General features: G+C 62.7%; 53 protein-coding genes and 2 tRNA genes (1 of these 55 cut by a window edge). 23 read left to right on the forward strand and 32 right to left on the reverse strand.

The features are described 5' to 3' along the window. Positions 1-101: 101 nt before the first annotated feature. Positions 102-401, reverse strand: a complete 300-nt coding sequence (locus ABD842_RS17685) for a hypothetical protein (protein ID WP_345116866.1) — start codon at positions 399-401, stop codon at positions 102-104. A gap of 106 nt (positions 402-507) precedes the next feature. Between ABD842_RS17685 and ABD842_RS17690 the strand changes: the two genes are divergently transcribed. Beyond that, on the forward strand, positions 508-1,266 hold the full coding sequence (locus ABD842_RS17690) for a glycosyltransferase family 2 protein (RefSeq protein WP_345116868.1): 759 nt from the start codon (positions 508-510) through the stop codon (positions 1,264-1,266). Here the strand turns inward: ABD842_RS17690 and ABD842_RS17695 are convergent, their stop codons facing one another. The 5 genes from ABD842_RS17695 to ABD842_RS17715 all read right to left on the reverse strand — a co-directional run bounded on the left by ABD842_RS17695 (position 1,267) and on the right by ABD842_RS17715 (position 7,020). Beyond that, positions 1,267-2,106, reverse strand: a complete 840-nt coding sequence (locus ABD842_RS17695) for a hypothetical protein (protein WP_345116870.1) — start codon at positions 2,104-2,106, stop codon at positions 1,267-1,269. A 79-nt stretch (positions 2,107-2,185) separates the two neighbouring features. Then, positions 2,186-3,457 (reverse strand): metal-dependent hydrolase family protein, encoded by a 1,272-nt coding sequence (locus ABD842_RS17700; protein WP_345116872.1) that lies wholly within the window; start codon positions 3,455-3,457, stop codon positions 2,186-2,188. 37 nt (positions 3,458-3,494) lie between these two features. Continuing rightward, positions 3,495-4,076, reverse strand: coding sequence for a hypothetical protein (locus ABD842_RS17705; protein ID WP_345116874.1), 582 nt, complete (start codon positions 4,074-4,076; stop codon positions 3,495-3,497). Between the two features lie 76 nt (positions 4,077-4,152). Beyond that, a complete protein-coding gene (locus ABD842_RS17710; protein WP_345116876.1) occupies positions 4,153-6,414 on the reverse strand; it encodes a S46 family peptidase in 2,262 nt (753 codons plus the stop codon). 105 nt (positions 6,415-6,519) lie between these two features. Further along, the gene (locus ABD842_RS17715; protein ID WP_345116878.1) at positions 6,520-7,020 is read right to left on the reverse strand and encodes a YkvA family protein; all 501 of its coding nucleotides are present in this window, start codon (positions 7,018-7,020) and stop codon (positions 6,520-6,522) included. A 142-nt stretch (positions 7,021-7,162) separates the two neighbouring features. Here ABD842_RS17715 and ABD842_RS17720 point away from each other — a divergent pair, with 142 nt between their 5' ends. Then, entirely contained in the window at positions 7,163-7,693 is a 531-nt protein-coding gene (locus ABD842_RS17720; RefSeq protein ID WP_345116880.1) for a DinB family protein, read from the forward strand. Between the two features lie 279 nt (positions 7,694-7,972). Here ABD842_RS17720 and ABD842_RS17725 read toward each other — a convergent pair whose 3' ends face one another. The 3 genes from ABD842_RS17725 to ABD842_RS17735 all read right to left on the reverse strand — a co-directional run bounded on the left by ABD842_RS17725 (position 7,973) and on the right by ABD842_RS17735 (position 10,178). Further along, entirely contained in the window at positions 7,973-8,596 is a 624-nt protein-coding gene (locus ABD842_RS17725; RefSeq protein WP_345116882.1) for an AlbA family DNA-binding domain-containing protein, read from the reverse strand. A 112-nt stretch (positions 8,597-8,708) separates the two neighbouring features. Continuing rightward, on the reverse strand, positions 8,709-9,587 hold the full coding sequence (locus ABD842_RS17730) for an SDR family oxidoreductase (RefSeq protein ID WP_345116884.1): 879 nt from the start codon (positions 9,585-9,587) through the stop codon (positions 8,709-8,711). Between the two features lie 168 nt (positions 9,588-9,755). Beyond that, positions 9,756-10,178 (reverse strand): DUF3127 domain-containing protein, encoded by a 423-nt coding sequence (locus ABD842_RS17735; RefSeq protein ID WP_345116886.1) that lies wholly within the window; start codon positions 10,176-10,178, stop codon positions 9,756-9,758. 150 nt (positions 10,179-10,328) lie between these two features. Between ABD842_RS17735 and ABD842_RS17740 the strand changes: the two genes are divergently transcribed. Continuing rightward, entirely contained in the window at positions 10,329-11,306 is a 978-nt protein-coding gene (locus tag ABD842_RS17740) for an isoaspartyl peptidase/L-asparaginase family protein (protein WP_345116888.1), read from the forward strand. A gap of 140 nt (positions 11,307-11,446) precedes the next feature. Here the strand turns inward: ABD842_RS17740 and ABD842_RS17745 are convergent, their stop codons facing one another. Further along, positions 11,447-12,376 carry a cyanophycinase gene (locus ABD842_RS17745; protein WP_345116890.1) on the reverse strand — a complete coding sequence of 310 codons (930 nt, stop codon included), beginning with the start codon at positions 12,374-12,376 and terminating at the stop codon, positions 11,447-11,449. Positions 12,377-12,468: 92 nt separating this feature from the next. Further along, a complete protein-coding gene (locus tag ABD842_RS17750) occupies positions 12,469-14,256 on the reverse strand; it encodes a M1 family metallopeptidase (protein WP_345116892.1) in 1,788 nt (595 codons plus the stop codon). A 290-nt stretch (positions 14,257-14,546) separates the two neighbouring features. Between ABD842_RS17750 and ABD842_RS17755 the strand changes: the two genes are divergently transcribed. The 3 genes from ABD842_RS17755 (at position 14,547) to ABD842_RS17760 (ending at position 18,272) form a co-directional block, all read left to right on the forward strand. Continuing rightward, a complete protein-coding gene (locus tag ABD842_RS17755) occupies positions 14,547-16,316 on the forward strand; it encodes a L,D-transpeptidase family protein (protein WP_345116894.1) in 1,770 nt (589 codons plus the stop codon). Between the two features lie 350 nt (positions 16,317-16,666). Further along, positions 16,667-17,311 carry a helix-turn-helix domain-containing protein gene (locus tag ABD842_RS21235; protein ID WP_425553205.1) on the forward strand — a complete coding sequence of 215 codons (645 nt, stop codon included), beginning with the start codon at positions 16,667-16,669 and terminating at the stop codon, positions 17,309-17,311. Between the two features lie 790 nt (positions 17,312-18,101). Continuing rightward, complete coding sequence (locus ABD842_RS17760) at positions 18,102-18,272, forward strand: hypothetical protein (RefSeq protein ID WP_345116896.1); 171 nt, start codon at positions 18,102-18,104, stop codon at positions 18,270-18,272. Between the two features lie 114 nt (positions 18,273-18,386). On the opposite strand, the gene ABD842_RS17765 is transcribed toward ABD842_RS17760, so the two are convergent. Both ABD842_RS17765 and ABD842_RS17770 read right to left on the reverse strand, forming a co-directional pair. Beyond that, on the reverse strand, positions 18,387-18,860 hold the full coding sequence (locus ABD842_RS17765) for a hypothetical protein (RefSeq protein ID WP_345116898.1): 474 nt from the start codon (positions 18,858-18,860) through the stop codon (positions 18,387-18,389). Positions 18,861-19,056: 196 nt separating this feature from the next. Continuing rightward, positions 19,057-20,478: a DEAD/DEAH box helicase gene (locus ABD842_RS17770; RefSeq protein ID WP_345116900.1), complete on the reverse strand. Its 1,422-nt coding sequence runs from the start codon at positions 20,476-20,478 to the stop codon at positions 19,057-19,059. A 234-nt stretch (positions 20,479-20,712) separates the two neighbouring features. Between ABD842_RS17770 and ABD842_RS17775 the strand changes: the two genes are divergently transcribed. Then, on the forward strand, positions 20,713-21,231 hold the full coding sequence (locus ABD842_RS17775) for an NUDIX domain-containing protein (protein WP_345116903.1): 519 nt from the start codon (positions 20,713-20,715) through the stop codon (positions 21,229-21,231). Positions 21,232-21,331: 100 nt separating this feature from the next. Here ABD842_RS17775 and ABD842_RS17780 read toward each other — a convergent pair whose 3' ends face one another. Continuing rightward, a complete protein-coding gene (locus ABD842_RS17780) occupies positions 21,332-21,883 on the reverse strand; it encodes a hypothetical protein (RefSeq protein WP_345116905.1) in 552 nt (183 codons plus the stop codon). 231 nt (positions 21,884-22,114) lie between these two features. On the opposite strand from ABD842_RS17780, the gene ABD842_RS17785 reads away from it, so the two are divergent. From ABD842_RS17785 to ABD842_RS17800, 4 genes are read left to right on the forward strand one after another with little or no spacing between them, the layout of a single operon-like run. Next, positions 22,115-22,324: a hypothetical protein gene (locus ABD842_RS17785; protein ID WP_345116907.1), complete on the forward strand. Its 210-nt coding sequence runs from the start codon at positions 22,115-22,117 to the stop codon at positions 22,322-22,324. Then, the gene (locus tag ABD842_RS17790; protein ID WP_345116909.1) at positions 22,321-23,220 is read left to right on the forward strand and encodes a UDP-2,3-diacylglucosamine diphosphatase; all 900 of its coding nucleotides are present in this window, start codon (positions 22,321-22,323) and stop codon (positions 23,218-23,220) included. Before ABD842_RS17785 ends, ABD842_RS17790 begins: the two co-directional genes overlap by 4 nt. A gap of 6 nt (positions 23,221-23,226) precedes the next feature. Beyond that, positions 23,227-24,237, forward strand: coding sequence for a glycosyltransferase family protein (locus tag ABD842_RS17795; RefSeq protein WP_345116911.1), 1,011 nt, complete (start codon positions 23,227-23,229; stop codon positions 24,235-24,237). Between the two features lie 43 nt (positions 24,238-24,280). Next, positions 24,281-25,747, forward strand: coding sequence for a GH1 family beta-glucosidase (locus tag ABD842_RS17800; protein WP_345116913.1), 1,467 nt, complete (start codon positions 24,281-24,283; stop codon positions 25,745-25,747). 34 nt (positions 25,748-25,781) lie between these two features. Here the strand turns inward: ABD842_RS17800 and ABD842_RS17805 are convergent, their stop codons facing one another. After that, complete coding sequence (locus ABD842_RS17805) at positions 25,782-26,390, reverse strand: hypothetical protein (protein WP_345116915.1); 609 nt, start codon at positions 26,388-26,390, stop codon at positions 25,782-25,784. 411 nt (positions 26,391-26,801) lie between these two features. Here ABD842_RS17805 and ABD842_RS17810 point away from each other — a divergent pair, with 411 nt between their 5' ends. Then, positions 26,802-27,350, forward strand: coding sequence for a GNAT family N-acetyltransferase (locus ABD842_RS17810; protein WP_345116917.1), 549 nt, complete (start codon positions 26,802-26,804; stop codon positions 27,348-27,350). 153 nt (positions 27,351-27,503) lie between these two features. Here the strand turns inward: ABD842_RS17810 and ABD842_RS17815 are convergent. After that, positions 27,504-27,577, reverse strand: a tRNA-Asp gene (locus tag ABD842_RS17815). Positions 27,578-27,918: 341 nt separating this feature from the next. On the opposite strand from ABD842_RS17815, the gene ABD842_RS17820 reads away from it, so the two are divergent. After that, a complete protein-coding gene (locus ABD842_RS17820) occupies positions 27,919-28,383 on the forward strand; it encodes a hypothetical protein (protein ID WP_345116919.1) in 465 nt (154 codons plus the stop codon). A gap of 590 nt (positions 28,384-28,973) precedes the next feature. On the opposite strand, the gene ABD842_RS17825 is transcribed toward ABD842_RS17820, so the two are convergent. Next, positions 28,974-29,047, reverse strand: a tRNA-Asp gene (locus ABD842_RS17825). A 305-nt stretch (positions 29,048-29,352) separates the two neighbouring features. Between ABD842_RS17825 and ABD842_RS17830 the strand changes: the two genes are divergently transcribed. The 5 genes from ABD842_RS17830 (at position 29,353) to ABD842_RS17850 (ending at position 33,233) form a co-directional block, all read left to right on the forward strand. Next, positions 29,353-30,300: an acetyl-CoA carboxylase carboxyltransferase subunit alpha gene (locus tag ABD842_RS17830; protein ID WP_345117047.1), complete on the forward strand. Its 948-nt coding sequence runs from the start codon at positions 29,353-29,355 to the stop codon at positions 30,298-30,300. 76 nt (positions 30,301-30,376) lie between these two features. Beyond that, positions 30,377-31,222 (forward strand): MBL fold metallo-hydrolase, encoded by an 846-nt coding sequence (locus tag ABD842_RS17835; protein ID WP_345116921.1) that lies wholly within the window; start codon positions 30,377-30,379, stop codon positions 31,220-31,222. Positions 31,223-31,237: 15 nt separating this feature from the next. Next, a complete protein-coding gene (locus ABD842_RS17840; protein ID WP_345116923.1) occupies positions 31,238-31,999 on the forward strand; it encodes a patatin-like phospholipase family protein in 762 nt (253 codons plus the stop codon). 123 nt (positions 32,000-32,122) lie between these two features. Continuing rightward, positions 32,123-32,698 carry a 1-acyl-sn-glycerol-3-phosphate acyltransferase gene (locus ABD842_RS17845; RefSeq protein WP_345116926.1) on the forward strand — a complete coding sequence of 192 codons (576 nt, stop codon included), beginning with the start codon at positions 32,123-32,125 and terminating at the stop codon, positions 32,696-32,698. A 61-nt stretch (positions 32,699-32,759) separates the two neighbouring features. Further along, positions 32,760-33,233: a hypothetical protein gene (locus ABD842_RS17850; RefSeq protein WP_345116928.1), complete on the forward strand. Its 474-nt coding sequence runs from the start codon at positions 32,760-32,762 to the stop codon at positions 33,231-33,233. A gap of 76 nt (positions 33,234-33,309) precedes the next feature. Here ABD842_RS17850 and ABD842_RS17855 read toward each other — a convergent pair whose 3' ends face one another. Then, positions 33,310-33,972, reverse strand: coding sequence for a DUF4159 domain-containing protein (locus ABD842_RS17855; protein ID WP_345116930.1), 663 nt, complete (start codon positions 33,970-33,972; stop codon positions 33,310-33,312). Between the two features lie 53 nt (positions 33,973-34,025). Here ABD842_RS17855 and ABD842_RS17860 point away from each other — a divergent pair, with 53 nt between their 5' ends. The 3 genes from ABD842_RS17860 (at position 34,026) to ABD842_RS17870 (ending at position 37,027) form a co-directional block, all read left to right on the forward strand. Beyond that, positions 34,026-35,678, forward strand: a complete 1,653-nt coding sequence (locus ABD842_RS17860) for an RtcB family protein (protein WP_345116932.1) — start codon at positions 34,026-34,028, stop codon at positions 35,676-35,678. Next, positions 35,671-36,252 (forward strand): Crp/Fnr family transcriptional regulator, encoded by a 582-nt coding sequence (locus ABD842_RS17865; protein WP_345116934.1) that lies wholly within the window; start codon positions 35,671-35,673, stop codon positions 36,250-36,252. The genes ABD842_RS17860 and ABD842_RS17865 overlap by 8 nt, the downstream gene beginning before the upstream one ends. Before the next feature lie 184 nt (positions 36,253-36,436). Beyond that, complete coding sequence (locus ABD842_RS17870) at positions 36,437-37,027, forward strand: hypothetical protein (RefSeq protein ID WP_345116936.1); 591 nt, start codon at positions 36,437-36,439, stop codon at positions 37,025-37,027. A 13-nt stretch (positions 37,028-37,040) separates the two neighbouring features. Here the strand turns inward: ABD842_RS17870 and ABD842_RS17875 are convergent, their stop codons facing one another. The 3 genes from ABD842_RS17875 to pckA all read right to left on the reverse strand — a co-directional run bounded on the left by ABD842_RS17875 (position 37,041) and on the right by pckA (position 40,507). Further along, positions 37,041-37,757 carry a 16S rRNA (uracil(1498)-N(3))-methyltransferase gene (locus tag ABD842_RS17875; protein WP_345116938.1) on the reverse strand — a complete coding sequence of 239 codons (717 nt, stop codon included), beginning with the start codon at positions 37,755-37,757 and terminating at the stop codon, positions 37,041-37,043. A gap of 121 nt (positions 37,758-37,878) precedes the next feature. Continuing rightward, positions 37,879-38,661 carry a S1/P1 nuclease gene (locus tag ABD842_RS17880; RefSeq protein ID WP_345116940.1) on the reverse strand — a complete coding sequence of 261 codons (783 nt, stop codon included), beginning with the start codon at positions 38,659-38,661 and terminating at the stop codon, positions 37,879-37,881. 226 nt (positions 38,662-38,887) lie between these two features. Then, complete coding sequence (gene pckA, locus ABD842_RS17885) at positions 38,888-40,507, reverse strand: phosphoenolpyruvate carboxykinase (ATP) (protein WP_345116942.1); 1,620 nt, start codon at positions 40,505-40,507, stop codon at positions 38,888-38,890. Positions 40,508-40,757: 250 nt separating this feature from the next. Between pckA and ABD842_RS17890 the strand changes: the two genes are divergently transcribed. Next, a complete protein-coding gene (locus tag ABD842_RS17890; protein ID WP_345116944.1) occupies positions 40,758-42,494 on the forward strand; it encodes a peptide MFS transporter in 1,737 nt (578 codons plus the stop codon). 476 nt (positions 42,495-42,970) lie between these two features. On the opposite strand, the gene groL is transcribed toward ABD842_RS17890, so the two are convergent. The 9 genes from groL to ABD842_RS17935 form a co-directional block, all read right to left on the reverse strand. Then, complete coding sequence (gene groL / locus ABD842_RS17895) at positions 42,971-44,614, reverse strand: chaperonin GroEL (RefSeq protein WP_345116946.1); 1,644 nt, start codon at positions 44,612-44,614, stop codon at positions 42,971-42,973. A gap of 41 nt (positions 44,615-44,655) precedes the next feature. Next, positions 44,656-44,946, reverse strand: a complete 291-nt coding sequence (gene groES / locus ABD842_RS17900) for a co-chaperone GroES (RefSeq protein ID WP_073109933.1) — start codon at positions 44,944-44,946, stop codon at positions 44,656-44,658. Between the two features lie 243 nt (positions 44,947-45,189). Further along, a complete protein-coding gene (gene secG / locus ABD842_RS17905) occupies positions 45,190-45,591 on the reverse strand; it encodes a preprotein translocase subunit SecG (protein ID WP_345116948.1) in 402 nt (133 codons plus the stop codon). Further along, a complete protein-coding gene (locus tag ABD842_RS17910; RefSeq protein WP_345116951.1) occupies positions 45,591-46,901 on the reverse strand; it encodes a hypothetical protein in 1,311 nt (436 codons plus the stop codon). Before ABD842_RS17910 ends, secG begins: the two co-directional genes overlap by 1 nt. A gap of 235 nt (positions 46,902-47,136) precedes the next feature. Further along, positions 47,137-47,685 carry an LptE family protein gene (locus ABD842_RS17915; protein WP_345116953.1) on the reverse strand — a complete coding sequence of 183 codons (549 nt, stop codon included), beginning with the start codon at positions 47,683-47,685 and terminating at the stop codon, positions 47,137-47,139. Then, positions 47,666-48,994 carry a sigma-54 interaction domain-containing protein gene (locus tag ABD842_RS17920; RefSeq protein WP_345116955.1) on the reverse strand — a complete coding sequence of 443 codons (1,329 nt, stop codon included), beginning with the start codon at positions 48,992-48,994 and terminating at the stop codon, positions 47,666-47,668. The genes ABD842_RS17915 and ABD842_RS17920 overlap by 20 nt, the downstream gene beginning before the upstream one ends. 45 nt (positions 48,995-49,039) lie before the next feature. Continuing rightward, a complete protein-coding gene (locus ABD842_RS17925) occupies positions 49,040-49,420 on the reverse strand; it encodes a type II toxin-antitoxin system HicB family antitoxin (protein ID WP_345116957.1) in 381 nt (126 codons plus the stop codon). Positions 49,421-49,427: 7 nt separating this feature from the next. Further along, positions 49,428-50,867: a tRNA (N6-isopentenyl adenosine(37)-C2)-methylthiotransferase MiaB gene (miaB, locus tag ABD842_RS17930; protein ID WP_345116959.1), complete on the reverse strand. Its 1,440-nt coding sequence runs from the start codon at positions 50,865-50,867 to the stop codon at positions 49,428-49,430. Between the two features lie 217 nt (positions 50,868-51,084). Further along, on the reverse strand, positions 51,085-51,783 hold the full coding sequence (locus tag ABD842_RS17935) for an HAD family hydrolase (RefSeq protein ID WP_345116961.1): 699 nt from the start codon (positions 51,781-51,783) through the stop codon (positions 51,085-51,087). 69 nt (positions 51,784-51,852) lie between these two features. On the opposite strand from ABD842_RS17935, the gene ABD842_RS17940 reads away from it, so the two are divergent. Beyond that, complete coding sequence (locus ABD842_RS17940) at positions 51,853-52,497, forward strand: CatA-like O-acetyltransferase (protein WP_345116964.1); 645 nt, start codon at positions 51,853-51,855, stop codon at positions 52,495-52,497. A 196-nt stretch (positions 52,498-52,693) separates the two neighbouring features. On the opposite strand, the gene ABD842_RS17945 is transcribed toward ABD842_RS17940, so the two are convergent. Together ABD842_RS17945 and ABD842_RS17950 are read right to left on the reverse strand one after the other, a co-directional pair. Next, positions 52,694-53,980: an anthranilate synthase component I family protein gene (locus ABD842_RS17945; protein ID WP_345116966.1), complete on the reverse strand. Its 1,287-nt coding sequence runs from the start codon at positions 53,978-53,980 to the stop codon at positions 52,694-52,696. A 92-nt stretch (positions 53,981-54,072) separates the two neighbouring features. Continuing rightward, positions 54,073-55,171 carry the 3' portion of a tetratricopeptide repeat protein gene (locus ABD842_RS17950; protein ID WP_345116968.1) on the reverse strand. 422 nt of this gene lie beyond the right edge of the window, so only the last 1,099 of its 1,521 coding nucleotides appear in the window; its start codon lies beyond the right edge, outside the window — the gene reads right to left on this strand; the stop codon is at positions 54,073-54,075.

The following is a 55,171-nucleotide window of genomic DNA, read 5'->3' on the forward strand; positions in this document are numbered from 1 at the left end:
TCAGTGCCCAATGATTATCGGTGAGCAACGTACGGTCAGCATTCATCTTGAAAATAAGCCTATTACGACTTTGCCATGCCGAACGTTCTTGAGAACACGCCCTAGTTGAGGCTGATACGCGGAAACCGGGAAGCCATGCTGTCGAACACGAACAGCTCATCGACTTCCACCTGCTCAAAGAAACGATAAAGCGGAAACTGTTCTACCACGGTCCGGATGATGTCCGCACTCAGGCCGTTCATGGTAATCCAGCCGCGGGTGCGGCTGGCGCTGATGGCGTAGGCTTCTACCACGTTCTCCTCGATAAGGCGGTTAATCAGGGCGCGGTGCTGGGGAATCAGGGCAATAAAGTCCTCATTAAAGCTTTCGGGAAACCGGACGGTGACGACAAATCGGGCCATGGTGCGCGGGGAGCTGACTGGCTGATAAACGCCGCCCGCCGGCATAATGTTGGGCCTGAGTGGGCCGCCGGGTAACTTTTTGCCTTCGATTCCGAAATAGGGAAGCATGAACTTTACCATTATCACGCCCACGCACAACCGCCGGCACTACCTGCCCGAAGCCGTGGCCAGCGTGCGGGCCAGCGTCGGCGCCCCGCTCGACCTCACGGTTGAACACCTCATCTACGAGAACGGCTCTACCGATGGCACCCCCGAGTGGCTGCCCACGGCCGCGGCGGAGCCGGGCACCCCGCTGCGCTACTGGACCCAGCCCGCTGCCGTGCGCGCCGGGCGCGCCCGCAACCAGCTTATTGAGCAGGCCAAGCCCGATTCCTGGCTGGTGCCCCTCGACGATGACGACCTGCTGCTGCAGCGCAGCCTGTTTCACTACGCCGACGCCGTACAGGGCCACCCCGGCCGGCCCTGGCTGGTGGCTGATTTCCTGCGCGTAGACCAGGACGGCCGCTACCTGCCCGGGGAGGACTATTACGCCTGGCGCTTCGACACGCCCCGGGCCATGCTGCTCGCCATTTTCCGGGCCGAGCACTTTATTCAGGGCAACGTGTGCTACAGCAAAGCCCTGTTTGAGCAGGTGGGCGGCTACGACGAGCAGCTGGCCATGGCGGAGGATCTGGACCTGTACGTGCGCTTTCTGCTGGCCGGGCACCTGCCGGTTGTCTCATCCCACGTCAGCCACCTGCACCGCTTCCATACCAGCAACGTCAGCATCGGCATGGATGCGGGCAAGCACCACGAGGATCTGCAGGTTATCTACGACAAGTACGCGGCGGCGCTGCAGGCCCTGGAAGTGCCGCGGCCGGGGTAGCTACTGCGGCGCCGCGCGCTTAGCCGCCCGCAGCTTATCAAAGGCCCGGCGGGTGATGATGGCCAGGCGGGCGTCCGGCAGCGAGAAGATGGATACGTACTTTTTGCCCAGCACCAGGTGGCGTTGGCCCGGCACCCGGTCGTGGTAAAGCAGCAGGGTGCAGATGTCGGTGGGCGTGATAAAGGGCGACAGATCGGGCAGGTGAGTGTGCACGCTGGCGTCTACCACCTGGCCTGCCGGGGCCGGCCCCAGCGCAATAAGGCGGTGGTGAAGCTTCTGGCTGGTCAGCAGCTTGCCGGCGGCATCGTAGCGCAGCAGGTAGTCGTTTCCCAGCAGCACCACGCCCGGCCGGATGGGGGCCGTGAGTATGTAAACCCAGAACTGGCTTCCTTTCGGCAAAATAACCGCGTTGAAAGCGGCATCAGCGGGCAGCTCTGCCCCGGGCACCTGCTGCAGGTCGGCCAGGGACTGTTGGCGGATGGTGAGCAGGTGCTGCTCCCGGGGCTGCAGGGCACGGGGCCCGGTACGACGGACGAAAGCCGCCCGGATGCTGTTGTGCGGGTACCGGTAGTCGGCCACTACCCGCGGCGCCCCCGCCGGGCCGCCCACAAACAAGGTCCGCACCGAGTCGCCGGTGGTGTAGCTGATGTAGCCGGACACCTGCGAAAGCGGCTGGCCGCTGGCTTGCAGCAGATCGGTAGAAACCCAGGAAGCCCGCTCCGACTGGTAGAGGGCCAGGCCTTCGTGCAGGATGTCCTGGCTAATGGCTTCGAGGTTGAGTTGGGCGTGGGCAGCCGGAGCCGCGGCCAGCAGCAGGCCGGCAAGGAGTCGATAGTGCACGGTAATGGATTAAATAACAGCGAATAACGTAGTCCAAGGTAGCCATAATGCGGAAATCTACAAGTGGGCAGCTGGTTTTTTACGGCTGCTTATAAAGCACGCCGCCCTTCATGACCAGCTTCACCTGCCGCAGGGTGGTTATGTCCTGCGTGGGGTCCTGGGTCACGGCAATCAGGTCGGCCAGTAAACCCGGGGCCAGGGTTCCGCGGTCGGCCAGGTGAAGAAGGCGCGCATTGCCGCTGGTGGCGGCCCGCAGCACCGTGAGGGGCGGCAGGCCGTAGTCCTGCACCAGCAGCTCCAGCTCGCGGGCATTGTCGCCGTGGGAGAACACGCCCACATCGCCGCCCACCACCAGCGCGACGCCGCTTTTCAGCGCGGCCTGCATGCTGAGGCGCTTTTGCTGCAGCCGCTCGGGCAGGGGCTGCCCCGGTTTCCAGCCGCGGTAGCGCGAAATAGCGTCGCCGGCGGCCACGGTGGGGCACAGGGCCACGCCGCGCTGCTTCATCAGCCGGAACACTTCCAGCGTGCCCCCGTCGCCGTGCTCAATGGTTTCGACGCCGGCCAGCGTCGCCCGGCGCATACCTTCGGGGGTGGAGGCGTGGGCCACCACGGGCCGCCCGGCGGAGTTGGCCGTGCGCACAATCAGGTTCAGCTCGTCCTGGGTAAAGGTGGGGCGGGACGGCTCGTTGGGCCCCCAGCGGTAGTCGGCGTACACCTTGATCAGGTCGGCGCCCTGCCCGATCTGCTCCCGCACGGCCCGGATAATGCCATCCACGCCGTCGGCTTCCTGGGCGCCCTGGGGCACGGCCACGTCGGCCGACAGCTTCGGCCCATAGCTGCCCGTGGCCACCAGAGCCCGGGTGGCGACCAGCAGGCGCGGGCCCGGAATCAGGTTCTGGTCGATGGCCTGCCGGAGCCCTACATCGGCGTAGCCGGCCCCCTCGGAGCCCAGGTCCCGGGCCGTGGTAAAGCCGGCATCGAGCGTTTGGCGGGCGTGGACGGTGGCCCGGGCCACCCGCAGCGCCGCCGACTCCAGCAGCACCTGATCGTTCCAGGGCGTTTCGTTGTAGGGATGCAGCAGCAGGTGGGAGTGGCCTTCAATCAGGCCCGGCAGCAGCGTCAGGCCGGGCAGCTCCAGCGTCTGGACGCCGGCCGGGGCCGTCAGCTGGGCGGCGGGCCCCACGGCTTTTATTTTGCTGCCCTCCACCAATACGGCCCAGCCGGGATGCAGATTCTGGCCGTCGAAAACGGCGGCGGGGCGGAGCAGCAGGGTGGCAGGCACCGGGAGGGTCTGGGCCCGGGCCGCCAGGGCAGTGAGCAGCAGAGGGCAAGCGAGGAGAAGTCGAAGCATGGTGAAGGAGAGTCAGGCCCTAAAGCTACAGCAGCGGCTACAAACCCAGCCCGTAGGAAATGCCGGCCTGCCCCTCCCACACCCACAGGGTAGTAGTGGCGAAAGGCAGGTCCCCGTCTTCTGCCTGTGGCCCCTTCAGCAGCAGCCGCGGGTTCACAAGGCCCTCCAGGTGAAAGCGGCTGCCGAAGATTCGCCGGTAGGTAATATTGGCCCAGAGGCCCGCACCAACTTTATCGGAGGTGCCCTGCTCGCGCCGGCCCACTGCGGTGTAGCCGACCGTGGGGCCCGTCACGAAACCAAGCCGATCGGTAAGGCTGAGCCGGTAGCCCAGCAGGGCCTGGGCCGAAAACAGGTGGTTGTGCAGCGTATTCACCGTGCGGCCCCCGCCAAAGTTCCAGAGGTAAAGCGGATATTCCTGGCGGGCCCGCGCCGCCGTTACCAGTACCCCCACGGCCAGGTGCTGCCCGACCGGAAACAGCGTGTGCAGCCCCAGCGCCGGGGCGCCCTGAAATGACTTTTGCCCCAGGTAGGCATAGCCCCCCGTGAGCATAAGCTTTTGGCCGAAGCCCGGGAGCGTAGTGCCCAGCCCTACCCCAACCAGAAGAAGCAAAAGTCTCATAAAGCCCGGCTAAGAATAAAAAACGAGCCGGCCGCGCACGAAAGCGGCGGCCGGCTCGTGAAGGTAGCGCAAACGGCTAGCCCATGCGGGCGGCCTTCTGCTTGACCTTGACTTTCTTCACCTTTGGGCCCGGGGTCGGCGCAGCCGCCTCGCCCGGCCCGCCGACCAACGTCATTTCCTTCACCAGGTGGCCGGCTCCGGCGTACTTATCCACCACAAAGAGCATGTAGCGCACGTCCAGGGTGATGTTGCGGACCCGGTCGGGGTCAAACATGATGTCGGACATGGTGCCTTCCCAGTTCCGGTCGAAGTTGGTGCCAATCAGCTCCCCGCGGCCGTTGATAACCGGGGAGCCGGAGTTGCCGCCGGTGGTGTGGTTGGTGGCAATAAAAGCCACCGGTACCGTTCCGTTCACGGCATATGGGCCATAATCTTTGCTTTGGTATAATTCCGCGAGCCGGGCCGGAACTTCAAAGTCCGGATTGGTCGGGTCGGCCTTTTCCATCAGCCCGTCGAGGGTGGTGTAGTAGTCGTACTGCACGCCGTCGGCGGGCTGGTAGCCGGCCACCTGCCCGTAGGCGACGCGCAGGGTCAGGTTGGCATCGGGGTAAAACTTCTTATCGGTCTGCATCTGGCGCAGGCCCGCCAGGTAGGTGCGTGCGAGCAGGGCAATGTTGTCGGTAGCCACGTTGTAGGCCGGCAGGATATTCGCCCGGTAATGGCTGATAACGGCAGTGGCAAACTGATAAGCCGGATCATCGGTCAGGGCGCGGGCGTTGCCCTGGCCTACCTCGTCGAGCACCGCGGCGGCCCCGGCTTCGGTTGTCAGGCGGGAGCGGCTGAAGAGCTGGGCGGCGTATTTGGCCCAGCCTTCCCGGCCGGGATACTGCTTCTGCAGGGCCTTCACGTAGTCGGGGAGCAGGGCGGGCGGCGTGCCTTCGGCGTAGAGGGCGAGCAGGGCCGCGGCCACTTTCTGGTCGGTGGGGGCGTTGTAGTTTTTGAAGAAGCCGATCCGGCCCTTCTTGGCTTTTTCGGCGGCCGCGGCCACCTCATCCGCGGGCTTTTTCTGGGCTATCAGATCGGCCAGGTGGGCAATGCTGTTGGCATAGGCCAGCAGCTCCACCCCCAGCACGGCCTCGGTTACGTAGTCGCGGGCCAGGGTGAAGTCGCGGCCGGTGCGGTAGTTCTTTTCGAAGCCGGCCAGCAGCGGGCCATAGCCGGCTTTGCGGGCCTCGTCGCCGCTTTGCACCCACTGCGTGAAGCGGGCTTCCTGCTCCTGCTTGCGCGTCACGGCATCCAGCTTTTTCAGGCCGCGGGTTTCGCCGATCCATTTTTTCCAGTAGTTGGCAATGCCGGCGTACTTGGCCGCGTACTGAATCCGCACTTTGTCGGAGGCCTTCATATCGGCATCGAGCAGGCGCAGCTTGGCGTCCCGGATTTTCACCTTCGCCGGGTTCGATACCGAGTAGGTTTCGTCGACTCCCCAGGAAGTCAGGTACTCGTTGGTGCGGCCGGGAAAGCCAAGGACCAGCGTGAAGTCGCCGGGCTTGATGCCATTGAGCGAGATAGGCAAGTGATGCCGGGGTTTAAACGGCTGATTGGCGGCGGAGTAAGCGGCCGGCTTGTTGTCGGGGCCGGCGTAGATGCGGAAGAGGCTGAAGTCGCCGGTGTGGCGGGGCCAGGCCCAGTTGTCGGTGTCGCCGCCGAACTTGCCGATAGCCGACGGGGGCGCGCCCACCAGCCGGATGTCGGTGAAGACCTCCGTGACGAACATGTAGTACTCGTTACCATTGTAGAAAGGGCGGATAAACGACTGGTAGTGGGTGCCCTGCACCGCGGCCTGCGCCACGCGCTGCAGGTTGGTCTGCACCAGCTTTTCCCGGTCGGTTTCGCTGATGTTGGCCGTCGGGACGCCGGCCAGCACCTGGGCCGTGACGTCTTCCATGCGGATGATGAAGGTGGCCGACAGACCCGGATTGGGCAGTTCCTGCGCCCGGCTCATGGCCCAGTACCCTTTGGTCAGGTAGTCGTTTTCGACCGACGAGTGGCTCTGAATCTGCCCGTAGCCGCAGTGGTGGTTGGTGAGCAGCAGGCCCTGGTCGGAAATGATTTCACCGGTGCAGCCGCCGCCGAACTGCACCACGGCATCCTTCAGGCTGCCCTGATTGACGCTGTAAATCTGCTCGGCAGTCAGCTTGAGGCCTTTTTTCTGCATGTCCGCCTCGTTGAGCTGCTTGAGCAGCAGGGGCAGCCACATGCCTTCGTCGGGGGGAGTAGCCCGCAGGGCAAGGGGCAACAGGAGCAGGGCCAGCAGCGCCAGCGGAGAGAGAGTACGCATGGGAAACGGGGTGGTGTACTACGAAAATACGGGTTCGGCGCCGGATTAAGCCAAAAAAGCCCGCGCTGAACAGCGCGGGCTCGCAAAAAGCAGACTTGGGCACCCTTACGAATGACCCAGCTCGGCTATGGCTGGCTGCGTCCTGTCGGACATGGCCGGCGCCGGCGCGACGCCCGCCGCCGAAACGGCCGAAGTGCTTTCCCAGGCCTGGAAGCGGGAAATTTCGCCCTGGAACTTGGTAATAAACCAGCTGATCAGCGCGAAGTCATCCAGAAAGCCGACCACCGGAATGAAATCCGGGACCAGGTCAATGGGGGAAAGCACGTAGAGCAGCACCGCCACGCCGGAAACGACCGTGGTAGTGTCGATCTGCCGGTAGGCGCCGGTGATAAAGGCCTGCACCATGCGAACCAGCGTGAGGCCCAGATCGGTGAGCTGGGCGAAAGTGCCCTTCGTGCTTTTCTTGTCGGCCAGCTTTTCAGCTACTTCCTTCAGCACGATGGCAATCTGGAAAGGCTTGCCCAGCAGCTTGCTTGCCCGGCCAATGAAAATGTTAAAAATGGCGTTTTTGGAAATTTTAAGGCCTTTTTCGGCGAGGGAAGACATACGCAACGGTTAAGAGTAGGAAGTTGGAAGGCTGTACGAATCCATATTCAAATGGTTAAGCCGCCGGCCGCCGGAAAAAGCGGTGGGCTGCAAGGATTGCGCAATTAGTCTACCTTCGCCCCGCACCAATCCCCGCTGGCCCATGCCCACCGCCCGCCCCGAGCCCGGCACCTTCGTGCCCTACTTTACCAACTATATCAGCCGCGTGCCCGAAGGCACCGAGCCGCTGGCCATGCTGCGGCAGCAACCCGCCGAGCTGCGCCAGCTTATCGGCGGCCTCAGCGAAGAGCAGGCCCTGACCCGCTACGCGCCCGGCAAGTGGACCATCAAAGAAATGCTGCTGCATATCGTCGACACGGAGCGCATCTTCAGCTACCGGGCCCTGCGCATTGCCCGCGGCGACCAGCAGCCGCTGCCCGGCTTCGATGAAAACGCCTATGCCGACGCGTCCGGGGCTAACGAGCGGACCCTGAGCGACCTGCTGGCCGAGTACGAGGCGGTCCGTCAGGCCACGGTGGCCTTGTTTCAGAGCTTCCCGCCCGCCGTGCTCGACCGCCCCGGCACGGCCAGCAACAACCCGCTGACGGTACGGGCCCTGCTGTTTGTAGCGCCCGGCCACGAAGCGCACCACCTGTATATTCTGCGCGAACGGTACTTGCCATTGCTGGGCTAACTATCTTCGCACAACACCCCCTGGCGCTCCTGCGTTAAGGATTCGTAGTTCATTTCTCCCCAAAACCATTTTGCACCATGGCTAAAGCACAAGACGCCCGCAAGGAAAAAAAGAAGGAGCCGGCTAAAACCACCAAGGAAAAGAAGGCCGCCAAAGACGAAAAGAAAAAATCTAAAACCAGCAGCAGCGAATAGCTGAGCGGGTACGCCTGCAACAGCAGCGGGGCGCAGAGTGGCACAAGTGCTGCTTTGCGCCCCGCTGCTTGTTTTTGGCGTTCAGCTACAGCGTGTAGTACACTTCCTTTTCCTTGTCGTGGTGGTGGATGTAGCCGTGCAGGGTCAGCTTGATCAGGATCTGGTAAGCCCGGCGCTTGCCCAGGTTACCCAGGCGCATGTACTGCGCCAGCGTGATGCGCGGCTGTTGCCGCAGGTACTCCAGCACGGCCAGCTCGTGGCGGTTGAGGGGCACCAACTCCAGCTGGCTGGGCGCGTCGCGCGCCAGCGCTTTTTCGGTTAGGCCACTGGTCTGCACGCTTTCGTCGCGCACGCGCACGTAGCCGCGCCAGTCGCCCTCGGCTACCTGGGCGCGGTGGGGCTTGCAACGGCTTTCCGCCACCGTCACGATGATAACCGTGCGGCCGTCTTCCTCCACTTCCTCAAACTCCAGGTTCAGCGGCGGCTCCACGTACTGGGCGGCGGCCATTTGGAGCAGGTAAATTTCTTCCGCCGGGTCGCGCACGCCCACCACCCGGCCGGCATCGTCGATGCCGACCAGCACGTGGCCGCCGTGGGTGTTGGCCAACGAGGTCAGGGTGCGGGAAATCCGGGTCGGGTGGGTGGTCTTCTTCTTGAATTCAACCCGTTCGCCTTCGCCCTGCTTTATCAACTCGTGCAGATCCGGCATAATTCTCAGCTGTAAGTGTGGGCGGCTCGTTTGCGGCCAGGCGCCGGGCGACCTACGTCAGGAGCGCGGGGCCGCCACCAGCTAAGCAGATCCGTGACCAGCTAAACCGAGCTTAGCCAATGCCGGTTTCCTGCGCCGAAATCTGCCACAGCCGGCTGGCTTCGGCGCGGTTCTGCGCCCGGCCCGACAGCAGGCGGGCCGGCTTGCTGTGCTTGAAATACCGGCCGCTGATGTGGGCCACCTCCGGGGCCGAGGCCAGAAAAATGCTGGTCTGCGCCCCGCGCTCCGGACTGATCATGAAGGGTTTGCCCAGGCTCCACGCCATTTTCAGCAGGCCGGTCCGGCCCGGCGCTACCAGGCCCGTATCCACAATGCCGGGGTGCAGGCAGTTAGCGGTGATGCCGGTCAGGTCGAGACGGTGGGCCAGTTCGTTGGTAAACAGGATGTTGGCCAGCTTCGAGTCGCAGTAGGCGGCAAAGGCGCTGTATTTCTCCGGGTCGTTGCGCAGCACCTGCGAGGGCTCGATTTCGCCCAGCCAGTGCCCATCCGAAGCTACCGTAACCACGCGGGCCTGCCCGGCGGCGTCGAGCTGGGGCAGCAGCAGGTTGGTAAGGGCAAACACCGCTAGGTGGTTGGTTACCCAGCTCAGCTCATGGCCTTCCCGGGTAATGGTGAGCGGGCCGGGCATCACGCCGGCGTTGTTTACCAGCACGTCGAGCTTATCGTAGCGTCGGCCGACCTCCGCGGCCAGGTCGCGTACGTTGGCAACCAGCGACAGGTCGCAGAGCTGCACATCGACCCGGGCGCCGGGCATGGCCTGCAGAATGGCAGCGCGGGAGGTTTCGGCCCGGCCGGCGTCGCGGCATACCAGCACGAGGTGGGCGCCGCGGCGGGCCAGCTCCCGCGCCGTCACAAACCCGATGCCGCCGGAAGCACCGGTGATGAGCACGGTTTTGCCGTGGAGAAGTTTGGGGTCAACGAAAGCGGCCATGAAGCAGGGGAGAAGAGCACGGAAAAATGGCCGCGGCAGCGGGCCGGGGTAGTAACGCTGAAACGCTACCGGGAAGTTTTGTCTTTTACAAGATTCCCGGCCAAGCAAAATGCCGCTCCCTGACGGAAGCGGCATTCTATGCTAAGCCGAAAAGCAACCGGAGCTACTTTAAAACGGCAGGTCGTTGTCGTCGTCGCTGGCAATGGGGGCTGCTGGCTGCGCGCGCAGACTAGGGTTCTGGTTTTGGGCCGGTGCCGCGGCCCGGGGAGCCGCCTGCTGGTTGTAACCCCCGGCGGCGGGAGCCCCGCCACCCGTGCCGGCCTCAATGCGCCAGGCTTCGAGGTTGGTGAAGTACAGCATCTGGCCGTTCTTGTTGAAGCCGCGGCCTCGCAGGTTGAAGGTGACTTTTACTTCGTCGCCAACTTTAAAAGGGTCGATGAGGGCAGTTTTGTCCTGCACCATCTGGAACTTGATATGCTCAGGGTATTGGCCATCCTGAACTTCGAGCACGAATTCGCGCTTGCGGAATTTCTCACTCACCTGCTGTTCGTCGAAAATCTCGTGCAGGCGGCCGGTAGCTTCGTAAGCCATAGGAAAGGATATTAAGAGGGGGTTGAAACGTAAACAAACGTACGAAAAAAAACGCGTTTTGGCCAGCCGCCGCCCCCGAAATCGGGGCCGGTCCTGTGCGTATCTTTACCCCGTAATTCCACCCAATCTGCCCGCAGAGGCCCGTTACGCATGATTTATCCCTTCGCTTTAGCCCTGCACGGTGGGGCCGGTACCATCTCCCGCACCCTGATGACGCCCGCGGCCGAGCTGGCCTACCGGCAGGCCCTGCAGGTAGCCACGGAAGCGGGCTATGCTGTTCTTCGTCAGGGCGGTCCGGCGCTGGATGCGGTGGAAACGGCCGTGCGCAGCCTCGAAGACTGCCCCCTGTTCAACGCCGGCAAAGGCGCCGTGTTCACCCACGAAGGCCACCACGAAATGGATGCCGCCATCATGGACGGCCGCGACCGGGCTGCCGGGGCGGTGGCCGGGGCGCGTACCGTGCAGAACCCGATTCGGGTGGCCCGGCTGGTAATGGAAAAAACCGACCACGTGCTGCTGGCTCACCCCGGCAACGATGAGCTGGCCCGCGAGCATGGCCTGCCCACCCAGCCCGCCGAATACTTTTTTACCGAGCACCGCTTCGCCCAGCTGCAGGAAGCGCTGGCCGATGGCAAGATGCGCCTCGACCACAGCGACGCCAAAGCGCCGCAGGCCGGGCCCGCCGCTTTGGCAGACGAAGACCCGAAGAAAAAAATGGGCACCGTGGGCGCCGTCGCCCGCGACCAGCACGGCAACCTGGCCGCCGCCACCAGCACCGGAGGCATGACCAATAAGCGCTACTCCCGGATCGGCGACTCGCCCATCATCGGTGCCGGCACCTTCGCCGACAACCGGACCTGCGCCATCAGCTGCACCGGGCACGGCGAGTTCTTTCTGCGCGCCGTGGTGGCCCACGACATTTCCTGCCTGATGGACTACCGCGGCCTGAGCCTGGCCGAAGCCTGCCGCGTCGTGGTGCACGACAAGCTGGCGCCGGCGGGGGGGGAAGGTGGCCTGGTGGCGGTGGATGGGTTTGGCAATATGGCCCTGCCCTTCAATTCGGACGGCATGTACCGCGCCAGCCTTTCGTCGGAAAGCCCGCTGTACGTGGGCATTTACAAGGACTAGCGGCCCCCGGAAAAACGGACCGTATATATAAGGAGTAGCCGGGCCCGGTTTCGGGCCGGTTTTACTAAAGCAGAAAGGCCGGCTCTCGTAGCGAGAACCGGCCTTTCTGCCTGCTACAGTCAGCCCTGTAGCCCGGCCGCTCAGGCCGAGGTCAGGGGCGGGACGACGATGGAGGCCGGGGAAGCTTCCACCGCGGGCACGTGCAGGGTTTTGTCGGCGTAGAATTTCCGCTCGGCAATGTCGTAGACGTTGCCCTTGGCCAGCACGTGCATCACGACGTGCTCCAGCGAAATGGCCGTGCCTTTCTTGGCGGCCGCGGCGTTGTTGTGCTGGATGTTGTGGCCGTCCATGATGATGACCAGATTGGAGCCGATGGTTTCGATCAGGCCGCCGTTGGTGATAAGGATGCCGGTATCTTCGCCCAGCCCGATGCCGATCAGCTTGGGGTGCAGGGCCACGGCTTCGATCAGGCGGCCGAAGCGGCCCCGCTTCACGAAGTGGGAGTCGATGATGGTGTTGCGGGTCAGGGCCAGGCCGGTGCCCATCTTCACGGCACCCTTCATCAGGGCATCCGGCACGCTGCCGCCCCGAATCATGATCTGCGACATGGCCATGGCCCCGGCGCTGGTACCGGCAATGACGAAGTGCGACTCCTTGTAGTAGCGCTCCGTCATATGGACCAAGAACTCACTGTCGCCGAACATTTCCTTGAGGCGGGACTGGTTGCCGCCGCTCATCATCACGATGTCGGCCGCCAGCAGGCGCGCCAGGTATTCGGGCTGCCGGGCATCTTCGGGCGTGCGGATATCCATGATGCCGATGTTCGAGCAGTTGAGCATGGCAAACGAGGAGACGTAGATCTTCGCCACTTCCTCCGGAATCATGGAGGCCGTCGTGATGACCTCGATGCGTGGATCCGTCTTCCCCGACTCCAGCACCACCCGCTTGATGATGCCGAGCTCGAAGAAATTCAGGTAGTATTTTTTCTTGGTACGCGGGTTAGGGTAGGTTCCCTTGTCTTCATTGCCGCCGATGGCAATTAACTTCCCGAGAGGTTTCTGTGCTTTCAACGCCAATGAGTCAACTTAAAAGAAAACGAAAAGTAACAACTGCCGACGGGCAAGCAAGGTTCACGCCACATAGCCCCCGGCATCCCCGTAATTTACGCCGGCCGGCCTACTAATACGTCAAAGGTACTGGTGGCTACGGAGTGGTAGTTGGGCCGGGCCTCGGCGTAGAGCGCCTGGGCTTTTTCCCGGCCCCCGGGCGCGCTCAGCAGCGCTTTGTAGAGCGGCACCAGAAATTTACGGCGGCCCACGTGAGTCAGAAACTGGTGCAGGGCGCCGGCGGCAGGGGCGTAGCCGGCGGCAATGGTCAGTGGAAACCAGGCGGCCAGAATTTCGGCGTTGCCGGACTGCGTAAAGTGAAATGCGTCATCCAGCTCCTGCACCCGTTCCCGGGAAATCGGTTTCGGCAGCCCGTGCAGGAAATGAACCCACTCGTGGCTGCTCCACTCGGACACCGCCAGTTCCGCCGCCGGCGTACCTTGCTGCCAAGTGCGCAAAGCATCGTCTACGGCCGTAAACCGGGCGGAGCTGACGGGTGGGGCCCCGGCCGGAATCCCGGGGCCATTGATCCAGGCGTCGAGCTGCAACTGCTCTTCCAGCCCCGGCTCCTGGTCCAGCAGCTCCCGGCGCAGGTAGGCCACGAACGACGCCGTGTCCATCGACTGGAAGCTGTGGCGGGCGAAGTACTCCTTAATAAAGGAGTCCAGCTTTTCGCGGCCGACGAGGTGCTCCAGGGTGAGCAGGAGGTAGTCGCCTTTCTCGTAGGCAATTTCGTTGAGCCCTTCGTCCGGGTCGCGCCCGGCCAGGTCGAGGTGCAGGTGGGTGTCTTTGCTGTCGGCCCCCAGCTCCGCAATGGTATGGAGCAGGCCCGTATGGCCCAGTACCTGGAGCATGTCGGCGTAGGGGCGGCCGTAGAGCTTCTCCATAATGCGTCGCTCGAAGTATACCGTGAAGCCCTCATTCAGCCAGAAATCATTCCAGGTGGCGTTGGTCACCAGGTTGCCCGACCAGGAGTGAGCCAACTCGTGGGCTACCAGGCTGGTCAGGCTCCGGTCGCCGGCCAGAATGGTAGGCGTTACAAATGTTAAGCGTGGATTTTCCATGCCGCCGAACGGAAAGGAGGGCGGCAGCACCAGCAGATCATACCGGTCCCAGCGGTAGGGGCCATAGAGCTGCTCGGCGGCGCCCACCATTTTTTCCAGGTCCACGAACTCGCGGGTAGCGGCGGGTAGGGTGACGGGCTCGGCGTAGATACCGGTGCGGGTGCTCAGCGGGGTGAATTCCACGTCGCCGACGGCCAGCGCCATCAGGTAGGCCGGAATGGGCTGGTCCATCCGAAACGAGTACTGGCCGCTGGCCGAGCGGGCCTGCGGGTTTTCGGCGCTCATCAGCGCCAGCAGCTCGGCGGGCACCCGCACCCGGGCCTCGTAGGTGAAGCGGATGCCCGGCGAGTCCTGGCACGGAATCCAGGTGCGCGCCAGGATGGCCTGCGACTGGGTGAACAGGAACGGGTGCTGGCGGCCGGCGGTCTGCTCGGGCGTGAGCCACTGCAAAGCGGCTGCCCCAGGAGTGGTGCGGTAGCGCAGCGTGACGGTCGTCGTGTCGGGCCTGATGCTTACGCGCAGCGCCTGGCCGAGCACTGTATCGTCGGCTCCTGTTTCAAACGGCGTATGTTCGCCGTCGAGCCCGCCCAGCAGAACGGCTTCAATTTCCAGATGGCGGGCGTCGAGCCAGAGGTCGGTGGCGCCGGTGTGGTTGTCGAGGGTCCAGGTGGCGTGGCCGGCCAGGGTGCGGCTGGCAAAATCAACCTGCAGCTCGAGGGCCAGGTGGCGAACCTGAACGTCGGTGGGGCGGGCGTAGCTGTGCGGGTCGGGGGTAGGCATGAGGCGGGCGGGGAGTGCGGACGAGGTAATGGGTACGGCAAAGCCGACGCGGGCGGCGGGCGGCGGCAAATATAAATCAAAACCCTGCGCCCGTTGCGCCGGGAAATTGGTTGGAACGGCTATCAGCAAAACCCTTACCTTGCGGGCAGCGGTGGAATACTGCCGGGCCGACAACCCATCGGGGCGGAAAACAGTAAAACGCGCAGGTCCTGGATGCCGGTCTGGTCAGCTTTTTGACTAGCGGGCCCCACGGGCGCTACTGCCCATTCCTACCACCTCTCGCAAGATTCATGAACCAAGTAAATCGACCTGCCTTCTTCACCACGCTGCTGTTCTGGTTGATGAGCCTGACGCTCATCACCACGTCGTGCAGTCAGGATCAGAAGGATAAGATTCAGAGCGCGGCGGACTCCGTCACCTCTGGTATTACCAAGGCCGGCGGGGCCCAGCCCACGCTCGACAGCGTGTACATCGTGCGGGCCATGAATGCCGAACCCGCCTTTAAGGAACAGCTCATCTGGGCCAAGAAATTCTACCGGGAGCGGGAGTTCCGCCTCGGCTGGTTCCGCAACCACGAAATAGTGCCGCAGGCCAAAACCCTGCTTGGCGTTATCAATAAAGCGGCCGACGAAGGCCTCGACCCGAAGAAGTACAAGGTCAAAGACTTCGACAAGCTGTTTGCGGACCTGGAAAAAGCCCAGGGCGACTCGACGAAGCGCAACGCGCTGGAAAAGCAGATTGACGTGGCTTTATCGGGGACGTATTTCAACTATGCGTCTGACTTCTACCGTGGTAGGGTTAACCCGCGGGAAGTGAAGGGCATTGACTGGGATGTGAAGCGCAACAAGATCAAGCTGCACAAGGCCCTGATGACGATTCTGAAGGAGCGCGAAAGCACCTATCCGTACTACGAATTTGAGCCCCTGCACCCGGAGTATGACGGCCTGAAGAAGGCGCTGGCCGAGTACCGCGCCATTCAGCGCAATGGCGGCTGGCCCCTGCTGCCCGCCGGCACCAAGCTGAAGCCCGGCGACTCATCGCCGAACGTAGCCTTGCTGCGTCAGCGCCTGCTGGGCACCGCCGCGGATACGGCGGCTCCGGCCCCTGCGACTGCCACGCCGGTACAGCCCGTGGCCAATGGCGCGGCTACACCCGTTGCCGTGGCGGCCCCCAAGTACGACGGTGAGCTGGTGCTGGCCGTGAAGGAGTTTCAGCGCGACATGGGCCTGAAAGTCGATGGCATTGTCAGCGGCGAAACGGTGAAGCAGCTCAACGTGCCGGTGTCGGATCGGGTGCGGCAGATTACCGTGAACATGGAGCGGTGGCGCTGGGTCCCCAAGCGTTTTGAGAAGGACTATCTGCTCGTCAACATTCCCGACTACAAGCTGCACGTTGTCGAAAACGACAAGGAGGTTTTCGACATGCGCGTCATTGTGGGCAAAACCCTGAACGCCACGCCGGTCTTCAGCGACAAGGTAGAGTACGTGGTTTTGTCGCCCTACTGGAACGTGCCGTGGAGCATCATTGAGAAGGAAATGAAGCCCAAGCTCATGAGTAATCCTTCCGCTTACCTCGACCGGCTCGACATGGAAGTGGTGCGGGGCTACGGGAAGAAAGCCGTGGCAGTGGACCCCAATTCTATCGATTGGTCCAGCATTGAGCAGAAAACGTTTAAGTACACCGTCCGCCGCCGGCCCGGTCCGAAAAACGACCTCGGGGAGGTGAAGTTCATCTTCCCCAACTCGAATGACATCTACCTCCACGACACGCCCCACGATGAGCTGTTCAGCCAGTCCAAGCGCGGCTTCAGCCACGGCTGCGTCCGGGTAGCTGAGCCCCTCAAACTGGCAGAATACCTGCTGCGCAACAAGCCCGGCTGGGACATGCAGACTATCCAGGATACCATTGCCGAGCGTCGCGAGAAGTACGTGTCCCTGAAGGAGACGGTGCCCGTATACCTGGTATACTTCACGGCCTGGGTTGACCCGGCCGGCCACGTCAACTTTCGCGAAGACATTTATGGGCACGATACGGCCCTCGCCAAAGAGTACTTTCAGTAAAGCCTAACGTAGGTCAGGAGCCAACTCCTGATTCGCCACCCGGAAAGCCCCGACTGCCCGCGCAGTTGGGGCTTTTCGTTTGCCGACACCTCCACGCTACAACAGGACCGACTCACTAACCCGTGGCTGCAAGGGCTGCCCTATGGCTGGCTAGACGGGTCGGAGTGCCGATTGACGAACAGGGCCAATCAGAGCAGTGTAATGTATAATTGTAAACAAAGGAGTAGCCTTCACAAGAAGATCTAACAAAAGTAACCCAAAGCCGCAGATGACGCATAAATGTTAATAAGCGAGGGAGGCAGGTTCTCTCCGGGGAATGCAGTAGATTTGTAAATAAGCTACTTTCACGCATGGTTGAGCGCATCCGCAGAATTTTAGAAGTACGGCAACTGTCCCCTACGCAGTTTGCCGATGCTATTGGTATTGCCCGGCCCATTGTGAGCCATATCCTTAGCGGCCGCAATAAGCCCAGTCTGGAAGTGGTGCAGAAAGTAATTGCTGCTTTTCCGGACCTGTCCCTGCCGTGGCTTCTCAGTGGCAGCGGAGGAATGCTGGCTTCGGCAGCACCCCTGGTAGCTCAGGAGCCTGCCCGGGAGCCAGCAACGGCAGCTGAGGCCGTAGCACGCCCCAGACGAGCCCGAGCCGTGGTTGAACCGCCGGCACCTCCTGTCGCCATCCCGACGGCTGCAGTGGCCCGTGAAATAACCACTCAGCTGCCGCTGCATCTGGTAACAACTCCTCCCGTGTCCTCAGCAGCTACCGAGCCCGTAGCGGCCCCGGTAGAAGCAGCGCCGCCACAGCCGCAAGCAAGCCCTCCCCCAGCAATGGTGGCAACTCCCGCTCCGCCCATCATAAGCGCAGCCGCTGCCCCTGCCCCTGCCCGTGTCGCTCCGGCCCTGGCTTCAGCTTTCCTGAGTGGATCGGAAAAGGCTATTCGGCGCATCGTCATCTTCTACCACGACGGCACCTTCGCGGATTACCAGCCAGAAAAATAAATCCGGAAAGCCCCGCAATGCGTAGGTCTGAACGGGCCCAGGTCAGGGTATGGGCTTTCCTGCCAGCAGCAGTGTCTGATAAGTCTTCTCTGAAGCATTATGCTAGCCTGGTACAATTTGGCAGATTGGCTTTTCCACAGCGGCTCAGACTCCTGTTTAGCAATGAAAAGGTCTTTGTTGGTGAGCGTATAGGGGACTTTAAGGATGCCATAATTATAAAAATATATATGAGTAATTGCGAGTCTTTCTATAGCGTAAATTACATTTTAATTTGTTTTTTATCAGTTAGTTAGCTGCGTATTGCTATACGAAAGAGTGAACAGTATTAACTCTCCATTCAACCGGGGTTGATTATAGGTTAAGTTACAATAGGCAAGGGTTCATTTTATCGAACGGCAGAAACTCCGGAAAAACAGTTTCTGCTAAGGCGGTTGACAGAGGTCTGACGTCGAAAAAGACAATGCTCCGCAAAGAAGACTCCGCTAACGTGTTTAGCCGGCAAGAATTTCAACCATATACTTTGCGTCCTGAATATTACAGTGCCGTAGCTTTCGGGTATCCGAAGCACAAAGGGGCGGCGCTGCTGAGGAAGTAGTATATTCTCTGATTAGGTGTTACATATGTTTCAGCCCTGTGGGCTGAGACGCCCAGGCTTGCCTCGCAAAACAAGTAACATATCTGTTGCGACGAGCGGACTGCCGCTGGGCTGTTTGTGGCCGGGCCAAAAAAGGGCGGTGAGGTTACTGGGATAAAGCTTGGCGGTTTTGGGGGTGGTGCTTACCTTTGGGTCATGAAAAAGTCCCTGCTGCTCCTGCTGTTCGCTGCCTGCGCTTCCTTGTCCCTCACGTCCTGCGAACAGGCACCCGACGCTGAGAAAGACCCCAACGCCGATGCCGCCTATAAGCGCAGCCACCGGGCTGATGGATACCGCGAAGCTCAGCGTAGCAACCCCGCTCAGTAAGTAGCCCTCGGCGGCTGGCAACGCTTCTCTTTCTGCTATCATAAAAAGCCCCACCCGATTTACTTCGAGTGGGGCTTTGCTATTTGTGGCGGGTTGGAACCTTGCCCGAGCCTATCAGGCGGAAACGGGTACGAGCGTCGCCGTCAGATCAGGCAGGTAGATGTCTTCCAGCAGGGCATTTTCGAGCAGGTCGGCCCAGGTGCGCAAGTACAGCACCACATCATCGCGCTGGTTATGGCGCAGGGCATTGCGGCGCTCAATGGGAATAGCCCGGCGGATGGTGGCGTCGGAGAGGCGCTCGAGGTGGGCCAGGTCGGTGCGGGTAAAGCCCAGGGCCAGCATCTCGTCGATAGTAGCGTCGATGGGCAGGCCACTGGTAGGGCAGTAGTCGGTAAGCTGCCGCTCCCAGTCGCCGTAGCGCTGCATAGCGCGGGCGTGGATTTCGGCTTTGGTGAGGTGGGTGATGGTCTGGGCGAGGTGGCCGCAGTTGCAGCTGCCCATGTGCCCCCACTGGTAGGGCGCTTCGGTGGCGAGGCGCTGGGCGGTGTTGCGCAGGGCCTGAATAACGGGAAGGGTGCTCTTAGCCATACAAAAATGAGCTTGAGGGGAATCAACCGGGGAAAAGACTGGTACGCTGATAAGCCGGATGATAAGGGTTTTGTTTCAGCTGGTGAGTTGGTTGGACCGAAAAATCAGCTAACGGCCCTTGGAATCACGCCTACAAAAAAACGCCCGGTCCTGCGACCGGGCGTTTTTTGTAGCCAGTACGGGTTGCAAACCGCGGTTAGCGGCCGCTGTTGCCGCGATACGGCCGCCGGGGCTGACCGCTGCCGCTGCCACCGGCAGCTCGCTCCCCAGCGGGCCGGGGGCTACTGGAAGAGCGGCCGCCGCCGCCGCTTCCTGCCGGGCGCGACTCACTGCGGCCGGTGCCACCGGAGCGGGCTGCGCCTTCGGCCCGGGGCGGGCGGGCATCACCACCCCGACCGGGGCGGGCGGGCCGGCCGGCGGGACCTTTGGGGCGCTGAATGGCCGGGCCACCGGTGAGGGGCACGGGCACCACGAAGGGGCTGAAGTACGGATGGTCGGAAACGACCGGAATCTGCTTGCGGATCAGCTTCTGAATGTCCTGTAGGTAGGCGCGCTCCTCTTCGTCGCAGAAGGTGAGGGCCTTGCCGTCGGCGCCGGCGCGGCCGGTGCGGCCGATGCGGTGCACGTAGGTTTCGGGCTCGTTCGGAACTTCGTAGTTAATCACGTGGGTCAGCTCGTCCACGTCGATGCCGCGGGCGGCAATGTCGGTGGCCACCAGCACGCGGGTGCTGCCGGCCTTGAAGTTCGACAACGCCCGCTGGCGGTGGTTCTGCGACTTGTTGCCGTGAATGGCTTCGGCCGGAATATTACCTTTGGCCAGGGTCTTCACCACCTTATCGGCCCCGTGCTTGGTGCGGGTAAACACCAGCACGCGCTTGATAGCCTTATCCTGCAGAATATGCTCCAGCAGCTCGGGCTTGTCGTTTTTGGGTACCATAAACACCGACTGGGTGATGGTATCGGCCGTGCTCGACACGGGCGTGACGGCCACCTTCACCGGGTTCGGCTTCAGGATGGAGCCGGCCAGCTCCTGGATCACGCCGGGCATGGTGGCCGAGAAGAACAGCGTCTGGCGCGAGGCCGGCAGCTTGGGCAGGATGCGCTTGATATCGTTGATAAAGCCCATGTCCAGCATCCGGTCGGCCTCGTCGAGCACGAACACCTCGATGTGGCGCAGGTCCACGAAGCCCTGGTTCATCAGGTCGAGCAGGCGGCCGGGGGTGGCAATGAGGATTTCCACGCCGCGCTTCAGGGCGTTGACCTGGGGCGTCTGGCCCACGCCGCCGAAGATGACGGTGTGGCGAATGGGCAGGTGGCGGCCGTAGGCGGCAATGCTTTCCCCGATCTGGATGGCCAACTCACGGGTCGGGGTGAGCACCATGCAGCGGATGCGCGAGTGCGAATGATTTTCCAGCTTGGCCGTCTGGCTCAGAATCTGGAGGATGGGCACGGTGAAAGCCGCCGTTTTGCCGGTGCCCGTCTGGGCCACGCCCAGCAGGTCACGGCCGTCGAGCACGTGCGGAATAGCCTGCTCTTGAATGGGGGTTGGGGTAGTGTAGCCTTCCTCGTGCAGGGCACGCAGGATGGGCGCAATTAGATTGAGTTCGTCGAACGTCATCAGAAGGGAAATGGGAGAAAAAAAGGCCGCGGCACAGGTTGAAACGGCCGGTTGCAGCCCTTTTTAAAGAAAGCAGGCTGCGGGTACAGAAAAAAGAAAAGGAAAGTGGGCCTGAAAGACCGGAAATGACCGGGGCGTGGAGCCGGATTGGTCAGAAAACGTATAAGCCCAACAGAATGCCGGAGGCTTTCGGCTCCATTTTGAAAAAACTATTTCTCACTCGTATCCAGGCTTATGAACGTCACCGACCGCCACCTACTCTACGATGGCCACTACAAACTTACGCAACTCCTGGTGCAGGACGGTGCCCAGCAGCTCAAACGGGAGCGGTTTGAGCCCGGACCGGCCGTCGGAGCCCTGGTTTTCGACACCCGAAAGCAGCGCTACGTCTTCGTGCGGCAGTTTCGGGTGGGTCCTGAGTCGGAGGTGCTCGAAATTCCGGCCGGCATGCTCGATCAGGAAGATACGAGCCCCGAAGAAGCCGTGCGCCGCGAAATCCGGGAGGAGCTGGGCTACGACGTCGACAAGCTGGAGGCCATCGTGGAGTGCTTCGCGTCGCCGGGTAACAGCGCCGAAAAGTTCTACCTCTACTACGCCGAGGTCAGCCGGCAGACCGGCGCCGGGGGCGGCGTGGCCGAGGAGCATGAGCAGCTCGAAATAGTGCTGCTCACGCGGGCCGAGCTGGCGGCCGAGCCCTGGCAGGATGCCAAAACCCTGGTGGCCGTGCAGTGGGAGCGGCTGCGCCAGCAGTAAGCGCTGACGTTTACCATTTGGAAAAACAGCTACTAAAAAGCCGAGCCGGTTGTAAACCAGGTTCGGCTTTTTAGGGGGTCAGCAAAGCTGAAAAAGCGCTTTACTGCGGGCTGATGATGTATTCGAAGCTTTGCTTGAGCTTGGAGTCGGTGATGGTAAGCGTGAGGGGCTGCGCGGTTTCGGTTTTAACAAATGGAATGCTGCGCGTGCTCTTGTACTGATCCTGGTTCCAGAAGCGGCCGGTGCCCGGCGTGAGCGTCTGGGCGAAAACCTCCTTGCCGTCCTTGTCCTTGGCCGACAGCGCCAGCAGGGAAGGGTCGGCATTCTGGGCGCCGCGCCGGTACATGGTCACGGTCAGCTCACCGCCGGGGGGCAGCGTGCGCAGGCGGCGCTGGTAGGTGCTGTCGGCCCAGCGGTTCATCTCGCGCTGCGCGTCGATGGCAGTGAGCATCTCGGCGTAGGGACGGTAGGCCACGCGGGTCATGGTGGCGTCTTTCTGGGAGTCCTCGTCAGTGTTTTTGGTCACGTTCTGCACCAGCGCACACTCTTCATCCTTCTTCGGCCGCAGGTAGCGCTTGCGCTCGGGGGTAATCATCTGGGCCGAAGCCGCCAGCGACGACAGCAGGGAAACGAGCAGGAAAAGTTTTTTCATCAGGGTATAGTAAAGAAGAAGCCGAACGGCGGCCGGGCCGCGCCGCCCAAAGGTACGCAGGCGGCCGGCCGCCGCCGCGGCCCCGCGTTCAAACCCCGTGCCGGAACGACGGAACCCCCGCCGGCCGCGCCGAACCACGCGCCCAAAAAAGTTGACAAAGCCGTAACACGGCCGTAATAGCGGCATCACACCGGCCGACGACCTTTGAAATAGGTTAATCGTCCTGATCATATGCACGCTCCCGCCGCAGTTCCGTTGTTGCGCCGCCTGGCCCGGGGGCTGGCTTATGGGTTGTTCCAGGCCGCGCTGGGGCTGGCCTTCGCGGGCCACTCGGCCGCGGGCGTCTGGTCGCCCTTCCGGCTCGGCGGCGAGGAGCGGCAGAAAATCCCGACCCGGCCCCGCCGCCGGGCCCGTCTGCATGCTAACCCCGCCCTCGGATGAGTGAACTCAAGCGCCCGCGCCGGCGAAAAGTAGAAGTAGTAGTCGTGTCCGATGTGCACCTGGGCACCTACGGCTGCCACGCGGCCGAATTGCTGCGCTACCTGAAAAGCGTGAAGCCCCGGGTGCTGGTGCTCAACGGCGACATTGTGGACATCTGGCAGTTCAGCAAGCGCTACTGGCCCGCCGCCCACATGCGGGTGGTGCGCTACCTGGCCGGCCTGGCCGCCAAAGGCACCAAGATCCACTACCTGACCGGCAACCACGACGAGCTGCTGCGCAAATTTGCCGGTACCCACCTGGGCAACTTCCGCATCGACAACAAGCTGGTGCTCGACCTGCCCGACGGCAAAGCCTGGCTGTTCCACGGCGACGTGTTCGACGTGACCATGCAGCACTCGCGCTGGCTGGCCCGGCTCGGGGCCCACGGCTACGACTCGCTGATTCTGCTCAACCGCGTCGTCAATTTCCTGCTCCACAAGCTGGGCCGGCCCCGCGTGGCGCTGTCGAAGGCGGTGAAGAACCGGGTGAAGGGCGCCGTGAACCTGATCAGCGGCTTCGAGCAGACCGCCGCCCGCATTGCCGTCGACAATGGCTACCGCTACGTGGCCTGCGGGCATATTCACCACCCCGAAATCAAAACCGTGACCACGCCGGAAGGCGAGGTGGTGTACCTGAACTCCGGCGACTGGGTCGAAAACCTGACGGCGCTGGAATATTCCGCCGCCACCGGCTGGCAGCTCTACCGCTACGCCGACGACCCCGCTATGCAGCAGGCGGCGCCCCACGAAATTGACGCCGGCGACCAGGCCGCCGATACGCCCGTTACCGAGCTGCTCAGTGATTTGCTGGTGGAGCTCAACCTGCACCCGCCCGCGGCGGCCCCGTCACCAGCCTAACTCCTTATGCCCCGCATCCTTTACGCCATTCAGGGCACCGGCAACGGCCACCTCAGCCGCGCCCTCGATATCGTTCCGCTGCTTGAGCAGCACGCCAGCCGCGTCGACGTGCTGGTCAGCGGGCCGCCGGCCGACATCCGGCTGCCGTTTGCGGTGAAGTACCGCTGCCACGGCATGGGGTTTGTATTCGGCAAAAAAGGCGGCATCAACTTCGTCAAGACCTTCTGGCAGCTCAACTCCGCCGCCTTTCTGCGCGAAATCCGCCAGCTGCCCGTCACGTCGTATGACCTGGTCATCAGCGACTTCGAGCCGGTGTCGGCCTGGGCCTGCCAGCTGCGGCAGGTGCCCTGCGTGGGCCTGAGCCACCAGAGCGCCGTGCTGAGCGACTACGCCCCGCGCCCCCGGCAGGAAGATCTGCTCGGGCGGGCCGTGCTGCGCCACTACGCGCCCACCACGGCCCAGGTCGGCTTTCACTTCGAGCGCTACGAGTCCGGCATTCACACGCCCGTCATCCGGCGCCAGGTGCGCGAGCTGACCCCGCAGAACGACGGCCACTACACCGTCTACCTGCCCGCTTTTGATGAGCCGACCCTCGTGCGCCGCCTGCGCTACCTGAGCGCCACCACCCGCTGGGACGTGTTTTCCAAGCACAGCCAGCAGGAATCGGAGCAGGGCCTGGTGCGGGTGCGGCCCGTGAGCGGCGCCGCCTTTACCGACAGCCTGGCCCGCAGCGCCGGGGTGCTGTGCGGGGCCGGCTTCGAGACGCCCGCCGAGGCGCTGTACCTGGGCAAGAAGCTGCTGGTGATACCGATGAAAAACCAGTACGAACAGGCCTGCAATGCCGCCGCCCTGGCCCGCCTGGGCGTGCCCGTGGTGAAGGGCCTGCAGGACAAGCACCTGGCCGGCCTCGACGAGTGGCTGCAAACCGGCCGCCCGGTGCCGGTGCAGTACCCGGATGAAACGGCCGCCGTTATCAGTCAGCTGCTGCTGGCGCACCTGCCGGTGGCAGTGCGCTAGCCGGGCTTATTTCCCAATTGCTGCCAAAACACGTTCTTACCGAATGCCCGATATTATTGTCGACCTGCCCGCCGCTTTCTTTCCCGCCACCACGCCCACGCCCTATTGCCGCGCCGACTTTGGCCCGGACTTCCACTGGGGGGTAGCGGCGGCCGCCTACCAAACCGAAGGCGCCTGGAATCAGCGCGGCAAGGGGCCCAGCATCTGGGACGAGTTTGTGCGGCGCCCGGGCCGCATCCGCCGCGGGGAAACGGCCAAGATTGCCGCCGACTTCTACCACCGCTGGCCCCAGGACCTGGAGCTGCTCTACCAAATGGGCATCCCGGATTTCCGCTTTTCCGTGGCCTGGTCGCGGGTGATGCCCCAGGGCACGGGCGCTGTCAACGCGGCCGGGATGGACTTCTACGACCGCCTCATTGATGGGTGCCTGGAGTGCCATATCACGCCCTGGGTTACACTCTACCACTGGGATTTGCCGGCCGCCCTGCAGCGCCGCGGCGGCTGGACCAACCCCGACGTGGTGGGCTGGTTTACTGATTACGCCCAGCGCGTGGCCGCCCGCCTCGGCGACCGGGTGCAGCACTGGATGGTGCTCAACGAGCCGATGGTGTTTGTGGGGGCCGGGCAGCTGCTGGGCCTGCACGCGCCGGGTAAGCGCAGCCTGGGCGGTTTTCTGGCCTCCGTACACCATGCCGCGCTGGCCCAGGCCGAGGGCGGCCGGGCCCTGCGGGCCGCGCTGCCCGCCACGGCCCGGATCGGCACTACCTTTTCCTGCTCGCAGGTTACGCCCTGGCGGCCCACGCTGCCCCGCGACGTGCGTGCTACCCGCCGCGCCGACGCCCTGCTCAACCGGCTGTTTGTGGAGCCCGCGCTGGGCCTGGGCTACCCGGTGGCCGACCTGCCGCTGCTCAGCTGGCTGGACCGCTACCACCGCCCCGGCGACGAGGCCCGCCTGCCCTTCGCCTTCGACTTTCTGGGGGTGCAGAACTACACCCGCGAAGTGGTGCGCTACTCGCCTTTCGTGCCGCTGGCGTGGGCTTCGCTGGTCGGGGCGAAGCAGCGCGGGGTGCCCTATACCCAAATGGGGTGGGAGGTGTACCCCGAGAGCCTCTACCATATGCTGCACCAGTTCGGGGCCTATGCCAATGTGCCCCGCCTGCTCGTAACGGAAAACGGGGCGGCTTTCCCCGACACGGTGACTGCTGCCGGCTGTATTCCGGATGCGGGTCGGCGGGCCTACCTGCGGGCGGCCATCGGGCAGGTGCTGCGCGCCCGGCGGGAGGGCGTGCCCGTCGACGGCTACTTCGCCTGGTCTTTCACCGACAACTTCGAGTGGGCCGAAGGCTACGAGCCCCGCTTCGGGCTGGTGGGCGTCGACTTCGCCACCCAGCAGCGCACGGTAAAAGAATCGGGGCGCTGGTACCAGCGCTTTCTGGCAGGAGAGAAGGTTGAGCAAAATGCCGGCCCGCTGCTGGAATCGGCGCGCGGCCTGCCGGCGGCCCGGAAGTAGCGGGGCGGCTTGCCAACGACAGGGTTTGCCAGCCCTACTTCCATTTTTCGGGATACACGCTGATGCCTGCCAGCAGGAAGCGCGGCAGCCGTCCCATGGTTTCCTGGCGCTCGGTGTTGGCCGAAAAGGAGTTAAGGCTGTACACGCGGTTGTTGAGCAGGTTGCGGGCCGACAGCGTTAGTTTCACCCGCTCGCCCGTGAAGAGAAACTTACTGACGTTGACATCAACCAGCAGGTTGGAGTTGCTGCCGCCCGCGGCATACGAGTTCAGCACGGCCGTGGCCGCTACCTGCGTGAAGGGGCTGCCGCCCCACTTCTTGTCCAGCCGAAAAGCCGGCTCGTGCCGGGCATTGCGCACTGCCGCCGCGCCGGCCGCGGAAGAGGTTTGCTGGGTAAAAACGGTGCGCCAGTCCAGCTTGAGTACGGTGCCCTGCGGGCCGTTCCACTTCACCCCGGCCGCCGCCACCCCCAGGAAAGTACGGAGCGGCAGCACGGTTCCCTGCGTCAGAATGGCGCCCTGCAGCCATTGGGCGGTAAAGAAGGAGTGCAGACTGTAGGATTTTTGCTGATTGAGCTGAAACCACAGCACCGACGCCGACGTGGCCCGGACGCGCACATCGGGCTGCCCGTAGGTGCGGGACAAAAAAACCAGGGAGCTGAGCTGGACGTCCGTTAGAACAGGCTGTTCATCCCGGCTGCGGCGGGCCGGTACTCTACAAAATCCTCCGGCCAGAAGCTGGCCTGGGGCTGGCGCTGCAGCGTGGCGGCATCCAGGTAGTGCCCAGAGCCAGGCCAGCAGCAGCACGGGCAATGCGTCGGCCTCCAGCACCACCAATACCCTAACCTATAAGGGCGAGGTTACGGTGTACCAGACCACCGGCCTGATCGACGCGCTACGGCTCACCAAGCATAGCTCCGTCACCGTCAGTGCTTCCGGCAAAAGCCTGTTGAATAGCGCGTCGGCAACCGTAGAACTGCACAATACCGCGAACTGACGGCGGCTCCGCCCGCCGGCGGCAGCGTTGCTCACAAGGGGATTTTTCTATCTTGGGTCATGTCTGCCACGCTCACCCTTACCCATTCCTTCTACACGGCGCCCCTGCTGGAAACCGGGCGGCTCGTACTACGGCCCGACCAGCCAACCGATTTAGCGCCCTTTGTCGCCATGTGGGCCGAGCCCGACTTCCACCGCCACCTGGGTGGCAAGCCGATTACCGAAGAAGAGGCCTGGGCCAAGCTGCTGCGCAACGCCGGCCTCTGGCCGGTGCTGGGCTTCGGCTACTGGGCGATGGAGGAAAAGTCCAGTGGCCGGTTCATTGGGCAGGTGGGCTTCGCCGACTTCCAGCGCGCCATCGACCCCTCCCTGAAGGGAGTACCCGAAATCGGCTGGGTGCTGGCCCCGGCGGTCCACGGCCGGGGCTATGCTACCGAAGCCGTGCGGGCCGTGCTGGCCTGGGGCGACGCGCATTTTGCCCCGGCCCGCACCGTCTGCCTCATCGACCCGGAAAATCGGGCCTCGTTGCGGGTCGCGGAAAAGTGCGGCTACCGGCTGCTGGCCCGCACTACTTATAAGGAGCAGCCCATCCTGGTGCTGGCGCGCTGAGCTGCCTGGCCTCAGGGCCGGCTTTGCGTGGTATCCTGGGATGCCGGCGTAGGGTACGGCCGGTGGCGGCAACTCAACAGGAACAAAAAAACCCTTCAGCGCGGGCTGAAGGGTTTTTAAACACAAAAGGCTCTCCTTACGAAGAGCCTTTTGCGGTCCGGACGGGACTCGAACCCGCGACCTCCGCCGTGACAGGGCGGCATTCTAACCAACTGAACTACCGAACCGGTTTCTCGCGCTGAAAAGCCAGATGCTTTTCGTTTGAGTGATGCAAAAGTAGAAGACTCTTTTGGACTATACAAACGGAGAGGACAGAAAATGCCGTTTTAGCGGTCTGCCGGCGCGTAGTCAGGTGAGAACTAGCGGAATGAAATCTGATATATTTTTGGCCAATCGTGGTCCGGCAGACGTTCTGACGCCTGCGGAGCCTGGTTGCCGGTTGATGGCCGGCCCCGAAAAACAGCCTCGGGCCGTGCCTATCCGTTCGGGTACCCTGGTTTTTGGCGCTCGGTATCGGCAGTTTTAGCTGCTATCAGTACCTTGGAAGGAGCATTCAATTTTACAGGGTATGAATTCGGATAAAATAGCAGCAGAAGCCCAAGCACTTACTACCGTCGGCATAGCGGCCCAATTGGCTGCGGGAGCTGCGGCGGCGGCTACGAAAGCCCGGAAGCGGGACCGGCTGGAAGAAATCCTCGTCTCCTCGGCCGCGTCTACGGCGACCAGACTGCTGCCCCTGATGGAGCTCATCGAACGGATTCGGCCGCATACTGCCAACGATTCGGTGTTCAGCTCCCGTCGGGAAAAGATAAATGCCCAGCTGACCATTGTTTGCGAGCAGCTGAAAGCGGAGAAACCCAAGCGGCAGGCTATTGCCGACGCGTTCAAGACGATGGGGGAGTTCGTGGTGGAGGAATCCCGGGAAGTCAGCAGGGATGAGGTAAAAGAATCGGCCAAGCGGTTCGTGCTGGCCACCATCAGGCACGCGCCGGGCCTCATCAACGCCGCCCACCAGGCCCGCTTGCTTTCCTGAGAGAAGTCCGTCAGTCTTATTCCAGGCCGTTTGAAACGAGAAAATCCCCTTCAAAACAGTTTTATCAAACTGCCCCCCACTGCCTTTTCTGAGTTGGCTGTAGCTGGCGTCGTCCAGCCTTTCGGCAATGACGACGGCTGGTTGGCTGGAGGACGGGGGGAGGTAGTCATTGTAGGTAATGGCGATAGTCCCGTTCTCACACGTCACGACTGCTTCGAAACAGGCGTCAAAGCCACTCGATTTAGCTACCATCACGCAGCGGCGACGCGGGACTTCACGGGTGCTATAGTTGCCGGCTACGAAGGCCCCCCCCGATGGAACAGACGCCAGTATTCGACTACCGTTACCGGTTGCGTACAGCCTTTCACCTCGTGGACCGTGAAGGTATAGTCATTTCTAAGCGTGAATCACCCAACCACCAGAGCCAAGACCAGGGAAAGTAAAGGCAAGGCCTTTTTCACGCGTGGGCGGGGGGACAAGGGTAGGATAGCGAGTGCGCAAAATAACACGGCGGCGGCGGCGGCAGGTAGCTGCTTAAAGCAGAAAAGGCTCCTTAGCGTTATGCTAAGGAGCCTTTTCTTGCATTGCTGCGGTCCGGACGGGACTCGAACCCGCGACCTCCGCCGTGACAGGGCGGCATTCTAACCAACTGAACTACCGAACCAGGGTAGCTTTAACCGCGGCAGCCGTTGTGCTTTCCGTTAAAGTGATGCAAAGGTAGGCGTAGGTTTGGGATTACCCAACGGCCGCCCCGAATTTTCCCTGAAACCGGCCGGCCCCGGGCCTTTGTGGCTGTTTTTCAGCACTATTATTTTTCCGCCGAATGATTCCCCGCCGGTGGCGTCCCCGGTGTAGGGGTTTCCCGTACCTTTGCTTTCCCCCGTGACGGTGCTTATTTGCCGCCAACCTCGCATCTTAGCGACCCGTTTTCCTCTTTCTGCACTCCTCTGACGCATTCTTACTTTGGCACTGCTCCTCGATTTCGAACAACCGATTGCTGCCCTCGAAGGCAAACTCCGTGAAATGCAACAGCTGGCCCTCGACAGCCAGGTGGACGTTTCGGAGGCCGTAACGGCCCTGGAAGCCAAAATCAAGGCCCTCAAGAAGGAAACCTACGCCAACCTTACCCGCTGGCAGCGCGTGCAGCTCTCGCGCCACCCCGAGCGCCCTTACACCCTCGATTATATTGAGGGCATGACCGACAAGTTCATCGAGCTGCACGGCGACCGGACCGTGGGCGACGACAAGGCCATGGTGGGCGGTTTTGCCGACCTGGATGGCCGCTCAGTGATGTTTATCGGGCAGCAAAAGGGCCGCAACACCAAGCAGCGGCAGTTTCGTAATTTCGGTATGCCCAACCCCGAGGGCTACCGCAAGGCCCTGCGCCTGATGAAGCTGGCCGAGAAATTCGGCAAGCCCATCGTGACGCTGATTGATACGCCCGGCGCCTTTCCGGGGCTGGAAGCCGAGGAGCGGGGGCAGGGCGAGGCCATTGCCCGCAACCTGAAGGAAATGTTCCTGCTCAAGGTGCCCGTTATCTGCGTCATCATCGGCGAGGGGGCCTCCGGCGGCGCGCTGGGCATTGCCATCGGCGACCGGGTGCTGATGCTGGAAAACACCTGGTACTCGGTTATTTCGCCCGAGTCGTGCTCCAGCATCCTGTGGCGCAGCTGGGACTACAAGGAGCAGGCCGCCGAAGCCCTCAAGCTCACGGCTACCGACATGCTGGCGGCCAAGCTCGTGGACGGCATCGTGAAGGAGCCCCTGGGCGGCGCCCACACGGCCCCCGACAAGATGATTGACACGCTGCGCAAAACCCTGATCAAAACTCTGGACGAGCTCGAAGCCCTGCCCGCCGACGAGCGAATTTCGCAGCGCATCGACAAGTTCTCGGCCATGGGAGTTGTCGTGGAATAAGGCAATTAAAAATTCTCAGCCTCCTCGGTACTACGTGAGGAGAGGCCATTTTTGATTCTTCACTTTAATTGAGAAAATGACCGTTCATACCCTCGATACCGGCTTGTTCAAACTTGACGGCGGCGCCATGTTTGGCGTGGTGCCCAAGTCGATGTGGCAGAAGCTGAACGCGCCGGACGCCAACAACATGTGCACCTGGGCCATGCGCTGCCTGCTTATTGAGGACGGCAAACGGCTGATGCTCATCGACAACGGCATCGGCGACAAGCAGGACGAGAAGTTCCGCGGCCATTTCTACCTGCACGGCGACGACACGCTGGAAAAATCCCTGCGCCGGCTCGGATTTACGGCGGCCGACGTCACCGACGTGTTTCTGACCCACCTGCACTTCGACCACTGCGGCGGCTCGGTCATCCGCACTGCGGCCGGCAAGCTGGAGCTGGCCTTTCCGAATGCCACCTACTGGTCGAACGAGGCGCACTGGAGCTGGGCCACGCAGCCGAACCCGCGCGAGAAGGCCAGCTTTCTGCGCGAGAATATCCTGCCCATCCAGGAAAGCGGCCACCTGCAGTTTGTGAGCAAGGGCACCGCGCCCGCGCTGCTGCCGCAGTTCCGCGAGATTATCTTCGCCGACGGGCACACCGAGAAGATGATGGTGCCGCTGCTCAACTACAAGGGCCGCACGCTGGCTTTCATGGCCGATTTGCTGCCCTCCGCGGCCCACGTGCCGCTGCCCTACGTGATGAGCTACGACGTGCGGCCGCTGCTGACCCTGACCGAGAAGGAGGCCGTGCTGCGCCGCGCCGCCGACGAGAACTGGGTGCTGCTGCTCGAGCACGACCCCACCCACGCCTGCTGCACGGTGCAAAACACGGAGAAAGGCGTACGCCTGGCCGAAACCTTCCGCCTCGAAGACCTCTAACCCCAGCCCAACCCGATGCAGAAGATAGGCGTGGCATTGTCGGGGGGCGGGGCCCGGGGTATTGCCCACCTGGGCGTGCTGGCCGCGCTGGATGAGCTGCAGATTCCGGTGGCGCATCTGGCCGGGGTGAGCTCCGGAGCCATTGCGGCCACGTTTTACGCCGCCGGCTTTACGCCCGCCCAGATTCTGCACCTGCTCACTACCACCAACGTGGCCCGGCTGATGCGCCCGGCCTTCAGCCGCTACGGCCTGCTGCACTTCGACGCCGTGGAGCAGCTCTTCATCCGCCACCTGGGGCTGGATGCCTCTTTTGCCGATCTGCAGCGGCCTCTGACGCTCGTGGCAACGGATCTGGCCGAAGGCGTGTCGGTGTATTTCTCGGAGGGCCCCCTGATTCTGCCGCTGCTGGCCTCGTCGGCCGTGCCCATCGTGTACCGGCCGGTGGAGTACCAGGGCCGGCAGCTGGTCGATGGCGGCCTGCTCAACAACCTGCCCGTGGAGCCGATACTCGAACAAGGCATGCGCGTCATCGGGGTGCACTGCAACCCGATCAATAATGCGGCCCGCGTGACCAACTTCCGCAACCTGATTGAGCGCACCCTGCACCTGGCCATCAATGCCAACACCGTTCCGCGGCAGCGGCGCTGCGACGTGCTCATCGAGCCGCCGGAGCTGCGCCTGTACCGGCCGCTGGGCTACCGCCGGGCGCCGGAGCTCTACGAAATCGGCTACCGCTACACGATGAGCATGGCCGAGCAACTGCAGGCCCTGAGCTAGCCGCCCCCGGGCTGCCATCCTATAGCAGGGCTCAACAAGCGGAGCAAAACGCGCGGCATCGTCAAAAATCCCTATTTTTAAACCAGGCAGTCCGTTTTGCGTTGGACTGCCGAAACGCCCTCTATGCCCAAAGCTCCCCAAACTCCCGCCTTCTGGTACTATTTCTCGCGCTTCTGGTTTTGGCTAACTGGCTGGAAGCTAGCCTCCGTCGTGCCGCCGGGCATCACCAAGGGTATCATGATTGCCGCCCCGCACACCAGCAACTGGGATCTGCTCTACGCCCGGGGGGCCTTCTTTCTGATGAACGTGCCGGTGCGCTTTACCGTGAAAAAAGAGTGGGTCGACAACAAGTTTGTGGGCTGGCTCGTCCGCTCCCTCGGTGCGCTGCCCGTGGACCGCAGCCGCAACAACAGCCTCGTGGACGGCATGGTGCAGCTGTTCAACAACAATGACGAGATGGTCATCATGATTACGCCCGAGGGCACCCGCAGCTACCAGCCCAAGTGGCGCAAAGGCTTCTACTTTGCGGCCATGGGCGCCAAGGTGCCGATTCTGCTGGGCTTTCTGGACTATAAAAACAAGGAAGCCGGCGTGGGCCCGGTGTTCTGGCCCACGGGCAACTACGAAGCCGATACTGAGGAAATCAAAGCCTTTTACCGCACCAAAACCGGCAAATTCCCCGAAAAAGGAGTGCGCTAGTCCGCTACTGGCTTGCTGATTCTTGTTTGCCTTCCCAGTATCCACCTTTCATTGACCCCGCATGGAAAAGGTCCAGACGCTGCTGATTATTCTGTTTGCAGTAGGCGCTTTGGTGTGGCGCATGGTGCAGAAAGCCCGGGAAACAGCCGCCCGGGAAATCCGGGAGCGGCCCACAAGCCAGGGGCCGCCTTTGCCCGCAACGTCGTTTCAGGAGCTGCTGCGGCAAATGCAGGCCCAGAACGAGGCCGGTCGGCAGATAGAGCCCCCGGCGGCGGAAACCCGGCCGGTATTCCAGGAGCCGGCCCCGGCCCGCGAAACCTCCCAGCAGCGCACCCGCCGCCAGGAAGAGCAGCCCCGGCCCATAGTCCGGCCCGCGGTGCCCCGGCCCGAAGTGGCGCCGCCCACCGCGCCGCTGCAGGTGCAGCAGGCTACCCGGCCCAACGCCACCACGCGCCAGGTAACCGACATGCTGCGCAACCCGGCCGATGTGCGGGCCGCCTTCGTGCTGAGCGAGATTCTGAAACCCAAATTCTAGCGGCGGTCCTCACTACCAGCACCAGCGGCCCGGTTGCTTCAGCCGGGCTGCTGGCACTGGGAGTGAGCTGTTCGTTTTAATCCTGGGTGAGGGCATAGCTCATCAGGTTGGCGCCCATGCGCAGGGCCGCTTCGTGGCTGGCGGGGGAGTCTTCGGGGTAAGTGCCCAGGTCTTCCCAGCCGTTGCCCAGGTCGCACTCAAAGCTGTAGAAGCACACCAGCCGGCCCTTGTAGAGCAGGCCGAAGCCCTGGGCGCGCTTGCCGTCGTGCTCGTGCACCTTGGGCAGCCCTTTGGGAAAAGGAAATTTCTGGTGGTAGATAGGATGGGAGTACGGCAGCTCCACGAACTCCAGCTCGGGAAACACCTTCTTCATCTCCGGCCGGATGAACTTGTCGAGGCCGTAGTTGTCGTCGATGTGCAGAAAGCCGCCGCCGGTGAGGTAGCGGCGCAGGCTTTTGGCCTCGGCGTCGGTGAAGGACACGTTGCCGTGGCCCGTCATATGCACGAAGGGATAGGTGAACAGTTCGGGCGAGTCCAGCTCCACGGTGGCCTCATCGGGGGCAATGTTGGTGCGCAGGGCCTGGTTGCAGAAGCGGATCAGGTTGGGCAGGCTGGTTTTGTTGGCGTACCAGTCGCCGCCGCCGCCGTAGTGCAGCTTGGCAATGCGGAAGCTGGGCGGGGGCGCGGCCGCCGAGAGGGCCAGCAGGAGCAGAGCGGAAAGCAGCAGGTTTTTGAGCATAGGCAGGGTGGGAGCAGCACGGCCCCATATCGACTACAAAGTAACGGATAGCCGTGAAAGTTCAGGACCGTAGTAACGGCCCATCCCATCAGCGCCATACTGTTTGGCTTTATAAACCCGGTAAGCGTCCGTATCAGCCGCTGGGTCGGCTGATGTTGCTCGAAAAGGTGTTTCTTGCCGGAAGGACTGGTAGCTGTCCGGCCCGCAAACAATTATTACCAAATCTGCTAATGGTGACTGGCAAAGAATTAGTGAATCTGGGATTAAAACCAGGCAAGTGGTTTAAGGAAGCTCTCGATCATATCAATTCTTATGGTCTCGCGGGCGATGCTCTGCTGGCCTACCTCGACACCGTGAAGCCGGCCCCGGTGATTCCGCTTCTGAAAGCTGCGGTGCCGTTTTTTGAGAATATCAGCGCCGACACGGCCGTCGAGCAGGCCAACATCGACTACGTGAAGCAGTCGATGCAGCAGCTTATGCGTACGCCGACAGTAGTGGCGGGGGCCATTATGCCGGATGCCTGCCCGGCGGGGCCCTTGGGTACCATTCCGGTTGGGGGCATCGTGGCCACGCGAAATGCCATTCACCCCGGCATGCACAGCGCGGATATCTGCTGCTCCGTGATGCTCACTAATCTGGGCCGGGTTGATCCGAAAACCGTGCTGGATGTGGCCCAGCAGCTTACGCATTTCGGCCCCGGCGGCCGGCCCGCCGGGCAGCAGTTTGAGCTGCCGGCAGCGCTTCAGGCCGAGTTTCAGGATAATCCCTTTTTGAACTCGTTGCGCAGCCTCCGGTTTGCCCGGGAGCATCTGGGGACGCAGGGCGACGGCAACCACTTTCTGTACGTCGGCATTTCGCGCAATACCGGTGATACGATGCTCATTACGCATCATGGCTCGCGGGGCGTGGGTGCTGCGCTCTATACCCAGGGCATGAAGGTGGCCGAACGATTCCGGCAGGCCATTTCACCCGAAACGGCCCCGCCCAATGCCTGGATACCCAGCCAATCGGAAGAAGGGAAACAGTATTGGGCCGCGCTGCAAACGGTTCGCAAATGGACCAAGCAAAACCACCTGTGCCTGCATGACGCCATCGGCAGTCAGCTTGGCGCGCGGGTGCAGCAGCGTTATTGGAATGAGCATAATTTTGTGTTCCGTGACGGGGACTTGTTTTATCACGCCAAGGGAGCGACGCCACTGGACCCGAAATTTATGCCCGACATCACCGGCCCGCGCATCATTCCGCTGAACATGGCCCAACCCATCCTGATTGTGGAGGGCCCGACCACTGAAAACAACCTTGGCTTCGCCCCCCACGGTGCCGGCCGTAACCTAAGCCGGACCCGCCATAAGTCCAGTAAGGGCCGCCAGACGAAAGAGGACCTGTTTGCCGAAGAAACCCGCGGGATTGATGCCCGGTTTTTCTTCAATCAGATTGATATTTCTGAGCTGCCCAGTGCCTACAAGGATGCGGAGGAAGTGAAGCGGCAGATTGCGCAGTTCAACCTGGCCACCACCATCGATGAGATTCTGCCCTACGGCTGCATCATGGCCGGCGACTGGGAGCAGGATGCGCCCTGGCGCAGGAAGAAGCTGGCCAAGGAGGCCGCCCGGCTGGCCGCGGCGGATTCTCAGGCGGACGGCTCGGCCCTGCAGGAACAGTGGGGGAAAGTCCCTGGAACGTATCCTGGCTCCGGAAATGACTAAGGAAAAGCTGCAGCATTTTCTGCAACGAACAGGCTTTATCACGGCGGCTCAGGCCGAGGAAATTGCCGCGCAGTTCCGGCCCCGGATGCTGGCCCGCCACGGGATGCTGCTGGAGGCCGGCAAAGTCAGCGACGACTACTTTTTTCTGGACCAGGGCTTTATGCGGGCCTTTGCCTACGATACGGAGGGCAACGACACCACCACCGCCTTTTATGCCGCGGGCCAGCTGGTGTTCGAGGTAGCCTCTTTTTTCAACCGCACCCCTTCGCGGGAGTATATCCAGGCCCTGACCGACTGTCAGGGCTGGAGTATCCGGTATCAGGAGTTGAATGCCCTGTTTCATGCGCGGCCCGAGTTCCGGGAGTTTGGCCGGGCCATGCTGGTGCGGGGCTACGCGGGGCTCAAAGACCGGATGCTGGCCATGATAACCGAGCAGGCCGCCGCGCGCTACGAAGCGCTGCTGTGGGCTCAGCCGGAAATCCTGCAGCATGCTCCGCTCAAAAACGTGGCCTCCTACCTCGGGGTCACCGACTCGTCGCTGAGCCGCATCCGCAAGGGGAGCAGCAAAAAATAACGGTTGCCGGCCGTTCTTGTCATTTGGCAAGCCGTAACCGCGGCCGATGGGCTTCCTTTACCGCAACCAACTCCACCCCGCGGCCATGGAAACGATACCAGTTGCCCTTCGTCTTGCATTCGGCCTGAGCACAGCCTTGGCAGTCTGGCTTTTTTACCGGGCCGCGCACCGCTCCGGGTGGGTTTTGGCGGTACTGCTGCCGTGGCTGCTGATTCAGGGCGCGGCGGCGGGCAGCGGCTTTTACACCGTTACCAGTAATACGCTGCCGCCCCGGCTGGCGCTGGTGCTGGGGCCGCCTATGCTGGCTATAGTGCTGCTGCTGCTCACGGGCCGGGGCCGCCGGTTTGTGGATGGGCTGCGCCTGGAAACGTTGACGCTGCTGCACGTCGTCCGGATTCCGGTGGAGCTGGTGCTGTTCGGGCTGTACCTGCACCAGGCCGTGCCCCGGCTGATGACGTTCGAGGGGCGCAACTGGGATATCCTGACCGGGCTGACGGCCCCTGTGGTGTATTATCTGGCGTTCCGCAGGAAGCAGCTTGGCCGCTCGGGGCTGCTCATCTGGAATGTGGTGGGGTTGGCTCTGCTGCTCAACATCGTGGTCAACGCGGTGCTGGCGGTGCCCGGACCCCTGCAGCGCCAGGCCTTCGACCAGCCCAACGGGGCTGTTCTGCACTTCCCTTTCGCTTGGCTGCCCGGCGTGGTAGTCCCGCTGGCGCTGCTGGCCCACCTGGCCGCCATTCGCCGCCTGTTGCGGGCACCGCTGACTTCAGAATAGGCAGTGGCTGATATCAGGAGCTGCTCCGCTCCCGCGCCAGATGGACTGTAAACACGGCTGCCAGCGCCGCCGTTTCGGTGCGCAGCCGGGAGGCGCCCAGCGTCACCGGCCGGATACCCCGGGCCCGGGCCGCTTCGATTTCCTGGGGCGTAAAGTCGCCTTCGGGGCCAATGAGCACGCAGCAGCTCGTGCCCTGGGCCGCGACCTGCGCCAGGGCCGTCCGCTCCCCGGCTTCCAGGTGGGCAATGAAAGTCGTTTCAGCGGTCAGCGTCGGCACGAAGGCGGCGAAGTCGGTCAGCTCGTCCAGCTGGGGCAGCCACGCCTGGCCCGACTGCTTGAGGGCGCTGACGGCAATCTTTTCCAGCCGCTCCAGCTTTAGCTCCCGCCGCTCGGAGCGGGCGCAGCGCAGAAACGTGAGGCGGTCCACGCCCACTTCCACCGCCTTTTCCACCAGCCACTCCATCCGGTCGAGGTTTTTGGTGGGCGCCACGGCCACGTGCACGAAATAGGCGCGGCGCGGTACCAGCTCGTGCCCGGTGAGGCGGAGCTGGCAGCGCTTGGGATTGGCATCGGCCACGGTGGCCTGAAACACGCCGCCGCGCCCGTCGACCAGCACCACGGCGTCGCCGGGGGCGAGGCGCAGGACGCGCACGGCGTGCTTGCTTTCTTCTTCGGAAAGCTGGTAGGTGGGTTGCGGGGCCGTGAGGTCGGGAGCGTAGAAAGTAAGCATAGCGGTGCGAAGTACGGACACGGACCCATACTTCGCACCATGGCGGCCGCAATTCAAGGAGGGTGCGCCCGTCCCGGGCCCAGGAGCTGCCGCATGCCTGGGCGCCGCCGGGGCGGCCGGGCTAGCCCAGCGTTTCGTTCAGCAGCTGGGCCAGGCGAATGCCGGCCTGCTGAATGCGCTGCTGCATGAGCTGGGCGTGGGCGGGGTAGTAGGTGTAGTCTAGGTCGGCGCCGGCGGGCGTGTCGCGGTAGAGCTGCTCACTGGCCTGGTACGACTCCCAGAACCACTGGTCCATGGGCGTTTGCTGCCACTCCCGGCGCTGGCGGCGCGGCAGCTGGCTGTATTTACCCGCCATTTCGGTGTAGCTCAGGCCCTGGTACTCCAGCAGGCCCGAGTCCCAGAGGCTGTGCAGGTTGGTGTCCTTGCCCCGGAATTTCACCCTGACGTCGTTGCCGCCCTTATCTTCGGCGTGGCCGGCGTGCAGGGGCTGGTGGGCATCGCCCACCAGGTGCACCACAAACTTCAGCGCGGCCGTGCGTTCGGCGGGAGTGCTGGCGGCATCTTCGAGCTCACAGAGCTTGATCTGCAGGATCTGGTAGGCGTTAGCCTCCTTCTGCCCGTGCAGCGCCTGCAGGTACTGCGCCTGGTTCAGACCCGCGGGGGTGTTGACATAGTGCCAGGGCGCGGTGCCCTTGAAGCCGGGGTAGTAGCGGATTTCGTCGGGCCAGGTGCTGATCATCGTCAGTGTCTCGGTGCCCAGCAGGGTGGCAATTTCGTGGCGGGCCCCGGCAGAAAGGTGTTGTTCGGCAATCTGGGCCACGGCCCGGTGGCCTTCCATGCCCCAGGCCCAGAGGCGGAGCGGGGTAAGCGTGAGAAACAGTAGCGGGAGTAAGCGTTTGGGCATGGTTGGGGAGAGAGGTTGGGAATGGGCCGGTAAATTAACCCGATTCTATATACCGGCCCCAATTATTTGCCTCTTGCCCTGCGCGGTAGCGTATCAGCCCGGTTGGCCGGTGGGCCTCCGCCCGGGGCGGCCCGCGGGGCAAACCGCCGCCTGCGGTTGGCCCCAAAACGTAATAAGCCCCGCCGGCAGCTGCCAGCGGGGCTTATTACAGCGTTGCGCACCCTGCCTAAGCAGGTACCGCGTCCGATTTGGGTGCGCCGGCCAGAATTTCTTCGTTAGCGAAGTCGGCGTACTTGCGGAAGTTGGTCACAAACTTCTCGGCCAGCGAGGCGGCCGTCTTGTCGTAGCCTTCCTTATCGGCCCAGGTATTGCGCGGGTCCAGGATTTCGGTGGGCACGTTCGGCACCGAGGCCGGCACCTCCACCCCGAAAATCGGGTGCTTGGCGAATGCCACGTCCGTGAGCTGGCCTTCCAGAGCGGCCGTAATCATGGCGCGGGTGTAGCCCAGCTTCATGCGCGAGCCCACGCCGTAGGAGCCGCCGCTCCAGCCCGTGTTGATCAGCCACACGTTCACGTTGGGGTTCTCGTCCATCTTGCGGCCCAGCATCTCGGCGTACTTGGTGGGGTGCAGGGGCAGGAACACGGCGCCGAAGCAGGCCGAAAACGTGGTCTGCGGCTCGGTGATGCCCATTTCCGTACCCGCTACCTTGGCCGTGTAGCCACTCATGAAGTGGTACATGGCGTGGCTCTTGTCGAGGCGGCTGATGGGAGGCAGCACGCCGAAGGCATCGGCCGTGAGGAAGAAGATGTTCTGGGGCGCATCGGCCACCGAGGGCTCGATGGCGTTGTCGATAAAGTTGATGGGGTAGGCCGTGCGGGTGTTTTCCGTCACGCTCTTGTTGGCGTAGTCCACGGTGTGGGTGCCGGGAATAAACCGCGTATTCTCCACGATGGAGCCGAACCTGATGGCGTCCCAGATCTGGGGCTCCTTTTCGCGACTCAGGTCGATGACCTTGGCGTAGCAGCCGCCCTCGAAGTTGAAGATGCCCGCATCGGGGGTCCAGCCGTGCTCGTCGTCGCCGATCAGGCCGCGGTTCGGGTCAGCCGACAAGGTCGTTTTGCCCGTGCCGGAGAGGCCGAAGAACACCGCCGTGTCGCCGTCCTTGCCCACGTTGGCCGAGCAGTGCATGCTGAGCGTGTTTTTCTCGTGGGGCAGCAGGTAGTTCAGCACGCCGAAGATGCCTTTCTTCATCTCGCCGGCGTAGCCCGTGCCGCCAATCAGAATCATCTTCTTGGTGAAGTTGATGATGGCGAAGTTGGGCTGGCGGGTGCCATCCACGGCCGGATCGGCCTCGAAGCCGGGGGCGCAGATGATGCTGAAGTCGGGCGTCCAGGTGGTGTCGGCACCTTCTTCGGGGCGCAGAAACATGTTGTAGCAGAACAGGTTGTGCCAGGCCTGCTCGTTTACCACGCGCAGCTTAAGCTGGTAGTCGGCGTTGGCGCCGGCGTAGGCTTCGCGCACGTAGAGCTCCTTATCGACCAGGTACTGTACCATCTTGGCGTGGAGCTGGTCGAACTTGTCGGGGGCGAAGGGAATGTTGATGTCGCCCCACCACACGCTGTCGGCGGTGTTTTCGTCTTTCACCACGAAGCGGTCCTTGGGCGAGCGGCCGGTGAACTTACCGGTGTCGGCCATCAGGGCGCCGGTGTCGGTGAGGGTGCCTTCGCCATTGCGCAGGGCGTGCTCCACCAGCTCGGCGGGCGTAAGATTGAGGTGAACCTGGGCAGCTTGAGTAAAGCCCAGCGGCGCGAGGCGGTCGAGGGCGTTGGCGGCGGTGTTCTGCATAAGCCGAAAACGGGAAAAATTAGGGTGGGAAGAAGAAGTATCGGGAAACAAAATTAGTCAAAAAAGCTGGCCCGCCGCAGTTGCCGCCGGGAAAGTGCCGGAGGGCCGCGAAAATTCGCTGCAGTGGGCAGGCTTTCTACTCCGATTTACGGCAGCAGTTGCCACTTGCGAAAGTTTTGTAGTTTTACCAACCACCCGCCTGGTTGCAGCCGGCGGTCCTTTCCCCTTCCCAACACTTCACTTCTTTTTCATGCAAACGACCTCCGCTGTGCGGGAGCAGCAGCCACCGGCCGCCTCCACCAGCCACCCCAAGGGCCTGTACGTGCTCTTCGCTACCGAAATGTGGGAACGTTTCAGTTACTATGGTATGCGGGCGCTGCTGTCCCTGTACATGCTCAAGGCGCTCCTGATGAACAAGGAGATGTCGTCGCTCATCTACGGCAACTATACTTCGCTCGTGTACCTGACCCCGCTGCTGGGCGGCTACATGGCCGACCGCTACTGGGGTAACCGCCGTTCTATTCTGGTGGGGGGCCTGCTGATGGCCGCCGGCCAGTTTGCCCTGTTTTTCTCGGCCTCGCTGTACGGTGCCGGCCAGACCGAAGTGCCCCAGATGCAGCTGCTGCTGTTTTTCGTGGGACTGGGCTGCCTGATTTTCGGCAACGGCTTCTTCAAGCCCAACATCTCCTCGATGGTGGGCTCGCTCTACCCGAAGGGCGATTCCCGCATCGATGCGGCCTACACCATCTTCTATATGGGTATCAACCTGGGCGCGTTCTTCTCGCCCCTGGTCTGCGGCACGCTCGGCGACACGGGCAACCCGGCCGACTTTAAGTGGGGCTTCCTGGCCGCCGGCATCGGCATGCTGATCGGTAGCCTGACCTTTGAAATGCTGAAGCACAAGTACGTGGTAACCGCCGAGGGCACGCCGCTGGGCGCCAGGCCCGAGCGTACCGTGGAGCACTCGCCGGTAGTGCCGGTGCAGACCGACGGCCCCGTGCGCGCCGAAACCATTGCCCAGCCCGCCAAGAGCTTCGCCAGCAAGCTGCCCATGCTCATCGGCCTGTTTGCCGTGGTATACGCTACCATTGCGTGGCTCATGAACAAGGACTGGATTGGCGCGCTGGTGTTCTCGGCCATGATTGTGGCCCCCGTCACCATCCTGACCGACCCCACGCTCACGGCCCGCGAGAAGCAGAAGATCTACGTTATTTTCATCCTGAGCTTCTTCGTAATCTTCTTCTGGGGCACGTTTGAGCAGGCTGGTGCCTCGCTGACTTTCTTCGCCGACGAGCAGACCGACCGGACGCTGGGCGCCTCGGTGGTGCCGGCTTCCTACTTCCAGTCGGCCAACGCCTTGTTCATTATCGTCTTCGCGCCAATCTTTGCCGTGCTCTGGACCTGGATGGGCAAGCGCGGTACCGAGCCTTCCTCACCCCTGAAAATGTCCATCAGCCTGATGCTGATGGCCGTGGGCTACCTCATCATTGCCTTCGGGGTACGCGGCGTCGATGCCAACACCAAAGTGAGCATGTTCTGGCTCATCACCATGTATCTGGTGCACACCTTTGCTGAGCTGTGCCTGTCGCCTATCGGGCTGGCGCTGGTCAACAAGCTGGCTCCGGCCCGCTTCGCCTCGCTGCTGATGGCCGTGTGGTTTCTGGCTACGGCCGCCGGCAACAAGCTGGCCGGCGTGCTTTCGGGCCTGTATCCTCCCGGCCCCGGCGAGTTTGCTAAAGCCTCCAAGGAAGGCATCAACCTGCCCGGCATCCTGAACGGCACCACCCAGGCCACGGCCGACGTGATGACCAAGCTGACGGAGCTGGAGCTGACCTCGCACTGGCCCACGTTCCTGGGCTTCCAGATTACCAGCCTCTACGACTTCTTCATGATCTTCGTGGGGTTGTCGGCCGTGGCGTCGCTCATCCTGTTCGTGCTTTATAAGCGTCTGAATACGATGATGGCCGAGCCGGTAACGGCGGCGTAACTTCCACTGGTCTCAATGGAAAAGCCCTGTCAAACTCTTCTGGCAGGGCTTTTTTATGTTTTATGGAGTAAAATAATTCAATGATTCGGCTGGTCTTGTCGGAGGCTGGTTTATGGAATACCATCTTGCATTAAAGTCCCAGGATGTCAGACCGTGTGCATACCTGGTTAATTGTAGGCGTTAGCTTACTTGTGCTGTATGGTGGTTTGGGAATGCTCAATGTCCAGGTTAGCCTGAAATATGAAATCGGCAACGACCCCTGCCTTTCAGTAGTATCGGGCCGCAACCTGTGTGCTGATTACTAACGAATGAAGTGGCTGACCTGGGCCTCATTGGGAGGCGTGCTGGAGCTAATCGGGTTCAGCAACCAACTCGTCCGCAAAAAATAGCTGCTTAACTAATGCCCATAGAAAAGCCCCGCCGGACCGAAGTCCAGCGGGGCTTTTTGTTCTAAGCGAGAAGCTTAGCGGCTGATCTTACATCATGCCGCCCATGCCGCCCATGCCGGCGGCACCGCCGCCACCGTGGCTGTGCTCTTTCTCGTTCTCCGGCTCGTCCGAAATCACGCACTCGGTGGTCAGGAGCAGGCCGGCAATCGAGGCGGCATTTTCCAGCGCCAGGCGCGTTACTTTGGTCGGATCAAGGATACCAGCGGCCATCAGGTTCTCGTAGCGGTCCTCGCGGGCGTTGTAACCGAAGTCACCTTTGCCTTCGCGCACCTTCTGCACGACTACCGAGCCTTCGCCACCGGCGTTAGCCACGATGGTACGCAGGGGCGCTTCGAGGGCCGTGCGGATGATATTCACGCCGGTACGCTCGTCGCTGTTGTGGGTGTCAATGGCATCCAGCGCGTCGAGGGCGCGCACCAGGGCCACGCCGCCGCCGGGAACCACACCTTCTTCTACGGCGGCACGGGTGGCGTGCAGCGCATCGTCGACGCGGTCCTTCTTCTCCTTCATCTCCACTTCCGTAGAAGCGCCGATGTAGAGAATGGCCACGCCGCCCGAAAGCTTCGCCAGACGCTCCTGCAGCTTCTCCTTGTCGTAGTCCGACGTGGTGGTGCCGATTTGCGCCTTGATTTCGTTGATGCGAGCGGTGATGGTGGCTTTCTCACCCTTGCCGTTCACGATGGTCGTGTTGTCCTTGTCGATGATGATCTTCTCGGCCGTACCCAGGTATTCCAGCGTAGCAGAGTCCAGCTTGTAGCCGCGCTCTTCCGAAATCACCGTTCCGCCGGTCAGCACCGCAATGTCTTCCAGCATCGCCTTGCGACGGTCGCCGAAGCCGGGAGCCTTTACGGCCGCAATTTTCAGCGAGCCGCGCAGCTTGTTTACCACCAGCGTCGCCAGGGCCTCGCCGTCCACGTCTTCCGAGACGATAACCAGGGGCTTACCGGTCTGAACTACCTGCTCGAGTACGGGCAGCAGCTCCTTCATGGTGCTCACTTTCTTGTCGTAGATGAGCACGTAGGGGTTTTCCAGCTCTACTTCCATCTTCTCCGGGTTGGTCACGAAGTAAGGGGAGAGGTAGCCGCGGTCGAACTGCATGCCTTCCACCGTTTTCACTTCGGTTTCGGTGCCACGCGCTTCTTCCACGGTGATAACGCCTTCTTTGCCCACTTTGTCCATGGCGTCGGCAATCATCTGGCCGATTTCGGCGTCGTTGTTGGCCGAAATGGTACCTACCTGGGCAATTTCCGAAGAGTTTTCAATCTTCTTCGACTGCTGCTTCAGGTTCTCGACTACGGCCTTCACCGCCTTGTCGATACCACGCTTCAGATCCATTGGGTTGGCACCGGCGGCTACGTTCTTCGAGCCGGCGGTGTAGATGGCCTGGGCCAGTACAGTGGCCGTCGTCGTGCCGTCACCGGCCTGGTCGGCGGTTTTGGAAGCAACTTCCTTCACCAGCTGGGCGCCCATGTTTTCTACCGGGTCGCTCAACTCAATTTCTTTGGCTACCGTCACACCGTCCTTGGTGATGGTAGGGGCGCCGAATTTCTTGTCAATAACCACGTTGCGGCCTTTCGGGCCCAGGGTTACTTTTACGGCATTCGCCAGTTTGTCTACGCCGCGCTTCAGCTTGTCGCGGCCGTCGGTATCGAATTGGATGTTCTTAGCCATCTTATGGGTTACTGGAGATTAAGTCGAAAGGGAAAGGTGCTCTACAGGACGGCGAAAATGTCCGACTCCTTCATGATGAGGTAGTCGGTGCCTTCGATGGTGATTTCGGTGCCGGCGTATTTGCCGTACAATACCTGGTCGCCCACTTTTACCTGCGGCTGAATCAGGTTGCCACTGTCGGCCACCTTGCCTGCGCCTACGGCCACTACTTCGCCCCGCTGGGGCTTTTCTTTTGCTGTGTCGGGGATGATGATACCCGATTTGGTCTTCTCCTCAGCAGCAGCCGGTGCAATGATGACGCGGTCGGCCAGCGGTTTCATGCTTAGTGACATATTGTTCGTTTTGGGTGAAAGGTTTTCAGTATAGGAACGTGGGTCGGCAGGCAACACTTCTTGTGCCAGCCTGCCCAAACCTGACAGAATGGACACTTCCCGGGGGCGGACCCGGTCTGCTTTACCCCGGAAGCTGCCAAACCTGTCAGGCGGCAAGGTAGCAGGTGAGCCGACAACGCACAAAAAAACCGCCGATGGCTTCAGAGAAACCACCGGCGGAGCAGGTCGGGCAAAAAGACGGGCTTAGTTGGCCGGCACCGTGGCCGGAGCCGGCGTAGCCGCGGGCTGCTGGACCGGAGCACCCGCGGGGGCCGGAGCCGAAGCTGGCGCCTGGGCCGGAGCAGCCGGGCCGGTAGGAATGCGCGTTTCCAGGGCTTTCTGTTGGTTCACGCTGCGAACGGGACCAGCCGCACCGGAAGCGCCGTTCAGCACGTGCGTGCCCAGGCTCAGTACCATCAGGCCAATGGCGAAGCCCCAGGTCAGGCGCTCCAGCAGGTCGCCGGTACGCTTTACGCCCATCAGGTTGGCCGCGCCGCCGGAGCCGAACTGGCTGGAGAGGCCGCCGCCTTTGGGGTTTTGGGCCAGCACTACCAGGGCCAGCAGGAAGCACACAAAAAGAATCAGAACGATAAGGGCAACGTACATTACTCCGAGGGTTTCAGTTGTTGGATTTGTTCGGCAAAATACGCCTTTTTTTCCGGCTGACGCACTATCAGCCGCTCATATATTTCAATGGCCTTGGCGATTTTGCCCTGCCGCACCATGATTTTAGCCAGCATTTCGGTGGCAATTTCGGGTACTACCTGCGTGCTGCGAACCGACAAATCGGCCTGCTCCTCAGCGGCTGGTGCGGCCGCTACCGGCGTCTTGAGGCGGGGCTGAACCCGCAAAAACTTGTTGATCAGCTCAAACGACGACCGGGACGGCACCGGTGCGGCCGGCGTATACGCCTTCAGGTGGGCCAGCAGCAGGGCATCGGGAGCAAAGAAGTCGTCGGCGGGCAGGTCCCGGGTGTTGTCGTCGCGCAGTTGCAGGCAGTAGCCCAGCCGGCTGCTGCTGCCGAAGGCGTACGCCAGGTCGGCATCGGCCCGGAAGGCCGGCACGCTGGGTACCGCGGGCTGCGGCGCCGAGTCGGCCCCTTCCTCCAGCGTCGGGAGCTGGTACACCGGGGCAATTTCCGGCTCGGTATCAGCGAGGCCGAACTCGAAGCGGGCCGCGCCGGCTTCTCCGGGCGGCCGGATAGGTGGGGCCACGGCCGGCAGCAGGTCGTCGGCGGGGGTCGGGCCCAGTCTTTCCGGCGCCGAGGAGCCAGCCATTGGAGCTTCCGCGGCCTGCGGCGCTGCTGCCAGCTCGGGTTCGGCCGCCAACTCGCCTTCCTCAGGCGTGGGCGACGTCGGCATTAGCAGCGTTTCCGGTCCGGCCGCATCCGCTGCCGGCGGGGCAGCATCCGCCGCTGGCTCTATCGGCAGATCTGCTGCATCACCCGCGGGTTTTGCGGGCTCCGGTGCTTTGGGGGCCACTTCGGCTTCATCTGCGCGGGCAGCGGACGGCTCTGCTGTGGCAGGTTCCGGGGCTTCAGCGGCCGCAGGTTCCGGATCGGGGGCTACTGCCAGCACTTCCACCGCCGGCAGCACTTCCACCGCCGGCAGCACTTCTGCTGCCTGGGCCTCGCCGCCGGCTGCGGCTGACGCCGGCTGGAGGGTAGCGGCGGGCTGGACCGGGGCGGGCAGCTCAATCAGCTGGCGGAGCAGCTCCCGGTCGACGGCGTAGGTGGCGGCCCGGCGCAGGCGCTGCCCGGCTAGCATGCTGCCCCGGTCGTGAGCGGCCTTGGCCAGCAGGATGTGGGCGGTCTGACAGTACGGAAAAGCGGCCGCCAGCTGCTCCAGCTCGCGGATTTCGGAGTCCGAAATTCCGTTCACATGATCCAGAATGTGCAGCAGCGACGCGCGGGTCATATCGTGGGGTTACGTAATTGGGCGCAGAGCCGGGGTTTCCCGACGGCCTTGGCAGAGCTACACCGGGTACCCTGGGCCGCCAGTAATGCGCGGCTTTAGGGGCGGCAAAAGTGCATCATTTTACCCGGTAAACCCACCGTTGCCCTATATATAGCTGCGCCGCCGTCCGGCACCGGTGGTTGGCGGGAGCCAGGCTCCGGGTAATAAGCTTAGCATCAGCTCAGTCGGGGCCGGGCTACCAGTTGGCCACCGACTTGTTGAAGGTGTCGGTGATGATGTTGTTGATGGGCAGCCGCAGGGCGCTGGGGTCGTTGTTGATGCTGGACACGTCGCGGGTCGCGGCAAAGTCGCCGGTGCTCTGGAAGGTTTGCTCAAAGTCCTGCTTCGGGTCGTTGGTGTTGGTAAACCGCACCCGCACCTGAATGGTGAGGCGGTTTATGCCAGCCTGGTCCACGCCGTTTTCGCGCTGAATGGCCGCCGGGGCGAAGTCGTAGGCAATAATCTGGCCCTCAAACTGCAGGTCGCCGTCGCGGGGTACCAGCTTGAGCGTGGTGTTGCGCTGGAAGTAGTTCTTGAACTCCTCGGTAAAGCGCTGCGACAGGGTCGAAGGCCCGTTGTTGGCGTTGTTCTGGAAGGTGGAGATGGAAATCGTCTTGACCTGCGGGTCGATGTTGGTGCCCGTGAAGGAATACACGCTGCAGCCACTCAGGCTCAGCAGCATAAGGAGGGCCAGCACACCGTAGGCACGACCCAGCAGCGGCGGGCTACACTTGCTCCAGGTCATATTGCTTCAGCTTGCGGTAGAGGGTGCGTTCCGAGATGCCCAGGTCGTGGGCGGCGTACTTGCGCTTGTTGTGGTGCTTTTTGAGGGCTTTCAGGATCATCTCCTTTTCCTTGGCCTCCAGCGACAGGGTTTCTTCCTCGGTTTCGTGCGGAATGTCTTCCACGCGCTGGGGCTCCTCATCGTAGCCGTCCTGGTCATCGACGGTCAGCTCGGGGCGGGGCGTGAGGATGTACTCGGCCGCGCCGTCGGACGACGAAGAGCCCCGGCTCAGGCGGCCGCCGTCGTAGCCCGGGGCCACGTTCAGGTTGTTGAACAGGTGGCTGTTCTGGCGCAGCAGCTCCTGGGCTTCGGCCGGGCGCTGGCCGGCGGCCAGATCGAGCACCAGCTTCTTGAGGTCGGTCATGTCGCGGCGCATGTCGAAGAGCACCTTGTAGAGCAGGTCCCGCTCGGAGTAGGTGCCCGTGCCACCGTCGGCGCTGCCGGTGGCGGCGTGCATGAGCATGGGCAGGCGGCTGCTTTGCTCGGCGGGCAGGTACTGGCGCAGCCGGGGCGCATCTACGTCGCGCTCCATCTCCAGCACCGACATCTGCTCGGCCACGTTCTTGAGCTGGCGGATGTTGCCGGGGAAGCGGAAGCGCTGCAATTCCACGACGGCCTCCGAATTCAGGGCAATGGGCTTCACGCGGTAGCGCTCGGCAAAATCGGTAGCGAACTTGCGGAACAGTAGGTAGATATCATCGCCTCGCTCACGCAGGGGTGGAACCGTAATCGGGACGGTATTGAGGCGGTAGTAGAGGTCTTCGCGGAACTTGCCCTCGCGCACGGCGTCGAGCAGATTCACGTTGGAAGCGGCCACCACGCGCACATCGGTCTTCTGCACCTTGCTGGAGCCGACGCGGATAAACTCGCCGTTTTCGAGCACCCGCAGCAGGCGGGCCTGGGTGCCAAGCGGCATCTCCCCGATTTCGTCGAGGAAGATGGTGCCGCCGTTGGTGACCTCGAAGTAGCCCTTGCGGGCCTCCTGGGCGCCGGTGAACGAGCCTTTCTCGTGGCCGAACAGCTCCGAGTCAATCGTGCCTTCCGGAATGGCGCCGCAGTTGATGGCAATGAACTGTCCGTGCTTGCGCGGCGACAGGGCGTGGATGATCTTGGAAAAGGATTCCTTGCCCGAGCCGCTTTCCCCGCTGATGAGCACCGTCATGTCGGTGGGCGCCACCTGGGTAGCTACCTGAATGGCGTAGTTCAGCGTCGGCGCGTTGCCGATGATGCCGAAGCGCTGCTTGATGGATTGTATTTCGGAAGGTGTCAAGAGCCGGGGAGTTTTGTTAACAGACGAAAAACGACTGTTTTTATTTTAAGCGTAGCGCAGCCGGGCGCTGGGCGCCGGAATGGGCCGATTTAGTTTGCGGGCCGTTTCCAGCCATTCTCCAACACTTACGGCAGCATTGGCCAAAGCTTCGGCTTGGGTACCTCCGTCGGCCATGCAACCGGGTAAATCGGGCACTTCAGCCACGAAACGAGCATCGTCTAACCGCCAGAATATGCTAATGGGGTAGGCAGGCAAGCCAATCCAAGCTGTATCAATACTTGTTTTTTTGCGAGGGAAATTTTTGATGATCAGCAATCGTACAATCAAAAACAAGATGCCTACGAAGAACAATAGACTGAAAATCTGCCAAGCAATCATTCCCCATTCCATAGAAAGCGTGATTTTAAGATTCAGGTTAGAAGTCAATTTTTGATTAAATGGAATCGCCCAAAAGCGAGCCGCCGGTACCGGTGTGCACGAACACGTTCACGTAGTCGCCTTTTTTATAGTCTTTCTTGGGGAAGATGACGACCTGGTTCTGGCTGTTGCGGCCGCTCAGGTGCTCCTGGCTGCGCTTGGAGAAGTTCTCGACCAGCACGCGGTGCATTTTGCCCACGGCCTGCTGGTTGCGGGCGGCGCTGCTTTTCTGCTGCAGGTCGATGATTTCCTGGAGGCGGCGCTTTTTCACGGCCAGCGGAATATCGTCTTCGAGCTTGCGGGCGGCCAGCGTGCCGGGACGCTCGGAGTAGAAGAACATGTAGGCCATGTCGTACTGCACCCAGTCGATGAGGCTGAGCGTATCCTGGTGCTCCTCCTCGGTTTCGGAGCAGAACCCCGAAATCATGTCGGTGCTGATGGCGCACTCGGGACCCAGAACCCGGCGGATGGCCAGTACGCGGTCCTCGTACCAGGCGCGGTCGTAGGTGCGGTTCATGAGCTTGAGAATGCGCGAGTTACCGCTCTGGGCGGGCAGGTGAATGTACTTGCAGATGTTCTCGTGCCGGGCCATGGTGTGCAGCACCTCGTCGGTGATGTCCTTGGGGTGGGAGGTGGAGAAGCGCACCCGCAGCTCGGGGCTGATCAGGGCCACGCGCTCCAGCAGCTGGGCGAAGTTGACGAACTCAGCGCCGTCCTCCGACGTCCACTTATAGGAGTCCACGTTCTGGCCCAGCAGGGTTACTTCCTTGTAACCCTGGGCCACCAGGTCCTGGCATTCGCGCACGATGCTGTGGGCGTCGCGGCTCCGCTCGCGGCCCCGGGTGAAGGGCACCACGCAGAACGAGCACATGTTGTCGCAGCCGCGCATGATGCTCACGAAGGCGGTGATGCCGTTCGAGTTCAGGCGCACCGGGGTGATGTCGGCGTAGGTTTCGTCGCGGCTGAGCAGCACGTTCACGGCCTTCTGCCCGCCGTCCACCTCCCGGATCAGGTTGGGCAGGTCGCGGTAGGCGTCGGGGCCGACTACCAGATCTACCAGCTTTTCCTCTTCCAGGAACTTACTTTTCAGGCGCTCGGCCATGCAGCCCAGCACACCCACCAGCATGCCGGGGTTGCGCTTCTTGTGGCTGTTGATCTGGGACAGGCGCATGCGCACGGTCTGCTCGGCCTTCTCGCGGATGGAGCAGGTGTTGAGCAGCACCAGGTCGGCTTCGGCCAGCTGCTCGGTGGTATCAAAACCCTCGTCGAAGAGGATGGAAGACACGATTTCGGAATCGGAGAAATTCATCTGGCAGCCGTAGCTCTCGATGTAGAGCTTGCGCTGCCGGCCCGTGCGGGTAGCCGGGCTCACCCGCACGTCCTGGGCCGGCTCGTGGTCGGTGGCCGGCGTGGTGGGCGCGTCGAGAAAATCTAAGGTGAACAGTTGCTGCGACATAGGTAGTACAAACACGGAAGGAGGGCAAAGGTAAGTTTTTTGGCCCTAAAATGACAGAATGGCAGAGAAGAGCTTGAGGTGAAAATCCAGCAGTTGAAAACCGCACATCATTCCGAGCGCAGCCGAGAAATCTCGCGTGGTGTCATTTGATCAGTACTCTGGCGTCAGCCTGCGAGATGCTTCGGCTTCGCTCAGCATGACCGTTCTTCATCTAAGTCTAAGGCAGATATGCCAGCACCCCGCGTACGTCCTGCACCGTGTGAAAATCCAGCCCGGCCAGCTGCTCGGGCTCGACCCGCTCGAAGATCCAGTTGGCGTGGTAGGGTACGTGCACGGCCCGGAACCCCAGCCGGGCCACCGGAATGATGTCGGACTTGAGCGAGTTGCCGATCATGACGAAGGTTTCGGCGGTGGCGGCGTGGCGGCTGAGCAGGCGCTGGTAGGTGGCCTCGTCTTTTTTGCTCACAATTTCAACATGGTCGAAAAAATCGCCCAGGCCGGAGCGGGCCAGCTTGCTTTCCTGGTCGAGCAGGTCGCCCTTGGTGAGTACCATCAGGCGGTGGCCGCGGCGGCGCAGCTCCGTGAGCACCTCCACCACGCCGGGCAGCGGCTCGATAGGGTAGCGCAACAGGTCTTTGCCCAGGTCGATAATCTGCTGGACGTCGTGGCCGGTCACGGCGCCATCGGTGAGCTGGATGGCGGTTTCAATCATCGACAGCATAAAGGCCTTGGCCCCGTAGCCGAAGAGCTGCATGTTGCGGCGCTGCACGGCGTTGAGCTGCTCGGTGAGGTGGGCCGGCTCGCCGCAGTGGGCCATGATTTCGAGCAGGCGGGCTTCTACCTGGTCGAAGTGGGGCTGGGTCGACCAGAGCGTGTCGTCGGCGTCGAAGGCAATGAGGTGGGCAGCGGGGAGCATGAAGGCAAAGCGTGGAAAAACCCGCGGGAAAGGCCCCACCGGGCCGTAAAGTTACCGAACTTGCGGCCCATGAAACAGCTGATTGACCTGGCGACCTGGAACCGGCGCGAGCATTTTGCCTTCTTTTCGGCCTTTGAAGAACCCTTTTTCGGCCTGGTCGCGCCCGTCAACTGCACCGGCGCCCAGGCCGAAGCCCGACGGCTCGGGGTGTCGTTTTTCCTGTACTACCTCTACCACGCCGTGCAGGCCGCCAACGAAGTGCCCGAGTTCCGCACCCGCATCGAGGACGGGCAGGTGTACCGCTACGACCGGGTCCACGCCTCGGCTACCCTCGGCCGCCCCGACCATACCTTCGCCTTTTCCTTCATCGAGCAGCACGACGAGCTGAGCCGCTTCGTGGCCGCCGCCACCGCCGAAATGGCGGCCGTGCAGGCCAGCTCGGGCCTGCGCCTGGGCCCCACCACCGCCCGCCCCGACGTGCTGCACTGCTCGGCCATTCCCTGGGTGCGCTTCACCGGCCTCACCCACGCCCGCAGCTTCGCCCACCCCGACAGCTGCCCCAAGATTTCCTTCAGCCAGCTCTACCAGGAAAACGGGGCCACCTGGATGAACGTGGCCGTGAACGTGCACCACGCCCTGGCCGACGGCTACCACGTGGGCCAGTTTCTGACGGCCTTTGAGCAGCGGCTCAGGGGCGCGGCGCCGGCCGGTTAGGCTCGCCGGAGCGGAGCAGCACGCTTGGTACTGCTACTCACGCGGTGCTCTGGGAGGCGTCGCAATGCTCCGCCAGCAGAAACGGCGCGCTGCAATGGGTGGGGAAAGGCTGCGCTTCTCCTCGCCAAGCCGTAGCGCAGATCCGCCCCGGACTGGTTCCGGCCCAGTGGGTCGCCCGGATCTTCGCGTCCTGACCTCACTCCGCCACCACCGCCCCCAGCACGTCCAGCATGGCGCGGGCCTTGAGCAGGCACTCCTCGTATTCGCGCTCCGGAACCGAGTCGTAGGTGATGGCCGAGCCGACCTGGAAGCTGAGGTAGCCGGTGCCGGCGCGGTACTGCAGACTGCGGATGACCACGTTGAAGTCGAAGTCGCCGTTGGGCAGCACGTAGCCGATGCTGCCGCTGTAGAGGCCGCGCCGGGTTTGCTCGTAGTGCTCGATGAGCTGCAGGGCCCGGATTTTTGGGGCGCCCGTCATGGAGCCCATCGGGAAGGTGGCCCGCAGCACGTCCACCAGGCCAAGGGCGGGGCGTAGCCGGGCCTGCACGGTCGAAATCATCTGCCACACGTGCCGGAACGGGTAGAGGCCAAACAGCTCGGGCACCTGCACGGTGCCGGTTTCGGCGACGCGGGCCAGGTCGTTGCGGACCAGATCCACAATCATCAGGTTTTCGGCCCGCTCCTTTTCGTCGTTCAGCAGCTGCTGGCGCTGCCGGGCGTCGTCGTCGGGGGTGGCGCCGCGGCCGATGGTGCCCTTGATGGGCTGCGAAACCAGCTGCCGGCCCGTGCGGCGCACAAACCGCTCGGGCGAGGCGCAGAGCAGAAACCGGTCCTGCCACTTGTAAAAGCCCGCAAACGGCATCGGCGAGGCTGCGTTCAGCTGCAGAAATGTGCTGACCGGCTCCAGCGCCACGTTTTCGGCGTAGAATTCCTGGCACAGGTTCAGCTCGTACACTTCACCGTCCAGAATATCTTCCCGCACGGCCGCCACGGCGGCCAGATACTCGGCTTTGGGCAGGCGCGGCCGCATCGTGCTGACCTGAGGGCCCGCCGCGGCCGGCAGCGGCAGCGCCAGAATGGCGTCGAGTATGCCCACCGTGTCGCCGTGAATTTCCACCGCTTCGGCCTGCCAGCGTAGCCAGGTCTGGGGAACGAAAAAGTGCAGCGGCGGCCACGCCAGGCCGTCGAAGTGCCGGCTGTGCAGGGCTTCGATTTCGTTTTTCAGGTCGTAGGTCAGCAACCCGCACCGGGGCGCCGCCGGGGACGCCTCGGTCAGCCAGGCCTCCAGCTCCGGCAGGGTAGCCGGCCCGGCCGGCGCGTCGGCGGCCACGGCCAGCAGCCGCTCGAAGGCGCCGCCGGGGTAAGGCAGCGCGTTGGACTCGTAATAGGCGCAGCAGGCAAACTGCGCGGCCCAGTGCAGGGCCTGGGCGCGAAATTCCTCCGGAGACCCGGGCAGCGCGGTAAAGGGAATGGTGAGAGGCAAGGGTTTTCTGCGTTGGTGGGACTTTGCTTTTTGCTCGTCTTCGGTTCCGGTGCCCAAAACTACGCCCGACGCCCGAACCGCCGGGGCTACCGCTACAACCCCGCCAGCGCCACTTTGGCTTTTGCGTCGGTGCTGTTCTTATACTCGTGCCGGGGCGACTCCAGTACCTTCTGAAAATAGACCCGGGCCAGGTTCAGCTGCCCGGCGGCCTGGCAGAGGTAGCCCATCTGCAGCGCCGACTGCGGCCCGAAGTAGTAGGGCGCCTTGCCGGCCAGCGTGATGGTCCGGGTATAAAACAGGCGGGCTGAGTCCAGGCGGCCCAGGCCCTGGTAGGCGCGGGCGCGGCGGTAGGGGTCTTCGAGCCGGTCGCGCAGGCCGGTGCCGGCGCTGGCCGCGAAGCCGCGCAGGGTGCCCAGGGCCTCGCGGTAGTAGCCGCCGTCGATCTGCAGGCGGGCGCGGGTGAGGGGGCGGCTGAGCGGGAGCTGGTCTTCGAAGAAGCGCTGGGCGTACTTATCTTCTTCCAGCTCGGTGCGGCCGGTGGTGCCGATACGGCGGCGGTACTGCTCGGCCGCCGGGGCATCCCCGCCGAGCCAAGCGGCCAGGTATAGCTTGAAGGCGGCATCCTTGCGGTAGTGCACGCCCAGGTACTGCTGCAGAAACTGCTGGTTTTCGCGCTGCGACGCCGCGTACTGGCCCTGGTAGAGCAGCAGGTCGGCGGCCATGTGGTGCAGGTAGGGCACGGGCAGGTAAGCCGGCCCGGTGGGCCGGGTGCGGTAGGCCGCCAGGGCCGCGCCGGTACGGTGCTGGCGCTTGTTGAGGCTGATAACCAGGTAGCTGAACAGCAGGTTGTCGGGCTCCCGGGCCGCCAGGCGGCCCACCAGCAGCACGGCGTCATCGGCTTTCTTGTAGTAGGTTTCCTGCACCAGGGCCAGCATGATCTGGGCTTCGGGCTGAAAATCGTTGGGCCGCTGGGCCGCAGCGCGCAGGTTTTGCAGCCCCAGCTCCACGCTGCCCGACAAGCCCAGCAGCTTCAGAAACCAGCGGTAGCCTTCGGGCAGGGAGCCGATGAAGAACTGCAGCATGCCCAGGGTTTTGCGGGCGGGCACAAAATCCGGGTAGCGTAGGGCCATGGCCTGCATCTGCTGGTAAGCCTGGCGCAGGCTCCACGCTCCCTGCACCTCGTGCTGGTAG

Source organism: Hymenobacter algoricola, assembly GCF_039539525.1.
In the GTDB taxonomy this organism is placed as follows: domain Bacteria; phylum Bacteroidota; class Bacteroidia; order Cytophagales; family Hymenobacteraceae; genus Hymenobacter; species Hymenobacter algoricola.

Bases quoted from the DNA above. Each gene is read 5' to 3' on its own strand.
- ABD842_RS17770 (WP_345116900.1), bottom strand. From the start codon at position 20,478: ATGACGTTCGACGAACTCAATCTAATTGCGCCCATCCTGCGTGCCCTG.
- ABD842_RS17790 (WP_345116909.1), top strand. From the start codon at position 22,321: ATGAGTGAACTCAAGCGCCCGCGCCGGCGAAAAGTAGAAGTAGTAGTC.
- ABD842_RS17820 (WP_345116919.1), top strand. From the start codon at position 27,919: ATGAATTCGGATAAAATAGCAGCAGAAGCCCAAGCACTTACTACCGTC.
- ABD842_RS17775 (WP_345116903.1), top strand. From the start codon at position 20,713: ATGAACGTCACCGACCGCCACCTACTCTACGATGGCCACTACAAACTT.
- ABD842_RS17940 (WP_345116964.1), top strand. From the start codon at position 51,853: ATGAAACAGCTGATTGACCTGGCGACCTGGAACCGGCGCGAGCATTTT.
- ABD842_RS17765 (WP_345116898.1), bottom strand. From the start codon at position 18,860: ATGGCTAAGAGCACCCTTCCCGTTATTCAGGCCCTGCGCAACACCGCC.
- ABD842_RS17715 (WP_345116878.1), bottom strand. From the start codon at position 7,020: ATGTCTTCCCTCGCCGAAAAAGGCCTTAAAATTTCCAAAAACGCCATT.
- ABD842_RS17910 (WP_345116951.1), bottom strand. From the start codon at position 46,901: ATGACCCGCGCGTCGCTGCTGCACATTCTGGATCATGTGAACGGAATT.
- ABD842_RS17875 (WP_345116938.1), bottom strand. From the start codon at position 37,757: ATGCTTACTTTCTACGCTCCCGACCTCACGGCCCCGCAACCCACCTAC.
- groES (WP_073109933.1), bottom strand. From the start codon at position 44,946: ATGTCACTAAGCATGAAACCGCTGGCCGACCGCGTCATCATTGCACCG.
- ABD842_RS17850 (WP_345116928.1), top strand. From the start codon at position 32,760: ATGGAAAAGGTCCAGACGCTGCTGATTATTCTGTTTGCAGTAGGCGCT.
- ABD842_RS17795 (WP_345116911.1), top strand. From the start codon at position 23,227: ATGCCCCGCATCCTTTACGCCATTCAGGGCACCGGCAACGGCCACCTC.
- ABD842_RS17865 (WP_345116934.1), top strand. From the start codon at position 35,671: ATGACTAAGGAAAAGCTGCAGCATTTTCTGCAACGAACAGGCTTTATC.
- ABD842_RS17810 (WP_345116917.1), top strand. From the start codon at position 26,802: ATGTCTGCCACGCTCACCCTTACCCATTCCTTCTACACGGCGCCCCTG.
- groL (WP_345116946.1), bottom strand. From the start codon at position 44,614: ATGGCTAAGAACATCCAATTCGATACCGACGGCCGCGACAAGCTGAAG.
- ABD842_RS17735 (WP_345116886.1), bottom strand. From the start codon at position 10,178: ATGGCTTACGAAGCTACCGGCCGCCTGCACGAGATTTTCGACGAACAG.
- ABD842_RS21235 (WP_425553205.1), top strand. From the start codon at position 16,667: ATGGTTGAGCGCATCCGCAGAATTTTAGAAGTACGGCAACTGTCCCCT.
- ABD842_RS17730 (WP_345116884.1), bottom strand. From the start codon at position 9,587: ATGGCCGCTTTCGTTGACCCCAAACTTCTCCACGGCAAAACCGTGCTC.
- ABD842_RS17720 (WP_345116880.1), top strand. From the start codon at position 7,163: ATGCCCACCGCCCGCCCCGAGCCCGGCACCTTCGTGCCCTACTTTACC.
- ABD842_RS17855 (WP_345116930.1), bottom strand. From the start codon at position 33,972: ATGCTCAAAAACCTGCTGCTTTCCGCTCTGCTCCTGCTGGCCCTCTCG.
- ABD842_RS17835 (WP_345116921.1), top strand. From the start codon at position 30,377: ATGACCGTTCATACCCTCGATACCGGCTTGTTCAAACTTGACGGCGGC.
- ABD842_RS17690 (WP_345116868.1), top strand. From the start codon at position 508: ATGAACTTTACCATTATCACGCCCACGCACAACCGCCGGCACTACCTG.
- ABD842_RS17760 (WP_345116896.1), top strand. From the start codon at position 18,102: ATGAAAAAGTCCCTGCTGCTCCTGCTGTTCGCTGCCTGCGCTTCCTTG.
- ABD842_RS17890 (WP_345116944.1), top strand. From the start codon at position 40,758: ATGCAAACGACCTCCGCTGTGCGGGAGCAGCAGCCACCGGCCGCCTCC.
- ABD842_RS17700 (WP_345116872.1), bottom strand. From the start codon at position 3,457: ATGCTTCGACTTCTCCTCGCTTGCCCTCTGCTGCTCACTGCCCTGGCG.
- ABD842_RS17725 (WP_345116882.1), bottom strand. From the start codon at position 8,596: ATGCCGGATCTGCACGAGTTGATAAAGCAGGGCGAAGGCGAACGGGTT.
- ABD842_RS17780 (WP_345116905.1), bottom strand. From the start codon at position 21,883: ATGAAAAAACTTTTCCTGCTCGTTTCCCTGCTGTCGTCGCTGGCGGCT.
- ABD842_RS17880 (WP_345116940.1), bottom strand. From the start codon at position 38,661: ATGCCCAAACGCTTACTCCCGCTACTGTTTCTCACGCTTACCCCGCTC.
- ABD842_RS17750 (WP_345116892.1), bottom strand. From the start codon at position 14,256: ATGCCTACCCCCGACCCGCACAGCTACGCCCGCCCCACCGACGTTCAG.
- ABD842_RS17740 (WP_345116888.1), top strand. From the start codon at position 10,329: ATGATTTATCCCTTCGCTTTAGCCCTGCACGGTGGGGCCGGTACCATC.
- ABD842_RS17915 (WP_345116953.1), bottom strand. From the start codon at position 47,685: ATGACCTGGAGCAAGTGTAGCCCGCCGCTGCTGGGTCGTGCCTACGGT.
- ABD842_RS17785 (WP_345116907.1), top strand. From the start codon at position 22,115: ATGCACGCTCCCGCCGCAGTTCCGTTGTTGCGCCGCCTGGCCCGGGGG.
- ABD842_RS17800 (WP_345116913.1), top strand. From the start codon at position 24,281: ATGCCCGATATTATTGTCGACCTGCCCGCCGCTTTCTTTCCCGCCACC.
- ABD842_RS17685 (WP_345116866.1), bottom strand. From the start codon at position 401: ATGGCCCGATTTGTCGTCACCGTCCGGTTTCCCGAAAGCTTTAATGAG.
- ABD842_RS17710 (WP_345116876.1), bottom strand. From the start codon at position 6,414: ATGCGTACTCTCTCTCCGCTGGCGCTGCTGGCCCTGCTCCTGTTGCCC.
- secG (WP_345116948.1), bottom strand. From the start codon at position 45,591: ATGTACGTTGCCCTTATCGTTCTGATTCTTTTTGTGTGCTTCCTGCTG.
- ABD842_RS17935 (WP_345116961.1), bottom strand. From the start codon at position 51,783: ATGCTCCCCGCTGCCCACCTCATTGCCTTCGACGCCGACGACACGCTC.
- ABD842_RS17840 (WP_345116923.1), top strand. From the start codon at position 31,238: ATGCAGAAGATAGGCGTGGCATTGTCGGGGGGCGGGGCCCGGGGTATT.
- ABD842_RS17755 (WP_345116894.1), top strand. From the start codon at position 14,547: ATGAACCAAGTAAATCGACCTGCCTTCTTCACCACGCTGCTGTTCTGG.
- ABD842_RS17845 (WP_345116926.1), top strand. From the start codon at position 32,123: ATGCCCAAAGCTCCCCAAACTCCCGCCTTCTGGTACTATTTCTCGCGC.
- ABD842_RS17705 (WP_345116874.1), bottom strand. From the start codon at position 4,076: ATGAGACTTTTGCTTCTTCTGGTTGGGGTAGGGCTGGGCACTACGCTC.
- pckA (WP_345116942.1), bottom strand. From the start codon at position 40,507: ATGCAGAACACCGCCGCCAACGCCCTCGACCGCCTCGCGCCGCTGGGC.
- miaB (WP_345116959.1), bottom strand. From the start codon at position 50,867: ATGTCGCAGCAACTGTTCACCTTAGATTTTCTCGACGCGCCCACCACG.